The following is a 56,801-nucleotide window of genomic DNA, read 5'->3' on the forward strand; positions in this document are numbered from 1 at the left end:
GCCCACGATGCCGTGGAAATGCTGCCCATGATCGCGTGGAACGCGCGCCCATCATCCGGTGGAATCAGTGCCCACCATCCCGTGGAACACGCAGCTGACGGCCGTGCGCGAGTTTGGCGCCCGGCACGGCCTGACGCGTGAGGCCGCCATTATTGGCCCGACGGGCGAGGTGGAGGACAGCGCGCGGCGCGCCTGTATCCTCAACCTGCGCAAGAACCCCGATATCGCCGCCGCCATGGCCGCCGAGATGCTGCGGCGTGACGCCGGTTATCTGAAAGCCAACCTGGAGCGGAATGCGACCGACACCGATCTGTATGCGGCGCATTTCCTCGGTGCGCGGAAGGCGGCGAAGCTCGCCGCCCTGGCCCAGGCGAAACCCGGCGCGCCAGCGGCCCGGCTTTTCCCTCGCGCGGCGCGGGCCAACCGCTCGATTTTTTATCAGAAGAAGGGGCGGAAGCTGAAAAGCCGCACGGTCCAGGGCGTTTATAACCGGCTGGCGCTGCCCTACGCGCCGGAGGTCGATCAGGTCGCCCGCAAGGCGCGCGATATCTTCGGCGACCTGAAACCGGCCCCATCTTCAGGCTGAAAATCCGGCCCGGTGAGCGGACGCGGCTTGCCGGGCCACCCCCTGCCGCTCATTGATCCGCCCCTTGCCGGATTACTTCACAATGACAAGACGCCCTGCAAGCCGGAAGACCGTCGTTACCGCTTGCCGGTCCTGGCCAATCATCATCCGCCGCCGGGCGTCAGCCCTGCAGCCGCCGCCCGCTTTTCCCGCAGGCGGGAGCGCGGGGGACCGGCCCTGGCCGACAAGGCAGCAGGGGGGAACGGCGCTGAATGGGGTATATAAAAACAGAAGACGGCCGGCAGTCACGCGACAGCCGGAGGCAGCCATGCGATTTCCAGAACACACCTGAATAATCGGGAGGAGACTTGCAAAAAACCAGCGCGCGGCCACGATGGCCGTTCGGAAAACCAGCGCCATCTCGTGATATGCGGTAGCCGGTAAAGCCGCGATATCATGGCGTTGGTGGTGAGCGCGCAGGGATTCGAACCCTGGACCTACTGATTAAAAGTCAGTTGCTCTACCGGCTGAGCTACGCGCTCTCACGCTGGCCGTGATATGCGCAGACGGCGTTGCGGTCAACCGCCGTGCGCGACAGTCCCCAGGCAATGCGCGGTGACAGGACCTGGCGACGGCGCGAGGCAAGGCTCAGGGGCATCAGCCCTGACGCGGCGCCACGCCTGCGGCCAGCCCGTGCGCCCCGACCGCGGGATGGGGCATGGCGACGACGCGGCGAGGCGGCGTGGTCTGGCGCATGTCGCCAAACAGCGCGTCATCAAACGACTTCGACGGGGCGAAGTGCGGGTCGAACGCCTGAACGGCGGGGCGCCGTTCGGGGCGGGGGGAGGCGCGGAAATTGTTGTTCATGACTTCTGGTATCGCGACGCCCGCAAACGAAACATGAATGACCATGTCACCAGTGCGTGAGAATCCGGCGGATCCGGATCCGTGTCCATTCGTGGTTAGCAGGAGCTTTCGGCATGTCCAGGGCCCGCCCGGAAGCCCGTCATGGCGCGGGTCCGCCCGGCGGCAAATGAAAAGCCCCGCCTTGAAGGCGGGGCTGACCCGGGATCACCAGCGACGGTGGTGGCGGTGGTAATGCCGCGCGTGCGGCGGCCGGTGGTAGTGACGGTGGTGATAGCGCGGCGGCCGGTGGTAATGGCGGTAATGGGGCGGCGGCCGGTGATAGTGGCGGCGGTGATGGTGGTGGTGATACTGCGCCTGGGCGACCGGGAGGCCAACGCTTGACGCCGCAGCAGGACCAACCGGGACTGGCGCCGCCTGGGCAGCGCCGACGCCCAGGGCCAGCGCCGCTCCAAAGATTGCTCCGAATATCGCTTTCATATCTTGCTCCAGCTACAGCCCGACGCGATGGGACGCGTCAGCGCCCATGCGCCATCGGACCTATGAATCTGGTTGCATTCGACTCAAATGCAGTCGACACGTTGGCGAAAGGCGGCGCCCATTCCGTGGCGCCTTCCAAAATTGTGAAGACGGGGTGATCCCGCGCCCGTCAGGCGGCCGGCTTCAGCCTGTCCAGCTTCGCCAGCAGCAGCGGATCATTCAGCACCGCGATGCGCTCGCGCTGGGAAAGCCAGCTGCGGGCGTCAGCCACGGTTTCAGCATCCGCCAGCTTGGCTTCGGCCAACACGTGCTCGGGGTCGACCTGGCCGCGCTTGCGGGCCGGGCGGGGCGGCAGCATGGCGATATGAGCCTGGCGGATTTCGGGCGCCCGCCGCATGACGTCGAAGGCGTCGTCTTCATCGAAACCACGCGCCGCGAAGCTTTCCTGCAATGTGTTGGCGCGGGTCACCACGGGCGGCGGCGCCACTTCTTCTGGCGTCAGCAGCAGGCCGATCCGTTTCAGGAACAGGCCAATGGACTTCTTGCCGCTCATCCACGAGATCGGGATTGCCAGCAGCAGGCCAACAATGGTCGGCGACATCCACAGGGCCAGCGAGGTGGCGATGAGAAACGCGGTGAGGCCGGCCACCACGCCAAGCGCCATGTGCTGCCAGTGCCGCCGGACAATGTCCCGGAAGGCGATGGAGCCGTCATCGCGTCGTTGCGGGTTCCAGCCCGTGTCGCGGCCAAGCAGGATCTGCGCCACCGCGCCGGACTGGATCACCATCATGATGGGGGCGAGCAGGGCGGACATGATCGTCTCGAACACGGTCGAGATAATGACGCGGATGGCGCCGCCGCCATCGCGCCGGTCCTGACCGTTGGTCAGCGTCAGGATCAGGCCGAACAGCTTCGGCGCCAGCAGGATGGCCATGGTCAGCACGAACAGCGCCAGGGCTCGCTCCGGGTCGAACCGCGGCCAGGCGGGGAACAGCGAGAATTCCTGGCTGAAGTACTCGGGCCGCACATACCGGCTCTGCAGCACCAGGATGATGCCGATAACCAGCTGCATCAGCCACAATGGCGAGGCCAGATAGGAGAAGATGCCGGTGGCGAAGTGCTGCCGTGTCGCCCATTTCAGGCCGGCGGAGCCGATAACGCGCGCGTGCTGCAGATTGCCCTGGCACCAGCGGCGGTCGCGCGTCGCCAGGTCGATCAGCGACGGCGGGCTTTCCTCGTAGCTGCCGCCCAGGTGCGGCAGCATGTAAACCGTCCAGCCGGCGCGGCGGATCAGCGCCGCCTCGACGAAATCGTGGCTCAGGATATGGCCGCCGAAGGGCGGCTTGCCGGAGAGGTCGGGCATGCCGCAATGGGCGGCGAACGCCCGGGTGCGGATGATGGCGTTGTGGCCCCAGTAGTTGCCGTCCTTGCCCATCCAGACGGACAGGCCCGTGGCGATCACCGGGCCGTAGACCCGCGCGGCGAACTGCTGCAACCGGGCGAACAGCGTGTTGCGGTTGATGATCAGCGGCAACGTCTGGATAATGCCTGCGTCCGGGTCAGCCTCCATCGCGGCGGCGAGACGGACGATGCAGTCTCCGGTCATCAGGCTGTCGGCGTCCAGCACCAGCATGTGGTCGTAGGCGCCGCCCCAGCGGGTGACGAAATCGGCGATGTTGCCGGCCTTGCGGTGGGTATTTTTTTGCCGGCGCCGGTAATACAGGCGCGCGCCTGGCCCCATCTGCTCGCGCAGGGCGAGAAACGCCCGCTCCTCCGCCACCCAGACATCCGGGTTGGTCGTGTCCGACAGGATGAAATAATCAAAAGCCTCGCCGCAGCCGGTCGCCTCGATGCTTTCGCGCATCGCGAACAGGGCGGCGAAGGTGCGGGAGGTTTCCTCGTTGTAAACCGGCATCACCACCGCGGTGCGGGTGGTCAGGCCGCTCACCGCCGCGAGCGTCTTGCGCGACCGGAACAGCAGGGCGACAAAGCCGACGATGGCGCTGGTGAACGCGATGGCGATCCAGGAAAAATTGATGGTGAACAGCGCCAGCAGCGCCCACTGCAGCCAGGTGGTGCGGCTGACCGACACCACCTCATACATCTCGCGCGCGCCATAGAGCGTCAGGGCCAGCGCGCCGACGAACACCACGAAGCGGGCAACCCAGCCTCCGGCCCCGGGCCCTACCTTGCCAAGGGGGCGGCGGCCGTCGCGACGCCGCCAGCGACGCAGGGATTGCGTCGGCATCTCCAGCCTGTTTTCCGGCGGCAGCGCCCCGGGCGCGCCCTGATCCCGGACGTCCGCCGGCGCCAGCGATGCCGCGTTTTCCTCAACAATTGCTACGCGGTCCATCTGTACAGCCATGTCTCGCTCAGGGGCTTGCCAGCGGCCTCCAGCACGAGGCGCAGTTCGGTGAGCGGCTCGTCGCCCGGATCAAGCTCAAACGCCACCCGCATCACCTTGCGTTCGGGGTAGGGCCAGAGCTTCAGGTTGGTGATGGCGGCGCCCTTGCCGGCGCCAAGCGCCGGTTTCAGCTCCGCCAGCCGGCCGGGATCAGCCAGGGCGTCGCCGACAAATTCCACCAGGAACCTGCGCCGGCGGCCGCCCCGTCCCTTGCCGGTGCGCGTCAGGTTGACCCGCGCCAGTGGCGGCGGCTCGGGGATGCTCCAGCACCAGTATTGCCGGTAGGCATAAGTTGCCTCGGCCCCGGCGGCCAACGCCGCCTTCGGCCGCCAGTAGGCGATGATATTGTCGTTGACATCCGACTCGGTCGGAATCTCGATCAGTTGCACGGAGCCTTCGCCCCAGTCCGACAGGGGTTCGACCCAGACGCTGGGACGCCGGTCGAAACGCTGGCTGTCGTCCTGAAAAGCGGCGAAGCTGCGCTCGCGTTGCAGCAACCCAAACCCCTTCGGGCTGGAATCCACGAAAGCCGACAGCTGCAACTGTTGCGGATTGACGACCGGACGCCATAACCATTCGCCGCGCCCGTTGCTGATCTGCAGGCCATTGACCTCGAAAACGGCGGCGCGCACGTCGTCCACGTTGCGCTGGCTGGCCGGACCGAACAGGAACGTTCCGGCATGGCCGCCCCAGCCCACGTGATCAATGGCGACGCGGGTGAACATGGTGACCTCGACGTCGACAATGGTCATGTCGCCAGGGCGGACCGTGTATCTGACGGCGGCGGTCACGCTCTCGGACTCGATCAGCGCGTGTATCACCAGGGTCTCGGCGGCCAACGCCGGCTGCTCGATCCAGAAGGCGCGGAAAACCGGAATTTCCTCACCCTTGACCTCGCCTGGCCGCAGGGTCAGCGTGCGCGCCACCGTCCCGAGATTCTGCCCCCGGGCCATGGCGCGATAGAAGGTGGCTCCCTGGAAAATCGCCATCTGGACCGGGCGCTCGCCATTGCCGGCGAAAATCCGGAAGCCCGAAAAACCGATGTCCTTGCCTTCGGGCGGGGCGGGCAGCGCGCCGAAATCGTAATTCGCCGACTTGTAAGGCGCGCGTTGGACCTGGCCGTCAACGACCACGTAAAGCACCACATGGTCCTTGAACAGTGCGCCGCGCGGCAACGGCTCGACGACGAAACCACGTTGCTGGCCCGACCAGAGCAGGCCTTCGGGCCTGGCGCGGATGCCGACATACTGGTCGTAAGTCAGGTTGGCGAGCTGGTCGGGGAGATCAACCGGCGGGGCGGTGAACGGGCGCATGGCGAGTTGCCGGGCCAGGTCCACCACATGGCCAGGCTCGAAATTGCCGCCGTTTCCGGCCGCCGCCTGCGAGCCACTGGCGTCCGTCGTCTGCGCGTCGCCCCTTCCGGTCGACGCCGCGAGCGCGGCGACCGCGCCGGACCACATCAGCTGCCTGCGGTTGATCATGCTCATCTGAACCAGCGTTAAGGCGCCGCGCCATCCCGTTGAAGCGCGAACAATGAAAATTATGACTTATCGCCAGCTTCTTGCAATGGCTCCGGCCATCACGGGCGGAGCTGGCCGGCCCGGGCGGACCATGCGGTGAAAAGCGGCGGTTTCAAGACAGGAAACCAAATGGAATCCCCTGTCCCGTCCGGCGGCAGCTGTCTCACAGGCCCTTGCCGGTTTAAAGACCCCCTTGAAGTGATAGCAGGAGCGCGGGCCGTTTTGTCCCCACTCCCGATCGCCTCAGGGCCGCGTCATTTCTCATTCCTCGCGCGCGGCTTGCCGGCGCCAGAGGCTGGCCGGCGAGCCTGTGGCGCGGGGCAAGGAAGCCGGATGATTTGTGCGTGGGGAATCATGGTTTAATAGACAGGCGGCGTCAGACGCCCGGAAGACGATGGCCAGCCGGAAGCGGGCGCGCCCGTGTTTTTCCGTGATTGCCATAAATTCCGTCAGCCCCCGCGCTTTCCGGCGGACGGTTCCTTCGCCGCAACCCGCACCCAGGAGCATCGTCCGTTCATGACCGCGTCTCACGCCGTCGCCCCGTTCCGCGCCATCGTTCTCGCCGCCGGCGAGGGCACGCGCATGCAATCGGCCATGCCAAAGGTGCTGCATCGTATCGCCGGCCGCTCGATGGTCGCCCATGTGCTGCACGCCCTGGAGGCCGCCGGCGCCCGCGACGTGGTCGTGGTGGTCGGGCCGGGCCGGGCCGATGTGGCGGATGAGGCGCGCCGGGTCGCGCCTGGCGCCGTGTTGCGCGAACAGCGCGAGCGGCTCGGCACGGCGCACGCGGTGCTGGCGGCGCGCGACGACATCGCGGCGGACAACGTCGATATCGTTGTGGCGTTTGGCGACACGCCGCTGATCCAGCCGGAAACCCTGGCGCGCCTGCATGGCCTGCTTGGCGGCAATGTCGCCGTGGCGGTGCTGGGCTTCGAGGCCGCCAATCCCTTCGGTTATGGCCGTCTCGTCCGCCATGGCGAGGATCTGGCGGCGATCCGCGAGGAAAAGGACGCCGATGAGGCCGAACGCGCCATCACCCTGTGCAACGCCGGGCTGATGGCCCTGTCCGGGGCCCATGCCCTCAGCATTCTGGAGCGCATCGAGCCCAACAACGCCAAGGGTGAGTTCTATCTCACCGACGCCGTCGACATTGCCCGGGGGCTCGGCCTGCGCGCCGCGGTGACCGTCGCCCCGGAATCGGAGGTAATGGGCGTCAACGACCGCGCCCAGCTCGCCGTGGCGGAGGCGGAAATCCAGCGGCGGCTGCGCCGGGCGGCCATGCTCGGCGGCGCCACGTTGCAGGACCCCGACAGCGTCTATTTCAGCGCCGACACCCGGCTTGGCCGCGACGTCACCGTGGAGCCGCATGTGGTGTTCGGCCCCGGCGTCACCGTGGAGGCCGGCGCGACCATCCATGCTTTCTCGCACCTGGAAGGCGCCATTGTCCGCGAGGGGGCCGACATCGGCCCGTATGCCCGCCTGCGTCCCGGCGCCGATGTGGGCGCGAAAGCCCGCGTCGGCAATTTCGTCGAGCTCAAGAACACGGTGATGGGCGCCGGCGCCAAGGCCAACCATCTGGCTTATCTGGGCGACGGCGTGGTCGGCGAGGGCGCCAACATCGGCGCCGGCACGATCTTCTGCAACTATGACGGTTTCGGCAAAGCAAAAACCGTGGTCGGCAAGGGCGCTTTTGTTGGCTCGAACTCATCCCTGGTCGCCCCGGTGACCCTGGGAGACGGCGCCTATATCGGCACGGGCTCAGTCATCACCGCCGATGTGGCGCCGGACGCCCTCGCCCTGGCGCGGGGACGTCAGATGGAGAAACCCGGCTGGGCGGCGGAGTTCCGCGCCAGGAACGCCAGCCGCAAGAAGTGAGCCCGCCGCCGGCCGCCGGGAATCGGGGCCGGCGTCATAATCCGTCAGGTTTTTTGATTTGTCTGACGCCGCCATTTCCTTCAGGCATCGCAACTTCAGCGCGCGGCTCCGGCGTTTCTGACCGGAGCGAAGATCCCTGGCGCATCGCCATTCCAGCTTTCAGGTGAACAGAGACATGTGTGGCATCATCGGCATTCTCGGCAAGCATGACGTCGCCGCTGATCTGGTCGACTCGCTGAAGCGGCTCGAATATCGCGGCTATGATTCCGCCGGCATCGCCACGCTCGACAATGGCGTTCTGGAGCGGCGGCGCGCCGCCGGCAAGCTGCGCAACCTGGAAAATGTCCTGCGCGAACAGCCGCTGCCAGGCGCCAGCGGCATCGGCCACACCCGTTGGGCGACCCACGGCAAGCCGACGGAGGATAACGCCCATCCGCACGCCACCGATCGGGTGGCGCTGGTCCACAACGGCATTATCGAGAATTTTCGCGAGCTGCGGGCCGAACTGGCTGACGAGGGCGTGCGTTTCGAATCGGAAACCGACACCGAGGTGGTGGTCCGCCTGGTCAGCCGCGAGCTGGAGCGCGGCCATCCCCCGGTGCGCGCCGTGGCCAATGTGCTGCCGCGTCTGCGCGGCGCCTTCGCGCTGGGCTTCCTGTTCGCCGGCGAGGACGATCTGCTGATTGGCGCCCGCCATGGCGCGCCGCTGGCTCTCGGTTTTGGCGACGGCGAGATGTTCCTCGGCTCCGACGCCCTGGCGCTGGCGCCGTTTACCGATGACCTGCTTTACCTGGACGAGGGCGACTACGCTGTCATCACCCGCGCTGGCGCGGAGATTTACGACGCCGCCGGCTTCCAGGTCGCGCGCCAGCGCCAGCGGCTGGCGCCAGGCGCCTTCGTCGCCGACAAGGGCAATTATCGCCACTTCATGGTGAAGGAAATCTGGGAGCAACCCGAGGTGGTGGGCCGCACGGTCGCCCATTATCTCGACGCCTCGGCCAACCGCTTCCAGTTTCCCGAGCTTGGCGCCATAGACTTCGCCAACCTGCAGCGCCTGACCATCTGTGCCTGCGGCACCGCCTATCTCGCCGGCTATGTGGCCCGTTACTGGTTCGAGCGGCTGGCGCGGCTGCCGGTGGACATCGACGTCGCCTCGGAGTTCCGTTACCGCGAGGCCCCCATGACGCCAGGCGGCCTGGCGCTGTTCATCTCCCAGTCTGGTGAAACGGCCGATACGCTCGCCTCGCTGCGCTACGCCAGGTCCCAGGGCCAGAGCATCCTGTCGGTGGTCAACGTCACCACCTCGACCATCGCCCGGGAAAGCGACGCCGTGGCGCCCACCTTCGCGGGCCCGGAAATCGGCGTCGCCTCGACCAAGGCGTTCACCTGCCAGCTCAGCGTGCTGCTGTCGCTGGCCGTCTACGCCGGGCGCCAGCGCGGCGTGCTGTCGGAGGCGGAGGAGGCGCGCATCGCCGATCTGATGATGGGGCTGCCGGGCCAGTTCTCCGAAGCGCTGAAGCTGGAGCACGACATTGAGCAGATGTCGCGCGATCTCTCCCGCGCCCGCGACGTGCTTTATCTCGGCCGTGGACCGGCGTTTCCGCTGGCGCTGGAAGGCGCCCTCAAGCTCAAGGAAATCTCCTACATTCACGCCGAGGGCTACGCCGCTGGCGAGCTCAAGCACGGTCCCATCGCTTTGGTGGACGAGGACATGCCGGTCATCGTCATCGCGCCGCGCGATGAGCTGATGGACAAGACTGTCTCCAATATCCAGGAGGTCGCCGCCCGCGGCGGACGCATTATCCTGATCGGCGATGGCGACGCCGTGCGCCAGACCGGCCTCGACAATGTGGCGGCGTTGACCATGCCGGATATCGATCCGGTGGTGGCGCCAATTGTTTACGCGGCGCCGATCCAGTTGCTGGCCTATCACGTGGCGGTTTTCATGGGTAAAGATGTCGACCAGCCGCGGAACCTGGCCAAATCAGTCACGGTGGAGTGAAGGGTTGAAGCGGTTGTATTCCTGCCTGAACAGATCGCCATAACCAGATCATATAACAGGACAAATGCAGCATAGACCGCATGGATGCCCTGAATGACCGACGGCCAGCGCGAACCCGAATCGCCTGAGGATAATGCGGCGTCCCGGCAAGCCCCGCCCACGCCGCCGCCGGCCGTGGTCGCCGCCGCGGCCTCGCGTGGGCGGCTGTTTTCGGCCCGGGCGCGGCTGCGCAATTATTTCCTCACCGGCCTGATCGTCGCCGGCCCGCTGGCGCTGACGATTTACATCACCTGGTGGATCGTCGGGGCCATCGACGGCTGGGTGAAACCGTTCGTTCCCGACCGCTACTGGCCGGACGCCTACCTCAGCGTGTCGGTGCCTGGTTTCGGCCTGGCGGTGGCGCTGATCGCCCTGACGCTGCTCGGTTTTCTTACCGCGAACCTGGTGGGCCGCACGCTGGTCAGCTCCAGCGAAACCCTGCTGGAGCGCATGCCCGTGGTCAGCGGTCTGTATCGCGGCATCAAGCAGATTTTCGAAACGGCGTTTTCGCCAGGCGGCACATCGTTTCGCAAGGTGGCGCTGGTGCAGTTTCCGACCCCGGGAACCTGGTCAATCGTTTTTGTCTCGTCGCCGCCACCGCCCGACATGGCGCGACCGCTGCCCGGCGGCGCCGACGCTGGCTATGTGGGCGTGTTTCTGCCCTGTTCTCCCAACCCGACAACCGGTTTCTTTTTCTATTTGCCGCGCAAGGATATCGTCGAGGTTTCTATCTCGGTGGATGAGGCGGCCAAGCTGGTCATGTCCGCCGGCCTCATCCAGCCGGAGGAGCACCAGCGGCGCATGCAGGCGATGATGGACGATCCCGATACGCCGGCCGATGCGCCGCTGCCGGAAAAGCCGGCGTCCGGCTAGAACCGTTTTCGATCTGTCTGTATCGCATACGGCTCCAGCTTCCTTTGTTATGCGCGCATTCTGATCGACCAGCTGGTTCCGGCTGACCGCAAAGCGCTTTAGCCGGCGCGCAGCAGCCGGATCGCCTCGTCGCGACCGAAAAGGTAGAGCAGCATCCGGAGCGCCTGACCGCGCGGGCTGGTCAGGTCAGGATCACGGGCGAGGATCAGCTTCGCCTCATCCCGCGCCGAGGCGATCAGATCCACGTCGTGCTCGGGACGCAGGAAGCGGAAATCCGGCGCGCCGGACTGGCGGGTGCCCAGGATTTCGCCCTGGCCGCGCAGCCTCAGGTCTTCCTCGGCGATGCGGAAACCATCCTCGGTCTCGCGCATGATGCGCAGGCGCGCTTCCGCGACCTGGCCAAGCGGGCCGCGATACAGCAGCACACAGCTGGATGCTCCAGACCCACGCCCGACGCGACCGCGCAGCTGGTGCAGCTGGGCGAGGCCGAAGCGCTCGGCGTGCTCGATCACCATGATCGTCGCTTCCGGCACATCGACGCCCACCTCGACCACCGTCGTCGCCACCAGCACATTGTCGGCGCCGCTGGCGAAGCGCTGCATCGCCGCGTCCTTGTCGCGGGCGTTCATCCTGCCGTGCAGCATCCCCACTGTCGGCCCCAGCCGCTCGCGCAGGAAGGCGTGACGCTCCTCGGCGGCCGCCACGTCCAGCGCCTCCGATTCCTCCACCAGCGGGCAGATCCAGTAGACGCGGGCCCCGCTCTGGATGGCGCGGCCGACGGCGGCCGTCACCTCATCCAGCCGCTCCAGCGGCGCGGCGCGGGTGGTCACCGGCGTGCGCCCGGGCGGCTTCTCGTTCAGCAGCGACGCCTCCATGTCGCCGTAGAAAGTCAGCACCAGGGTGCGCGGAATCGGCGTCGCCGTCATCAGCAGCATGTCGGCGTCCGGGCTTTTCTCGCCCAGCGCCAGCCGCTGCTGCACGCCGAAACGGTGCTGCTCGTCCACCACCGCCAGTCCCAGATCGCGAAAGGCGATGGCTTCCTGGAACAGCGCGTGGGTGCCGACAACGATATCAATGTCACCCGCCGCCACCTGCTCCAGGATCTTGCGCCGCGCCGCCGCCTTGTCGCGTCCGGTGAACACGCCGGCGCGAATGCCAACGGCCTCCGCCAGAGGAGCGATGCGCTCGTAGTGCTGGCGGGCGAGAATTTCGGTCGGCGCCATCAGCGCCGCCTGGCGGCCGCTTTCCACCACCCGCGCCATGGCCAGCAAGGCGACAATGGTCTTGCCCGAGCCGACATCGCCCTGCAGCAGACGCAGCATCCGCTCCGGCGACGCCAGATCGCGCCAGATCTCGTCCAGGGCGGTCTTCTGCGCGCCGGTGAGATCGAAGGGAATTTGCGCCAGCAGCGCCCGCACCAGGCGGCCATCGCCCGCGTGGGCGCGACCGCGCGCCTTGCGCCGGTTCTGGCGCATCAGCCCAAGGGCCAGCTGGGTGGCCAGCACCTCATCGAGGCCGAGGCGACGGCGGGCCGGGTCGGGCTCCCCCGCGTCGCCGGCATCGGCGTGTTCAGCGAAAACCTCCTGCGGCTGGTGCACAAGCCGCAACGCCGTCGCGAAAGGCGGCAGCGCGCCGCGCAGGTCCTGGTCCTGCCATTCCGGCATGTCGGGCAGGCGATCGAGGGCGGCGGCGGCGGCCTTTTGCACCAGTCGCCCCCCCAGACCTTCCGTCAGCGGATACACGGGCTGGATAAGGCTGGCGCCTTCCAGTTCCTCCGGCCGCAGGATCAGGTCCGGGTGCGCCATCTGGCGACGGCCGTCCCAAAGCTCGATGCGGCCGGAAACGATGCGCCTTTCGCCAACCGGCAATTGCGCCTCCAGACGCTGCCGGGAACCGCCAAAAAACACCAGGGTTACGTCGCCGGTGTCATCCTCCACCACCACGCGTGCGGGCGCCCTGGAGCCACTGCGCGCCGGCGGCGCGGCATGGGAGACGACGCGCACGTCCAGCGTCACCACCGTTCCCACCGGCGCATCAATGATGCGCGGCCGGCTCCGCCGGTCGATGACGCCGCCGGGCGTGTGAAACAGCAGGTCGATGACGCGCGCCGGACGCCCGGGCGCTCCAAGCAACCGGTCGAACAGCGCGCCGACGCGCGGCCCAACGCCGGGAAGAGCGGTGATGGGAGCGAACAGGGGATCGAGCACGGAAGGGCGCATGAAATCCTTGTGCGGCCGGAGGTGAGGCGGGCGGGCGAAACATGCCCGTGGAACGGGCCTGGCGGGTTGTGGCTGACACGCCGCGCTGTCAGGACTATATAGCCCAGGCGTTGGCCCGGCGAGATGCAGGGCATCCTGTCAGGTAGCGCAGGCCTGGCCCGCCTGAATGGTCTGGCGGCAACTTTGGGAGACGGTCATGAGCGGAACCATGCGCAGCAGCGCCGGCCTGGATGAGCGCCGTCGCCGCATCCTCTACCGGTCATGGCATCGCGGCACCCGCGAGATGGACCTGCTGCTCGGCCAGTTCGCCGACGCGCGCATTGATGCGCTCGACGCCCGGGACCTCGACGATATCGAGGCGCTGCTGGAGGCGCAGGACCGCGACGTGTTCAGCTGGTTGACCGGCGAGCTTGCGTTGCCGGCGGAATTCGACACGCCAGTGTTCAGCCAGATTCGCGAATTCCATCGCCACACCGGCGCTGTGTTCATCTAGGCGCGTCCGGTGAGCTCCGGCCCGCCGCGGCGTCCGGTTTTTCCATAACTGGACGCGTTGGGGCGCATTGTTGGGGGGCTTTCACGAAAGCCCGGCCGCCTTTCCCGAAAGGCTTCCGGGTGCGTTGACCGGAGCAGCTCGCCTGGTTTGGGGCAGAGCCGCCCTGACGACCGCCAACCGGCCTTGAGCTTCTTCCAGTCCGCTGGCGTCCTGCCGGCTCCGTTGCGACCAGACGCGCTGGCGGCGCCCGCCGCCGGTTTCCTCCAGAACGATACGATGCAGAAGCGGCGCCCACTTTTGCCGAAAATGCGCCAGCCAGAAGTGTTCCGCTGATGAGTCCTGTTCCATGAGTCCTGTTCCGCTGAAAAACGCCGTCGCCCAGTTGCTGGAGGGGCGCAAGCCTGTCCTCGTCAATGCGCCGGACAGTTTCATCCCCCTGGTTCTGGCGGACCTGGCGCGGGCTGCGTCGCAGAAGACCGACGCCCCGGCGGCGCTGACCTTCATTGCCCGCGACGGCCAGCGGCTGGCGCTGATTGAAAATGGCCTGAACTTCGTCGCGCCGGATATCGAGGTGCTCAGTTTTCCCTCGTGGGACTGCCAGCCCTACGATCGCGTTTCGCCAACCAGCGCCATCACCGCGAAGCGCATGACCGTGCTGGCGCGTCTTGCCCGCACCCGCTCATCGCAGGAGCGGCCGCGCATCGTGCTGACGACGGTGAACGCCGCCGTGCAGCGTGTGCCGCCGCTGGCCCGCATCGCCGAAGAGACATTTTCGGCCGCGCCCGGCAATGCCATCGACCTGAATTTGCTGGTGAAATGGCTGGAGATCAACGGTTTCACCCGCACCGGCACGGTGCGTGACACCGGCGAATACGCCCAGCGCGGCGGCATTCTCGATCTCTACGCCCCGGGCATGGCTGCGCCGATCCGCCTCGATTTCTTCGGCGACACGCTGGAATCGATCCGGCCGTTCGACCCGGAGACCCAGCGCTCCACGGGCCAGTTGCGGGCGCTCGATCTGGTGCCGATGAGCGAGGTGCAGGTCACCACCGAGACCATGGCCCGCTTTCGCCAGGCCTATGTGGCCGCCTTTGGGGCCGCCACGCGCGACGACGTGCTGTATGAGGCGGTGAGCGAGGGCCGGCGGCACCCTGGCATGGAGCACTGGCTGCCGCTGTTCCACAAGAAGCTGGACACGCTGTTCGACTATCTGGCCGGATCGCCGTTCGTGCTCGACGCCCAGCTTGACGATGCGGCCGGCGAGCGGATCAGCCAGATCTCCGACTATTACGACGCCCGCGTCGCGGCGCTGAAGGCCGGCGGCGGCGCGCCCTACAAGCCTGTCCGTCCCGAGACGCTGTATCTCACCATGGACGAATGGAAGCAGCGGCTGGCCAGCCTGGATACGGCCGTTGTCTCCGCCTTTGCCCGTCCGGAAACCTCCGCCGGCCATATCATCGATCTTGGCGTGCGCCAGGCGCGCAGCTTCGCGCCGGAGCGGGCGGACGACAGCGCCAATGTGTTCGAGGCCGCCGCGACCCATATCCGCGATCTGGCGGCGGGCGGCCGCAAGGTGGTGCTGGCCGCCTGGTCCGAGGGCTCACGCGAGCGGCTCGCCCATGTGCTGGCCGACCACGAGGTGCGCGGCCTGACGCCGGTTCCCGATCTCGCCCGCGCCCTCGCGGCGCCCGCCGGCCAGATCTCCATGGCCGTCTGGGGGCTGGAGGCGGGGTTCGATGCGCCGCAACTCAGCGTGCTCGGCGAGCAGGACATTCTCGGCGACCGGCTGGTGCGCCAGGCGCGCAAGTCGAAGCGCGCCCAGGATTTCATCGCCGAGGTCGGCAGCCTGACGGCGGGCGACATCGTCGTTCACGTCGATCACGGCATCGGCCGTTTCGTTGGCCTGAAGACCATCGCCGTCGGCGGCGCGCCGCATGACTGCCTGGAGTTGCACTACGCTGGCGGCGACAAGCTGTTCCTGCCGGTGGAGAATATCGAGCTGCTATCGCGCTACGGCTCGGAGGACACCAGCGTCGCCCTCGACAAGCTGGGCGGCGGCGCCTGGCAGGCGCGCAAGGCCAAGCTGAAGCAGCGCATCCGCATGATGGCGGGCGAGCTCATCAAGGTCGCCGCCGCCCGCGCCCTCAAATCCGCCCCGGCCGTCACGCCGCCGCAGGGGCTGTATGACGAATTCGTCGCGCGGTTCCCCTATGAGGAGACAGAGGACCAGCTCAACGCCATCGACGCGGTGCTGACCGATCTGGCCTCGGGCCGGCCGATGGACCGGCTGGTGTGTGGCGACGTTGGCTTCGGCAAGACCGAGGTGGCGATGCGCGCCGCCTTCGCCGTGGCCATGAGCGGCCAGCAGGTGGCGGTGATCGCGCCGACGACGCTGCTCGCCCGCCAGCACTACCATGGCTTCATGGAGCGCTTCAAAGGCCTGCCGCTGAAGATCGCCCAGGCCTCGCGCTTCACCCCCGCCGCCGAGATGAAGCAGGTGAAGGCCGGCCTCGCCGACGGCACGGTGGATATCGTTGTCGGCACCCACGCCGTGCTGGGCAAGACCATCAGCTTCCGCGAGCTTGGTCTGGTGGTGGTGGACGAGGAGCAGCACTTCGGCGTCGCCCACAAGGAGCGCCTGAAGGCCCTGCGCGCCCAGTTGCACGTGCTGACCCTGTCGGCGACGCCGATCCCGCGCACCCTGCAACTGGCCCTGACCGGCGTGCGCGAACTGTCGATCATCGCCACGCCGCCGGTCGACCGCCTGGCGGTGCGCACCTTCGTCATGCCGTTCGACGAGCTGTCGATCCGCGAGGCGTTGCTGCGCGAGCGTTATCGCGGCGGCCAGTCGTTCTATGTGGTTCCACGCATTGATGACCTCGCCGAGATCAAGGCGTTCCTCGACCGCAGCGTGCCGGAAGTGAAGGTGGCCGTGGCCAACGGCCAGATGAGCGCCGGGCAGCTGGAGGACGTGATGACGGCGTTCTATGAGGGGCGCTATGACGTGCTGCTGTCGACGACGATCATCGAATCCGGTCTCGACATCCCCAGCGCCAACACGCTGATTGTCCACCGCGCCGACATGTTCGGTCTGGCCCAGCTCTACCAGCTGCGCGGCCGCGTCGGCCGCTCCAAGACCCGCGCCTGGGCGCTGTTCACCACCCCGGCCAACCGCACCCTGACAGCCACCGCCGAGCGCCGCCTGAAGGTGCTGCAAAGCCTCGACACCCTCGGCGCCGGCTTCCAGCTCGCCAGCCACGATCTGGACATTCGCGGCGCCGGCAATCTGCTCGGCGACGAGCAGTCCGGCCACATCCGCGAGGTCGGCTACGAGCTTTACCAGCAGATGCTGGAAGAGGCCGTGGCCCAGCTCAAGGCCGGCGTGGAGGATGACGACAGCGCGGATGAAGCCTGGTCACCGAACATCACCCTGGGCGCCGCCGTGATGATCCCCGAAAGCTATGTGGGCGATATCCAGCTGCGCCTCGGCCTCTACAAGCGCCTGTCGACGCTGGAAGACGACCAGCAGATCGACGCCTTCGGCGCCGAGATGATCGACCGTTTCGGCCCGTTGCCGGAGGAGGTGGAGCAACTGCTCAGGCTGATGGCGATCAAGGCCCTGTGCCTGCGCGCCAATGTGGCGAAGCTGGAGGCGGGCCCCAAGGGCCTCGTCGTGGCTTTCCGCGACGGCAGGTTCGCCAATCCGCATGGGCTGGTGGCCTGGCTGGGCGAGCAGGGCTCGATGGCCAAGGTGCGCCCGGACATGAGCATTTTCTTCTATGACGATCTGCCGACCCCGGCCAGCCGCCTGAAGAGCGCCCGCCGCCTGATGCGCGATCTGGTGAAGGTGGCGGAAAAGCAGGCGGCGTAAGGCCGCGCTTCAGAACAGGAATGGCCGCGACAGGCGCGGCCATTGGGGCGTTGGGGGGCCGTGGGCTGCGACCGGCGTGACCGGCTGCCCGCGCTCAAACCACCGTCAGCTTCACGTCGACGTTGCCGCGGGTGGCGTTGGAATAGGGGCAGATCTGGTGGGCCGTGTCGACCACCTTCTGGGCCTGGTCCCGGTCGAGGCCGGGCAGGCTGACGGCGAGGGCGGCGGTGATGCCGAAGCCGCCGGCCGAACGCGGCCCGATGCCGACCTTCGCCGTCACCGACGCATTGTCCGGCACCTTGATCTTCAGCTGCATGCCGGCGACCTTCATGGCGCCGATGAAGCAGGCCGAATAGCCAGCCGCGAACATCTGCTCCGGGTTGGTGCCGTCGCCGCCGGCGCCGCCAAGCTCCCTGGGCGAGGACAGCTTCACCTCAAGCCGGCCGTCGTCCGAGCGGGCCGTGCCGTCACGGCCGCCGGTAGCGGTGGCGGTCGCGGTGTATTTGACGTCGATGGACATGGCGTGGACCTTTCTGCGACAGGCGTTTCTGGACGGGTTGTCCCTGAACGGAGCGGCGATCGCTTCGCCCCGGGACCATGCGCAGAGCCGGACCACCCGGATCGCGCCGCGTCCGGCCGGGATCATGCCCGGCCTCATTCGTTATCGCGATAAGCAAACTGATCCGGTCATGCCGGCCCGTCAAGCGAAAATATATCGCGATACATGTTTGTGTGATATGCAAGTTCCATGAACATTCGCGCGTCCCTTTTGCCCGCCGGGGATACCCCCACGCCCATGCCGCTGGACGAGCAGCTGTGCTTCGGGCTGTACGCAGCCTCCATGGCGATCACCCGGCTCTACAAGCCAACGCTGGACCGGCTGGGCATTACCTATCCGCAGTTTCTGGTATTGCAGGCGTTGCACGAACAGGAGGGCCGCACCATCGGCCAGATCGCGGCGCGCCTCGGCCTCGAATCGAGCACCATCACGCCGCTGGTCAAACGCCTGGAGGCGGCGGGGCTGGCGGAGCGCGCCCGCAATCCGCAGGATGAACGCCAGGTCAGCGTGCGGCTGACGGAGCAGGGGCGGGAACGCTGGGCCCAGACGGGCTGCCTGGCGCCGCTGGTGATGGCGCGTTGCCATGTCGACCCGGCGGCGCTGGCGGCGCTCAACGCCGATATCCGCAAGCTGCTGGACGCGTTGAACGCCGGCGGGCGCCCCGAAGCTGAATGAAGCCTCAGCCGGCCGGGCCGGCGCTGGTGGCCTCTTCCAGCATCTTCCGGGCCAGCCGCTGCACGTAGCGGACGATCACGTCCGGGTCCTGGGCGCCGGGCAGGGCGAGGCGATCGGCCAGAATGAAGCAGGGCACGCCGGTGACGCCCATGTCGCGCGCAGCGGCCATCGACTGGCGCGCCATGTCCGCGTCGGCGTCCGTCGCCAGTTGCGCCGCGACCTGGCCGGGGTCCATGCCGCAGGCCCCGGCGATCTCCACCAGCACCGCCTGGTCGCCCACGTCGCGGCCTTCCATGAAGAAGGCGTGGAACAGCGCCTCGACCACCGCGTCCTGCACGCCAGCGGCGCCCGCCCAGCCGATCAGCCGGTGCGCGTCAAGCGTGTTGGGCGAACGTTTGATCAGGTCGAAACGGAAGGCGATCCCCTCCCTGGCGCCCTCAGCCGCGATGCGCTCGTGGATGCCGGCAATTTTCTCACGCGAACCGAATTTGCGCTCCATATATTCGCGCCGGTCAACGCCGCCGGCCGGAACGTTCGGATCGAGCTGGTAGGGATGCCAGCCGACGGTGATCCGCAGTTCCGGCAATTGGGCGATGGCCTTCTCAAGCCGTTTCTTGCCGATGAAACACCAGGGGCAGACCACATCCGACACCACATCGATGTGGAAAGACTGGCGCGGACCGGGCGCGACGCCACTGGTGGTGGATGTGGCCTGGGTCATGGCGTTGCTCCTCCTGGCGCACATCCTCTCCGGAACATGCGGCCGACGCTGGCCGGGGTCGCGCCATGGCAAAACATGGCGCAAAGCCCGGTCGGCCTGAATCGGTGTTGACGCATCCTAACCTATCCGCCCGCTGACAGGCAGCGCGGATTAGCGCTGGCGGCTGGCGGTCGCGGGGATATCGGCGCGCCACCAGGTTTCAGGCGCGGCGCCGAGCAGGGGCAACGGATCGGGACGCCCCACATGCTTCCAGCGCGCCAGCCAGATGTGCGGCGCGTAATAGAGCGGGATGACGTGGAAACCGGATAGCAGAACCCGGTCGAGCGCCCGCACGGCGCTGACATAGTCGTCCTCGGCGCCGGCCGACAGCATGGCGGCGATCATGGCGTCGATGGCCGGCGATCTTGCGCCGGCAAAATTGAACGACGCCTGCTGGCCGGCGGCGCGCGATCCCCAGCGGAAATACTGCTCGTTGCCCGGCGACGGCGATGTTTGCCAGGTAGCGATGATCATGTCGTAATCGAAGGTCTGGCGCCGGCGTTCATATTGCACGGAATCGACCACGCGGACGCGCACCCTGACGCCGATGCGCCGCAACGCCGACGACAGGGCCAGCGCCAGGCGCTCGTGCTCGCGCCCGGTCACCATCACCTCAAAGGCAAGGGGCGCGCCCTTGCGATCGCGCATCACGCCGCCCTCAAGCCGGTAGCCAGCCGTCGCCAGCAGGTCGATCGCCCGTTGCAGGTTGGCGCGATCGCGGCCGCTGCCGTTGCTGCGCGCTGGCGTCCATTTGCCTTCCATGATGTCGGCGCGCACCGCGCCCGGCCACGGCCGCAACAGCTGGCGCTCGCGCGCGCCGGCCGGCCGGCCGGCGGCGGAGAGGCGTGAATCAGCGAAATAGCTGTCCGAGCGCCGGTAAAGGCCGCTGTAAAGATTGCGGTTCACCCATTCGAAATCAAAGGCGAACGACAACGCCTCGCGCACCCGCACGTCGCCAAACAGCGGGCGACGCTCGTTGAACACAAAGCCGGACATGCCCTTCGGCGCGGCGAACGGCGCGTTCTCCTGGATAATCTGTCCCGATCGCACCGCCGGAATATTGTAGCCGTTGGCCCAGCGCCGTGGGTCAGTCTCGATGCGCACGTCGATCAGCCCGGCCTTGAACGCCTCGAACATCGCCGTGGCGTCGCGGAAATAGTCGTAACGGATTTCATCAAAATTGGCGGAGCCGCGTTCGCTGGCGAGCGCATCGCCCCACCAGGCGCGATTACGCACAAAGCTGATGCTCTCCCCAGGGCGCACCTCGCCAACCGTATAGGGCCCGGAGCCGACCAGCGGGGTGAACCCCGTCTGGCCAAACGTTTCCGGATCAATGGCGTGTTTGGGGAGCACCGGAACCATGGCCAGAATCAGCGGCAGTTCACGATCCTGGTTGCCGGCGAGCTCGAAGCGGATGACGTGGGGGCCGGCGATCTGGATCGCGGTCACCTTGCCCAGGGCGTTGCGATAATTGGGCCGCCCGTGGGCGCGCAGCAATGTGAAGGTGAACTGGACGTCCTCCGCCGTCAGCGGCCGACCATCGGAAAAGCGGGCGCGCGGGTCCAGATGGAAGGTGACGGCCGAATGGTCCGGCGCCACCTCAATCGAGCGGGCCACCAGCGGATAAAGCGTGAATGGCTCGTCCAGCGCCCGGCGCATCAACGGCTGCAAGGTAAGCGAGACAATGCCGGCCGGCGCCGTCATGCCCTTGATGGTCAACGGGTTGAGGCTGTCGAAGGCGCCCTGAACCCCGATCACCAGCCGGCCGCCCCGCGCCGGGGTCGGGGTGATCCGTGGCGGCAGGAACGCGCCGTCAGGGCCGCGCGGCCGGGCTGGCTCGCCATGCATCGCCAGGGCCTGCGGGCGCGGCGCGTCGTCTGGCCGGCCAGCATCGGCCATCACCATGGTCGCCGGGATGAGGGTCATAAACCCCGCTAAAGCCAGTCTCACAAACATGAACGACACCCAGGAGCATGACACGAATACGTGGATACCGGCTATTCGTAAAAATCGCGCGATATTAAAAACATGGAGCGTGATGCGTTCCTGTTTGAACGCATCACGCTATAGAACAGCTGGTTCAGGGTTTATGAACCGCGCGCGGCGGATTTGCGTCCGTGGCGACCGGTGCGGACGCCGCCGCTTGTGAGGATCACGGCCGAATTTTCCCGAAGGGTCGCCAGGGGGCTGGCATGGCGGCGAGGTTCGCGATAAGTGAACGGAATATGCTGATGGTCATGCATCCGCCTCATTCGCCGTGAAAGCACTGGTGACAGTCGACAGCACGGCGATGATGGTTGCCTGCTGTCGCAGACGATTCGTATTCGGGCATGATCCCGGACGCGCCAGGCCGCATCCGTCAGGTCGTGTCCGACCTGCGGGACGGGCTGACCTTTCCGGCTCGCGGGCGCCGAGTTTGAAGCAAGAGACAACATACTGTTGCGGGCCGCATTGGACGTTGGGGGCACGCATCGGTCCCGAGCTGTGATCGAAGGGAAAACTTCATGTCATTGAACAGCAGGTCTGCAAGCAGCAAAGCGACCCGTGGCGCAGCCGCCTTGCTCGCGCTCGGCGCGATGCTGGCGCCCGCCGCCGCTTTCGCCCAGGCCAAGCCGGCGGCGAAGCCGGCTCCGCAGCCGCAACAGCAGCAGGCGGCCCCGCAGCAGCCCGCCGGCCCGACCGTTGTCGCCGTCAAGCCCGAGCCGTCCCAGACGGACTGGACCAAGGTCTGCGGCAAGGATCCGAGCGGCGGCCGTGAAATCTGCTACACCACCCGCGATTTCGTTTCCGATCAGGGCCAGCCCGTCCTCGCCGTCGCCATTTACGACGTGAAGGGCGAGCCCCAGAAGATGATGCGCTTCCTGCTGCCGCTCGGCCTGCTGCTGCAGCCGGGCATTCGCACCACGGTTGATCAGGGCGCCGCCATCGAGGGCCGTTACGCGCTCTGCTTCCCGAATGGCTGCTTCGCCGAGGCGCAGATCAAGGACAGCGACGTCGCGTCGATGAAGAAGGGTCAGCACCTGAACATCAGCGTGCAGAACCAGGCCGCCAACGTCGTCACGTTCCAGGTGCCGCTGACCGGCTTCGCCAAGGGCTTCGACGGCCCGGGCATCGACCCGAAGGTGCTGGAAGAGCAGCAGCGCAAGTTGCAGGAAGCCATGCAGAAGAAGGCTCAGGAAGAGCAGCAGAAGCGCCAGCAACAGCAGGGCGGCTCCGCTCCGGCTCCGGCCCCCGCGCCGAAGCAGTAACCCCAAAACCCGCCATCAGAAAAAGGCCCGCCATCTGGCGGGCCTTTTTTGTTGCAGGCGCGGGGGCCGCTTATCCGGCGGTCAATCCCGCTACACCGTCTCCTGCAAAGTGGACGCGCCGGCGTTCGCGAGGCTGTGATTCAGACAGCGCCCCCCCAAGGCAAGGGCGCGCAGCCCGCCAGCGCCGCCTGCCGTTTCTTGGCCTTACGGGCGGCGGCTTGCCGGACAGGGCGTGAGGACGAATCCGCAACATGACTTCAGGCAAACGCCTGGAGACATGCCCTTCGGGTCCCGGACGTGACGTTGCGAAGCTTCACAGAGCCGGGCGAACGCCCTTGCCGGCAAGTTCGGCCATGCAGGCCTTGAGGCGCGTGTTCAGGGCCGTTGCGTTATCGCCAGCTGGATTGGCTGGCGCGGCGCAGGCCTGCAACTGTCTGACATAGTCCTGGTTGCATGTCGCCGGGCGCTCCGGGTCCGGTTCGGCCGGCGGCGGCGTCTCGCCCCGGCTGGCGCGCCAACGGGCTGTCGCCTCGTTCAGCGCATGGCGCTGGCACCAGGCGTCAGGCGCCTTCGGGGCGGTTTTCAGGATTGATTTCAGCAGGCTTTCCGCATCTTCGGCCGTCGCCGGGGCGACCATTGCCGAAAACGCCAGCGCCGCGGCGGCGCCCGCCAGCCATATGCGCTTCATGTCCCAACCCCGTTTTTCTGGGAATGCGACGTCCGCGCCGGCTGCTGGCGACAGGATTCGCCGATTGGCGCGAAGCGCGTCAATGGGTCTGGCTGGCGCGGACGCGATAGGCGCCGTCTTCACCGATGGTGAAGAACTCCGCCACGCGCGGATGCTTGACCGGCTCGCCAGAAGTGTCCGGCGTCAAATTCTGCTCGGATACGTAGGCGATGTACTGGGATTCTTCGTTCTCGGCCAGCAGATGGTAGAACGGCTGGTCGCGTGAGGGGCGCACGTCCTCGGGGATCGACTGCCACCATTCCTCAGTGTTGGCGAATTCGGGATCCACGTCAAAAATCACGCCGCGGAACGGGTAGATGCGATGCCGCACCACCTGTCCGATCGCAAATTTCGCCGATCCGCTCTTCATCCAGCTCTCTCCGCCAGCGTCGCCAGCGAAACAACCGTTTCCGCCGGATTCGCGCATACATCAATTTCTGACATTATCACGCCGCCGCGCCGCGTTTACAGGGCATTTTCCGCCCGGACCAGCCATGCGACGCGCCAGGAAAATACGTCCAGGCAATGGTGGAGCCCACCTGGCCGCGCCGGCCCCATCCCGGGCGCATGGGCGCGCCCGGGCAGGCAAACGGCGCCGCGCTCAGAGGCCGTAGAGGGCCGCGTAGTCGCTGTCCTTCGAAGCAACAATCTTCGCCAGATCAACGATCACCTTGGCCTGCTTCCAGGTGGCGTCGTCCTGCATCTTGCCATCGAGCAGCACGGCGCCAGTGCCGTCCGGCATCGCTTCAAGGATGCGTTTCGCGAAGGCGACCTCGTCCTTGTCGGGGCTGAACACGTTCTTGGCGATGGCGATCTGCGAGGGATGCAGCGACCAGGCGCCGGCGCAGCCGAGCAGGAAGGCGTTGCGGAACTGGGCCTCGCAGGCTTCCGCATCGGAGAAATCGCCGAACGGGCCATAAAACGCCTTGATGCCGTTGGCCTGGCAGGCGTCGACCATGCGGGCGATGGTGTAGTGCCAGGGATCCTGCTGGGCGATCTGGCGCGGCGCGCCGCCGGCGTCCGGATCGGACAGCACCTTGTAGTCCGGATGGCCGCCGCCGACGCGGGTGGTCTTCATGCCGCGCGAAGCGGCGAGGTCGGCCGGGCCGAGGCTCATGCCGTGCATGCGCGGCGAGGCGGAGGCAATGGCCTCCACATTGTTGACGCCCTCGGCGGTTTCGAGAATGGCGTGAATCAGGATCGGCTTTTTGACGTTATGGCGCGCCTCCAGCTGGGCCAGAAGCTGGTCGAGATAATGGATGTCCCACGGACCTTCCACCTTCGGCAGCATCATCACGTCAAGCTTGTCGCCCACGTTGGCGACGATCTCGGTGATGTCGTCCAGCACCCACGGGCTGTTCAGGCAGTTGACGCGGGTCCACAGGCCGGTGGAGCCGAACTCGTTCTCCTGCGCCATCTTGATGAAGCCAGCGCGCGCCGCTTCCTTGGCGTCCGCCGGAATGGCGTCCTCAAGGTTGCCCAGCACCACGTCCACCTGATTGATCAGATCCGGCACCTTGGAGCGCATCTTTTCGTTCTGTGGCGGCACGAAATGGATCATCCGCTCCAGCCGCACCGGCAGTTCCCGGTAAGGGGTCGGCGCGCCGATGGCGAGGGGACGGAAAAACTGGCGGGGCAATTTCATCGGAGCGCTCCATTCTCAGGCGTTTCCATCAGGCCGTTGGCCGTGGAAGCGACCTGTCCGTGTGATTGTCGTGCAATGCAACCGTTTTGCAGCGGAACATTCGCGCGTCGGGCTCTGCGATAGGTCAGACAGCGCTTCCAGTCCAGCCCCCGCGGCCATGGGGCCGGTCAGCCAGGCCGGGACGCGCCACGGTCAGCGGGGCCGGGACGCGCCATCGGCCTGCATCATCGCCGGCAGACCCAGCAACGGCGCCAGTCCCTCGCGCATCGCCAGTCGCCGCAGCGGCCGGATATGCCCCAGCGCCAGCATGCCGGCGCCGCGCAGGAAGTCGACGCCGGGCAGGCGCGTCAGCAGCGAGCGGTTCAGCGCATCAATGGCGCGGGTACGGGTGGTGACGTCCAGCCGGCGGCCGCGATCATAAGCGGCGAGGGCGTCGGCGTCGTCACACCGCGCGCCGCGATCACGCGCCGCGATCAGGGCGTCGCGCAGGGCGGCGACGTCGCGCAGCCCGAGGTTCAACCCCTGGGCGCCGATAGGCGGAAACATGTGCGCCGCCTCGCCGACCAGCGCCATGCCATGGCCGGCGAAGCGCTCCGCCGTGAGGCCGCGCATGGGAATGACGCCACACGGGCCGGTAACGCGCATGGCCCCGAGCATCGACCGCGCCTGCTGCTCCACTTCAAGCGCCAGCGCTTCCGGCGCCCGCCCCGCCAGCCGGCGGGCCTTGCCGGGCTCCGTCACCCAGACGAGGCTGGAGCGCTTGCCAGGCAGCGGCACCAGGGTGAACGGGCCGTGGCGGGTGTGAAATTCGGTCGACGTATTGCGATGCGGCTGGGTGTGGCTGAACACCCCGGTCAGCGCCGCCTGCGGATAATCCCAGGTCCTGACCCCGACGCCGGCGCGGGCGCGAACGAGCGAGCGGCCGCCATCGGCGCCGATCGCCAGGCGCGGCCGCAGGGCGCGGCCCGACGCCAGAACCAGTTGCGGCCCCGCCGGGCTGAACGACGCTTCGGCCACCGTCTCCGGCGCCAGTTCCAGGCCGGGGGTCTGGCGCGCCTGCGCGGCGAGAACGCCAACCAGATCGTCATTGGGAATGTTGCAGCCAAAGCTGTCCAGCCCCAGCTCGGCGCAGCGGAAGGTCAGCGGCGGCGGCGCAAACAGGCTGCCGGTGTCGTCGATGATCCGCATGGCGTCCATGGGCGCCGCCCGGGCGCTGACCGCCTCCCAGACGCCGAGCGCCTGCAGAAAGGCGACGGAGCCGCCGAACAGGGCCACGGTGCGCCCGGGCGCCGCGATGGCGGGGTCGCCAATCAGCAGCGTATGGAACCCTTCGCGGGCGAGGCAGAGGGCGGCGGCGAGACCGGCGGCGCCGGCGCCGATGACGGCGATATCCGGATCAGCATGCGACATGAGCGAGACCTATGCGCATTTGTGAAGAATTAAAAGCCGGGACGCCCCTTTCCCGAACGCGCATCGTCTCCCATGTCAGCCCCAAACTATATGGAGGTCCCTGTGTTTGACTGGTTGGCAAGTCCGGAGGGCTGGGCGGCCCTGCTGACGCTCAGCGCGATGGAAATCGTCCTTGGCATCGACAACGTTGTCTTCATATCGGTGCTGGTGGCGAAATTGCCAGCCGAACAGGCGGAGCGGGCGCGGCGGCTGGGGCTTGGCATGGCCCTGGTGTTCCGCGTCGGGCTGCTGTTCGCGCTCACCGCCATCATGAAGCTGACCTATCCGGTGCTGACCATTCTGGGCGAGGAGCTGTCATGGCGCGACATCATCCTGATCGTCGGCGGCCTGTTCCTGCTCTACAAGGCGGTGCACGAAATCCACGGCGAGGTCAGCGGCGACGCCCATGAGGACGCACGCGCCGCCGCGCCGCGCGCCTTTCTGGCGGCGGTGGCCCAGATCGCGGTGATCGACCTGGTGTTCTCCATCGACTCGATCGTCACCGCCATCGGCATGGCCGACGACCTGTCGATCATGATCATCGCGGTGATGATCGCCGTGGCGGTGATGTATCTGGCCTCGGGCGTGGTGGCCCGCTTCATTGCCGAAAACCCCACCACCAAGGTGCTGGCCCTGTCGTTTCTGATGCTGATCGGCGTGTCGCTGGTGGCGGAAGGCGGCGGCTTCCATCTGCCGCGCGGCTACATCTACTCGGCCATGGCTTTCGCCGCGGTTGTCGAGGCGATCAATGTCTGGTCGCGCCGCAATGGCAAAAAACGCGAGGCGACGCAGATGGATGAGAACGGATCCCAGTCAGGCCCGCCGGCCTGACCCGGGCAGCGGCCTGTGGGCGCCCCCGAAACAGCCGTGCGCCAGCGTTTTCCGGGGCGCGGCCGTTTCGCGCGCACGGCGCATCCATCCACACGGGTAACCGCGGGTAACCGCGCGCCCGGCCGCCGCTCGAAAGGGCTGGCGCAACGTCGCCGCGCCAGCCACATTGCGGAGCCGCACACCGTGTGGCGAAGCAGGGCAAGGGAGGACATGGCATGCCAAAGGCAATCGTGGTGCACCGGACCGGCGGGCCGGAAGTGCTGGAGCTGGAGGATTTTGATCCAGGCCTGCCAGGCCCGGGCGAGGTGCGCATCCGCCAGATGGCCATTGGCCTGAACTTCCTCGACACCTACTATCGCAGCGGGCTCTATCCGGCGAAGACGCCGCTGATCCCGGGCGGCGAGGGCGCCGGCGAGGTCGTCGCGACAGGCGAGGGCGTCGGTGATTTCGCGCCAGGCGACCGCGTCGCCTATGTCTTTCCCCTCGGCGCCTACGCGGAGGAGCGCAACGTTCCGGCCAGCCATGTGGTGAAACTGCCCGGCGCCATCGACTTCGAGACGGCGGCGGCGGCGATGCTGAAGGGGCTCACCGCCGAATTCCTGCTGCATCGCACCTTTCCGGTGCAGGCCGGCCAGACCATCCTGTTTCACGCCGCGGCGGGCGGCGTCGGCCTGATCGCCTGTCAGTGGGCCCGTCACCTCGGCGCCCGGGTCATCGGCACGGTCGGTTCCGACGACAAGGTTCCGCTGGCGCTGGCCCACGGCTGCGACGAGGTAATCCAGTACCGGCGCGAGGACTTCGTCGCGCGGGTGAAGGAGATCACCGGCGGCAAAAGGTGCGCCGTGGTTTACGATGGCGTCGGCAAGGCGACGTTTCCGGGATCGCTGGACTGCCTCCAGCCATTCGGCATGTATGTGAATTTCGGCAACGCCTCCGGCCCCGTGGAGAATGTCTCCATGGTCGACCTCGGCAATCGCGGCTCGCTCTACGCCACCCGGCCAACCCTGTTCAGCCACATCTCACGGCGGCCGGTGCTGGAGGCCATGGCGGAGAACCTGTTCAGCGCGTTGGAAAACGGCGTGATTCACGCGCCGGTCAGCGCCCGCTTCCCGCTATCGCGCGCCGCCGACGCCCACCGGGCGCTGGAAAGCCGCGCCACCACCGGCTCGGCCGTGCTGCTGCCGGACGGCTGACGCCACGCGAAACCCATGTCGTGTCAGGGGCGCGCCGCCCCTGACCCTGGCGGACTGCCGCTTCCTCCGCGCCGCCCGGATGGCCTGGTGGACAAAGGGACAGGGCTGGCGGGTTGGCGGGCTCTCGGGCGGGCTCTGACAGCCGCTTCATGGCCAGGAAAAGGCCCCGCCGCCGGAGGCCGCGCAAGCCTCTGTTTACCAATCCTGGCCCATGATGAGCCATGGTCATACGCCGCCGATTCCGCGCCATTCTGCTGCCGCTCGCCCTCTACGCCGTCTCCGGCGCGGTGGTGGGATACTTCTGGATGCACGCCCACAGCGGCCAGCGCGGTCTTGAGGCCAAGCGGGAGATCAAGGGGCAGATCCTGACCCTGACGGCCGAGCTCAACACGCTGAAGGCGGAGCGCACCCATCTGGAGGACCGGATTTCCCGCATGCGCGACGGCTCGGTCGATCGCGACCTGCTGGAGTATCTGGCCCGCAACCGCCTCGGCATGACCCACCCGGACGATCTGGTCATCATCACGGGCGGCAATACGGACAACTGAGACAGGGCAAACGCCTGTCGCCAGTCCTGATCCGGTATCTCGCGGGCTGCGCCGCCGCGATTCTCCAGAACCGGCCATGACAGACATCTCCGGTCCACGAACCCGCCTTCGCCTGACGTCGCCAGCCGGCCCAGCGGCGGCGGCTCGCCAATGGAAGCGGGCGAAACGCTGCGCCGGCTCCCACATGCTGGCGGCCTTGCGGACCACGAGCCTGAAGCAGTGGACCGGGCCAGAGGCGCCCAGGCCAACGCGCGTGCATCTGCGCATAACCGCAGCCAGAGAAGGCGTCGCGAAGTGACTTTCCGCGACAGCGCGGGCGCCAGCTTCACCCTTCGCTGTCTGCCGCCGCCGCCGGGGCAGGAATTCTCTGTCAAGCCGCCGGATTGACGTCCGGTACGGATCAGTTGAACCTGCTGGCCGTGTCGCGACGGCGAGTCAGCGATCCGCGCGCCCTTTTTCTGGTGGATCATCCCGCCCGCGCCCACAAATGAGGATTTGCGTCGGAGCCCGGCGCGATTTCCTTGGCTTGCGCTCGCATCATATTAAACTTTAGTATAATGCGAACACGACGCCCGAACCGGAAGCGCCCCATCGCATCCGGTTTTGGTGAAGCCCGAGTGGCGCTTGAGCTTTGCAGGTCGCGGATGCATCAGCATGTTCGCGATCTGGTATGAAGGTCCGGGATTTGGCTTCACAGAAGCCAGACGCCGCCCCGATCAATGCCTGGGCCCGGCGACGCAGACCCTGAAAAAAGGGACGCGCCGGAGCGGACAGGGGACGGCGGCCAGGCGTCGCCGGTTAACCAGAGGCCGTAATGACGAAGAAACCCGCTTCCGCCAGTTCTTCCGCAAACGCGACCGCCGCCCGGTCCACCGCCCGAACCAGAGGCGGACGACGGGCTCCCGCCGCCGCCCGCAAGACCGCCGATCCTGAGGCGGCGGAGATCAAGGCGGCGGCGCCTCCGGCTCTCAGCCGCGACGAGGAGCTGGACGCCTATCGCATCATGTTGCTGATCCGCCGTTTCGAGGAGAAGGCGGGCCAGATGTACGGCATGGGCCTCATCGGCGGCTTCTGCCATCTCTACATCGGCCAGGAGGCGGTCGTCGTCGGCATGCACATGGCGACAAAAGAGGGCGACCAGAATATCACCGGCTACCGCGACCACGGCCACATGCTGGTCATGGGCATGGACCCCAAGGGGGTGATGGCGGAGCTGACGGGGCGCAGGGGCGGCTATTCCAAAGGGAAAGGCGGCTCCATGCACATGTTCTCGACGGAGAAGAAATTTTACGGCGGTCACGGCATCGTCGGCGCCCAGGTGCCGATCGGCGCCGGCATCGCCTTCGCCAACCGTTACAAGAACAATGACGCCGTCTGCCTCGCCTATTTCGGCGACGGCGCCGCCAACCAGGGCCAGGTCTACGAGACCTTCAACATGGCGGAGCTCTGGAAGCTCCCGGTGGTGTTCATCATCGAAAACAACCGTTACGCCATGGGCACCTCCGTGAACCGCGCCTCGGCCCAGACTGATTTCTCGAAACGCGGCGCCTCGTTCAACATTCCCGGCGAGCAGGTTGACGGCATGGACATCCGCGCCGTGAAAGAGGCCGGCGAACGGGCGATCGCCTGGGCCCGCGACGGCAAGGGGCCGTATATCCTCGAAATGCAGACCTACCGCTATCGCGGCCACTCCATGTCCGATCCGGCCAAATACCGGACCCGCGACGAGGTCGAGAAGATGCGGACCGAGCATGACGCCATCGAGCAGACGCGCCAGCGGCTGCTGGGCGAGCACGGCGTCTCCGGGGACGACCTGAAGAAAATCGACGCTGACATCCGGCGCATCGTCAACGAGGCCGCCGATTTCGCCACCCACGATCCGGAGCCGGATCCGTCCGAACTGTGGACCGACGTGACCTTGCCTCACGACGGCCCGCGCGCCTGAGACGAGCAGCGGCCGCCTCCCGGTATGGCGGCTCCCGGCAGCCCATTTGATCGAGCCAGACACATGCCCACAGACGTATTGATGCCAGCGTTGTCCCCCACGATGGAAGAAGGCAAGCTGAGCCGTTGGCTGAAGAAGGAAGGCGACGCCGTCCGCTCGGGCGACGTCATCGCCGAGATTGAAACCGACAAGGCCACCATGGAAGTGGAGGCGGTCGATGAGGGCGTGCTGGCCAGGATCCTGGTGCCGGAAGGCGCCGAAGGCGTGAAGGTCAACACTCCCATCGCCGTCATCGCCGCCGAGGGGGAGGATGCGTCCGCCGCGGCGAAACAGGCGGCAACCGCGAAAGCGGAAGCGCCGGCCAACGCCGGGAGCGCGGAAGCCGCGAAGCCCGACGCCGCCGAAGCTGAAGCGCCCGGGAGCGATGTGGTGCCGCGCCGCCCGGCCGAGCCGGTTCAGGCGGAAACCGAACTGCCGGAGGGGGTGAAAACCGTCACCATCACGGTGCGCGAGGCCCTGCGCGACGCCATGGCCGAGGAAATGCGGCTGAACGAAAACGTCTTCGTCATGGGCGAAGAGGTGGCGGAATACCAGGGCGCCTACAAGGTGACCCAGGGCCTGTTGCAGGAATTCGGCGCGCGGCGCGTGGTCGACACGCCGATCACCGAGCACGGCTTCGCCGGCCTCGGCGTCGGCGCCGCCTTCGCCGGCCTGCGGCCCATCGTCGAGTTCATGACCTTCAACTTCGCCATGCAGGCGATTGACCACATCATCAATTCGGCGGCCAAGACCCTGTACATGTCAGGCGGCCAGATTTCCTGCCCGATCGTTTTCCGTGGCCCCAACGGCGCGGCGGCGCGCGTCGCCGCCCAGCACAGCCAGGACTACAGCTCCTGGTACAGCCACGTGCCTGGCCTGACGGTGATCGCCCCCTTCACGGCGGCCGACGCCAAGGGCCTGCTCAAGGCGGCGATCCGCAGCCCCAATCCGGTCGTGTTCCTTGAAAACGAGATTCTCTACGGCCAGTCGTTCCCGGTGCCGGACGTCGAGGACTGGATCGTGCCGATCGGCAAGGCGCGCATCGCCCGCCCGGGCGAACATGTCACCATCGTCGCCTGGTCACACGCCATGATTTACGCCCTGGAGGCCGCTGAAACCCTGGCCGGAGACGGCATTGAGGCGGAAGTCATCGACCTGCGCACCCTGCGCCCGCTCGACGCCGAAACCATCGTGACTTCGGTGCGCAAGACCGGCCGCTGCGTGGTGGTGGAGGAGGGCTGGCCCCAGGCCGGCATGGGGGCGGAAATCTCCGCCCGCATCATGGAAGAGGCGTTCGACTACCTTGACGCCCCGGTGGCGCGCGTTTCCGGCAAGGACGTGCCGATGCCCTACGCCGCCAACCTGGAAAAGCTCGCCCTGCCGTCCGCTGCGGAGGTCGTCGAAGCGGCCCGCGCTGTCTGCTATCGCTGAGGAGGCCTGCGCATGCCGACCAATGTCCTGATGCCCGCGCTCTCGCCGACGATGGAAAAAGGCAAGCTGAGCCGCTGGCTGAAGAAGGAAGGCGACGCCGTCCGTTCCGGCGACGTCATCGCCGAGATCGAGACCGACAAGGCCACCATGGAGGTGGAGGCGGTCGATGAGGGCGTGCTGGCGAAAATTCTCGTCGCCGAAGGCACGGAAGACGTGCCGGTGAACGATGTCATCGCCATTATCGCGGAAGAGGGTGAGGACGTGGCCGCCGCGCCAAAGGCGCCGGAGCAGAAGGCGAAAGCGCCGGAGAGCGCGAAGGCCGGAGAGCAGGGCAAGGCTGAGAAGCAGGCCGATCAACCCGCCGCCGCGAAGCAGTCAGCGGCTGCGCCCACCAGGACGGCGCCTGCCGGCGCGGACCAACCAGCTCCAGGCCACGACGGCAAGCGCGTTTTCGCCTCGCCGCTGGCCCGCCGCCTCGCGAAGGAGGCGGGCCTCGATCTCGCTGGCCTGACGGGGTCCGGTCCGCGTGGCCGCATCGTCGAACGTGACGTGCTGGAGGCGAAGCAGGCAGGCGGCGCGCGACCTGCGGCGTCCACAACCGCCGCGGCGCCGGCCTTGGCGGGCGGGCCCGATGGAGCGGCGGTGCGCGCCATGTTCGCGCCGGACAGCTTCGAGGAAATCCCCCTCGACGGCATGCGCAAGACCATTGCGCGCCGGCTGGTCGAATCCAAACAGAGCGTGCCGCATTTCTATCTGACGGTGGATTGCGAGATCGACGCGCTGCTGGCCCTGCGCGCCGACATCAATGGCGCGGCTCCGAAGGGAGAGGATGGCAAGCCGGCCTGGAAGGTCTCGGTCAACGACCTGGTGGTGAAGGCCTTCGCCGCCGCCCTGCGCCGCACGCCGGACGCCAACGTCTCCTTCGCGGGCGACGCCATCCTGCGCCACAAAACGGTGGACGTGGGCGTGGCGGTGTCGATCCCGGGCGGCCTGCTGACGCCGGTGATCCGCAACGCCGACGCCAAGAGCATTTCCGTGATTTCGCAGGAGGTGCGCGATCTGGCGGCGCGGGCGCAGAACCGTCGCCTGAAGCCGGAGGAATACACCGGCGGCGCGGCGGCGGTGTCGAACCTCGGCATGTACGGCGTGCGCGAGTTCGCCGCTGTCATCAATCCGCCGCACGCCACCATCCTGGCGGTGGGCGAGGGCCAGCAGCGCGTCATTGTCCGCGACGGCCAGCCGGCGGTGGCGACGATGATGACGGTGACCCTGTCGGTGGATCACCGCGCCGTTGACGGCGTGCTGGGCGCGCAACTGTTGCAGGCGTTCCGGGCGCTGGTCGAGAAACCGGCGGCCATTCTGGCGTGAGATTGCGGCCGGATCCCTGATCCGGCCTTTCCGCCTGCGGGCGCGAGCATCCGGCGTGAAAGCGAAACCATGGCAGAAACTTACGACATCATCGTCATTGGCTCCGGCCCGGGCGGCTACGTCACGGCGATCCGGGCGGCGCAGCTGGGCTTCCGCACCGCCATTGTCGAGCGCGAGCATCTGGGCGGCATCTGCCTGAACTGGGGCTGCATCCCCACCAAGGCATTGCTGCGCTCGGCCGAAATCCATCACTACATGGAGCGGGCGGAGGATTATGGCCTGAGCGCCGGCAAGCCCGGTTTCGACATCGGCAAGATCGTCGCCCGTTCGCGCGGCGTCTCGCGCCAGCTCAACACGGGCGTGGGCTTCCTGCTGAAAAAGAACAAGGTCGATGTCATCTGGGGCGAGGCGACGCTCACCCGCGCCGCCGCCAGCGGCAAGCCGGCGGCCATCACCGTCAAACCCACGCAGAAGAAGGCCATGCAGCCGCAGCCGCCGGAGCCGAAAGGCGTGTCCGGCCCGGGTGAATACGAAGCGAAGCACGTCATCCTCGCCACCGGCGCGCGCCCACGGGTGCTGCCGGGCCAGGAGCCGGACGGCAAGCTGGTCTGGACCTATTTCGAGGCCATGGTGCCGCCCGTGCTGCCGAAATCGCTGCTGGTCATCGGCTCCGGCGCCATAGGCATCGAATTCGCCTCGTTCTACCGCGCCTTCGGAACCGAGGTGACCGTCGTCGAAGTGCTGCCGCAGATCCTGCCGGTGGAGGATGCCGAGATTGCCGCGCTGGCGCGCAAGCGGCTGGAAAAGCGCGGGATAAAATTCCTGACGGGAGCGAAAGTCACCGGCCTCGACCGCAGGAAGGACAGCGTCATCGCCACCATCGACGATGGCAGGACGCAGCAGAAAATCGAGGTCTCCCGTGTGCTCGCCGCGGTTGGCGTCGTCGGCAATATCGAGAATTTGGGCCTGGAGAAGCTGGGCGTGAAGACCGAGCGGGGCTGCGTCGTCACCGACGGTCTCGGTCGCACCAATGTGCCCGGCGTTTACGCCATCGGCGACGTCGCCGGCCCGCCGATGCTGGCGCACAAGGCCGAGCATGAGGGCGTGCTGTGCGTGGAAGCCATCAAGGGCCTGCCGGCTCACGCCATGGAGAAAACCCGGATTCCAGGCTGCACCTATTGCGATCCGCAGGTGGCCTCCGTCGGCCTCACCGAGGCGAAGGCAAAGGAAGCCGGCCATGACATCCGCGTTGGCCGCTTCCCGTTCATCGGCAATGGCAAGGCCATCGCGCTGGGCGAGCCGGAGGGGCTGGTCAAAACCATTTTCGAGAAATCCACCGGCAAGCTGCTGGGCGCGCATATGGTTGGCGCCGAGGTGACGGAACTGATTCACAGTTTCGTCGTCGCCATGAATCTGGAGACGACGGAGGAGGACCTGATCGCCTCGGTGTTCCCGCATCCGACCCTGTCCGAAACCATCCACGAAAGCGTGCTCGACGCCTGGGGGCGGGCGATCCACATCTGACGGGGCGATCCGGGGGCCTGCGGCGGCTCCGTGCTGTGGCCTGGCGGGCGCGTCCCGTTCAAATCTCGCGCAAGACCCGGCTTGCGACTTGAACGCCGGGCCCGCCGGGGTTCTGCTCGGGATTGTCGGCCGTTCAGGCGATTCCGCCCGGTACGGAAGCCGGGCCACGTCGGGGAACGAAAGCGTTCCGAACAGGAGAGCAGCATGGAAACACAGGTCTATGGCGCCCTCGGGCAACCTGGCGTGGGCTTCATCATGGCGATTATCGTCGGCGCGCTCGCGGGCTGGATCGCCGAGAAGGTCACCAACGCCAACATGGGGTTCTTCTCGAACATCCTGATGGGCATTATCGGCGGCGTGGTTGGCAATTTCCTTGCGCGCCAGCTCGGCATGATGGTCTACGGCTTCTGGGCCAATCTGGTATCGGCCATCGTCGGCGCGGTGATCATTATCTGGGCCTACCGCGCCATTCGCGGGCAGTCATAACCGCCCCACAAGCCCGGCGGCGGTTGAAACGCCCCGCCGCCAGGGCCAGATGAGAGCATCGACGCCATAAAAACGTCGATGCCTGCCGGAAATGCGCCGCCGCCCGGCGGCGCCTGCCACGGCGGAGGAAACGTCCGTAATCTTTGGCGATTTTCGCGCCGGGTGCTAAACCGGCGAAAGCGCCAGCCAGATCCGTCGTCCCCCCGCGCGGGGGCGTGTATCGGTATGAAGTCGCCCCTCATGCAGGGGCGCGGAGCCCGTTTATGGCCGTTGTACTCGATCTTCTGAACAGGGACCCCCGCCCGAAGACGGACGGCGATGCGCCGGCGGCGCCGCGCCACCCGGAAAAGGCACACCGCCCGGACCAGCCGGTGCAGCAGCGCAAGCCGGAATGGTTGCGCGTCAAGGCGCCCGGCTCGGCCGCCTGGGCGGCGACCAATCGCATTGTCCGCGACAGGGGTCTGGTCACCGTCTGCGAGGAGGCGGGCTGCCCGAACATCGGCGAGTGCTGGGAGAAGAAGCACGCCACCTTCATGATCATGGGCGACACCTGCACCCGCGCGTGCGCCTTCTGCAACGTCAAGACCGGCATGCCGCAGCCGCTGGACCTGGATGAGCCGGCCCGCGTTGCCGACGCCGTCGCCAGCCTCGGCCTGTCGCACGTGGTCATCACCTCGGTGGACCGCGACGACCTGAAGGACGGCGGCGCCCTGCATTTCGCCAACGTCATCCACGCCATCCGCGCCGCCGCGCCGGCGACAACCATTGAGATCCTCACCCCCGACTTCCTGCGCAAGCCAGGCGCGCTGGAAGTGGTGGTGGCGGCGAAGCCGGACGTGTTCAACCACAACCTGGAAACCGTGCCGTCGAAATATCTGAAGGTGCGGCCCGGCGCGCGCTACTTCCATTCCCTGCGACTGTTGCAGCAGGTGAAGGAGCTTGACCCCGCGATTTTCACCAAATCCGGCATCATGGTCGGCCTTGGCGAGGAACGGAACGAGGTGCTGCAACTCATGGACGACCTGCGCAGCGCCGAGGTCGATTTCATTACCATCGGCCAGTATCTGCAGCCGACGCGCAAGCATCACCCGGTGATCCGCTTCGTCACGCCGGACGAATTCCGCGCCTATGAAACCACCGCCTGGGCCAAGGGCTTCCTGATGGTGTCAGCAACGCCGCTGACCCGCTCGTCGCACCACGCCGGCGAGGATTTCGAGCGCCTGAAGGCCGCCAGGGCCGGGCAGGCGCCGCGCTAGGGCGACCTCTCCAGCAGGAGGGCGCTGTTTGCGTTGCGAAGCGCCGGCAGCGTCGATGCGGCAAATGACAGCAATAGAGCGAATCCCGGTTCAGCATGATTTTGCCCGGGGCCCGTACGGGGATTTGCAGTCCTCTGCCGCCTTGCTTCGGAAATGCGCCGGAAGCGCGGGCCATGCGCCAGACGAAGCGGCGAACTTCGCGCGCCGCGCCAGATCGCGGGCCGGGTTTTCAGCGGGCCGGGTTTTCACTTGCCGGGTTCTCACTTGCCGGGTTTTCACTTGCCGTTCCCATGGCGTATGTCTGCGCCACGTCAACCAACACGATCCTGGACCCCCGCCGGATGCCATCCTTCACCACCACGCGCACCGTAGGCTATACGCCGGAGCAGATGTTCGCCCTTGTCGCCGACGTGGAGCGCTACCCCGAGTTCCTGCCCCTGTGCACCGGTCTGCGGGTGTTGCGGCGGGAAACCGACGACGAAGGGCGCGAGGTGCTCGTCGCCCGCATGAGCGTTGGTTACAAGAATATCACCGAGGATTTCGCCACCCGCGTCGCCCTCGATCCGGCGCGCAACCGCATCGTGGTTGAATATGTCGACGGCCCCTTCAGCCACCTGACCAACCGCTGGACGTTTGCGCCGGCTGGTTCGGGCTGCGAAGTGCAGTTCTTCATCACCTACGAGTTCCGCAGCCGCCTGCTGGCCGGCCTGATGGGCAAGATGTTCGAGCGGGCGTTCCAGAAATTTGCCGAAGCCTTCGAGGAACGCGCCCGGACCATTTACGGCCCGCAACCCGCCGTCCAGCCCTGAGCCGGGAGCGGGCAGGCCGCGCGCGCCTGTTGTCGAGGCCGATTGAGGCCATGCTGACTGCGCCTGAAAAGGAGAGGTCGGGACGGTTGGCCCGGCTCCCGCGCGCCCGCCGGCCGCCAGACCGGCGGTGGGCCGCAGGGTCCTGATATCGTCGCGGCGCCGTTTTCGGACAACCGGGCGCAGCGGCGTATCCCCTGGCTTCCACACGTCCCCTTCCACGCGTCCCCTTCCACGCATCCCCTGGCGGGACCGCGAACGGGGGGGTGTGGGACATGCAACAGATATCCGTCATTACCCTCGGCATCGCCGATGCCGCGCGGGCGCTGCGCTTCTATGCCGATGGCTTCGGCTGGACGCCGGTTTTCCGGAATCACGAGATCATCTTTTTCCAGATGAATGGCCTGGTGTTGGGCCTGTTCCAGCGGGAAGCGCTCGCGGCGGACATGGGCCGCGCCAGCGAGGGCGGCGCGGCAGCCATGGCGCTGGCCCACAATGTTCCGACCCGGGAAGAGGTGGCGCCGCTGATGCAACGCCTCATCGCCGCCGGCGGCGTCATGGCGCGGGCGCCAGACGCGCCGCCGCACGGCGGCTATCGCGGCTATCTGGCCGATCCGGACGGTAATGCCTGGGAAATCGCCTGGAACCCGGCGTGGCCAATCGACGCCGAAGGCCACGTCCGCTTCGGACTGTAGCCGCGCCGGGGCAAGGAACGAGGAACAGGGGACAAGGACCAGGGGGCAAGAAGCGGGAACAGGCGCAGGGGAAGCGGCTTCCCCGGCAATGGTTGCCGCGCCGTGAGGTTTTCCCCGCCTCTCCGGTCCTGTCGCCGCGGCGCCGGAATGTTGGCCGCCAGCGCGCCGTAACCATCTCGCCTGTCGCGCCCGTTTTCCTCGTTCCGGTCAACGAAAATCACGCATGTTTACCATCCCTGTTCACTATCAGGGAACGAGAACAAAACAAAAACACGAAATGCCCTTGTCGCCAGAACAAACATGGAACATCCTCTGTTTATGCACAGAAGGAGGTTCACATGTTCACACTCATTCTTCGCAGCGCCGCCGAGCTTGTCGCCCTTTGCGTGTTCGTCAGCATGATTGGCATCTGGGCTGGCATTGCCGCTGGCGTCTGAACCGCTGCCCCGGCTCCGCGCTTGTCCACCAGCCGTCATGACCGGGCGGGCGAGCCGCGACGAGGGGATGCGCGGTCATCATGCGGAAACGACAGCGTTTCCGCCACGCGGCGGCGGCAAATCCCCGCTGGCCACGCCGCCATCCGGCTCCTCAATTGGTTCTGGCGCGCCTTCGGGGCGCGAACAGCCTCTGCCTTTCCGGCCGCCGGGCCGGTTCCGGGCTTGGCCGGAAGCGCACGGACGGTTATTCCTTGCTGGCGGCCGCGCGGGGCCCTGATCGCCCGGAGCCATTGCCAGCAGGAGACAGGACCATGTCATCGATCCTTCGCGAGGTTGGATTCGTGCACCTGCACGTGCATTCGTCCTACTCCTTGCTGGAAGGGGCGATGCGCGTTCCCACGCTGGAGAAGCTGGCGAAGGAAGATCGCCAGCCCGCCATGGCGCTGACCGACACCAACAATCTGTTTGGCGCCCTGGAGTTCTCCGAAAAATTTTCCGGCTCCGGCATCCAGCCCATCGCCGGCCTGCAGCTCACCGTGGCGCTGGAGGAAGACGACCCAAACGCGCGACCGGCGCTGGACCGGCGCCTGCCGTCGATCGTCCTGCTGGCGGCGACGGAGGCGGGCTATCGCAACCTGTTGCAACTCACCAGCCGCGCCTGGCTGGACGCCCAGCCAGGGGAGCCCGTCCACGTCAGGCTGCCGTTCCTCGCCGACCACGCCGCCGGGCTGATCGCGCTCACCGGCGGACCGAATGGCCCTGTCGACATGGCGCTGGCCAGCGGCCAGGCCGACGTCGCCGCCCGCCGGCTCGGGCAACTCGCCAGTATCTTCGACCGCCGGCTTTATCTGGAATTGCAGCGCCACGGCGTCGACAGCGAGCGAACCGTGGAGCGGGAGCTGATCCGGCTCGCCTATGATCGCGGGCTGCCGCTGGCCGCCGCCAACGAGCCGTATTTTTCTTCCGGCGGCGATTACGAGGCCCACGACGCCCTGCTGGCCATCGCCGAGGGCCGGCTGGTGTCTGACGACCGCCGGCGGCGCCTGACCCAGCGTCACCATTTCGCCACCCGAGCCGAGATGCAGGCGCTGTTCGCCGACATCCCCGAAGCCCTGACCTCGACGGTTGAGATCGCCATGCGCTGCTCGGTGCGGGCCCGCACCGCCAAACCGATGCTGCCGCGGTTCAGCATGGAAATGGACGAGGCCGAGGACCTGCGCCAGCGCGCCGTCAATGGCCTGAAGGCCCGCCTTGACGCCCATGGTCCGGCCGAGGGCCTGACGCTCGCCGATTATGACCGGCGGCTGGAATACGAGCTCTCGATCATCGAGCGCATGAAGTTCCCTGGTTACTTCCTCATCGTGTCGGACTTCATCCAGTGGGCCAAGGCGCAGGATATTCCGGTGGGGCCGGGGCGTGGCTCGGGCGCCGGCTCGCTGGTCGCCTGGGCGCTGACCATCACCGATCTCGATCCGCTGCGCTTCCAGCTGCTGTTTGAACGCTTCCTCAACCCGGAACGCGTCTCGATGCCGGACTTCGACATCGACTTCTGCCAGGACCGGCGCGACGAGGTGATTTCCTACGTGCAGCGCCGCTATGGTGAGGAGCGGGTCGCCCAGATCATCACTTTTGGCACCCTGCAGGCGCGCGGCGTCATGCGCGACGTTGGCCGCGTTTTCGAGATGCCTTACGGCCAGGTCGATCGCCTGACCAAACTGGTGCCGCAGAACCCGGCCAACCCGGTGACGCTGGCCCAGGCCATCGCCGACGAGCCGCGTCTGTCCGAAGCCGCCCAGGAAGATCCGGTGGTCGGCCAGATGCTGACCGTGGCGCAGAAGCTGGAGGGCCTGCATCGCCACGCCTCAACCCACGCCGCCGGCATCGTCATTGGCGACCGGCCGCTGGAGCAGCTGGTTCCGCTCTACAAGGACCCGAAATCCGGCATGCGGGTCACCCAGTTCAACATGAAATGGGTGGAGCAGGCCGGCCTGGTGAAGTTCGACTTCCTTGGCCTCAAGACGCTCACGGTGCTGCGCACCGCCGTCAATCTGCTGGCGCAACGCGGCGTTCAGGTCGACCTGTCGGCGATCCCGCTCGATGACCGCAAGACCTACGAGCTTCTGGGGCGCGGCGAAACGGTCGGCGTGTTCCAGGTGGAATCGGTCGGCATGCGCAAGGCGCTGGTGGACATGCGCGCCGACCGGCTTGAGGACCTGATCGCCCTCGTCGCCCTGTATCGCCCGGGCCCAATGGCTAACATCCCGGTGTATTGCGAGCGCAAGCACGGCAAGGGCGAGCCGGAGGAGCAGTGGTATCTGCATCCAAAGCTGGCGCCGATCCTGCGTGAAACCTTCGGCATCATCGTCTACCAGGAGCAGGTGATGCAGGTGGCGCAGGAGCTGTCCGGCTATTCGCTGGGCGAAGCCGACCTGCTGCGCCGCGCCATGGGCAAGAAAATCAAGGCGGAGATGGACGCCCAGCGCGTCCGCTTCGTTGACGGCGCTGAAGAAGCGGACATTCCCAAGGCCCTGGCCGACGAGATCTTCGATCTTCTGGCCCGCTTCGCCGATTACGGCTTCAACAAGAGCCACGCGGCGGCCTACGCGCTGGTCGCCTACCAGACCGCCTATCTCAAGGCCAATTATCCGGTGGAGTTCCTGGCGGCGCTGATGGCGCTGGACATGGACAACACCGACAAGCTGTCGGAATTCCGCCGCGACGCAGAGCGGCTGGGCGCCAGGGTGGAGCCGCCGTCCATCAACCGCTCGGGCGTCACCTTCGAGGTCGAGCACCGCGCCGACGTCAGCATCATCCGTTACGCCCTGGCAGCGGTGAAAGGCGTCGGCGTCCAGGCCGTCGAGGCCATTGTCGCCGCCCGCGGCGACCGGCCGTTCCGCGACCTGGCCGACTTCGCCTCCCGGTTGCAACCGCGCCTCGTCAACAAGCGCACCATCGAGGCGCTGATCGCGGCGGGCGCCTTCGACGAACTGGAGAAGGACCGGGCCCGGGCCACGGCGGCCATTGAGGCGATGATCGCCATGGCCAACCGCACCCAGGAGGCGGCGGCGATCGGCCAGAACGATTTTTTCGGCGGCGCCGGATCGGCCCCGGAGCCGCTACGCATCCCGGACTACGACCCCTGGCTTCCGGCTTTCCGGCTGCAAAAAGAATATGACGCCATAGGCTTCTTTCTGACAGGTCATCCTCTGGATGAATATGGCGCCTTGCTGGAAAAGCTGCGCGTGCAGCGCTGGACCCAGTTCGTGCGCTCGGTGAAAGCTGGCAGCGGCGTCGGCCGCGTCGCCGCCACGGTGCTCGACCGGCAGGAGCGCCGCACCAAGAGCGGCTCGAAAATGGGCATCATCAATTTCTCCGACCAGTCCGGACAGTTCGAAGCCATCATCTTCAGCGAAGGCCTGAGCCACTACCGGGAGTTGCTGGAGCCAGGCCGGCCGCTGGTGCTGATTCTGCAGGCGTCCCTGGAAGGCGAAGAGGTGCGCGCCCGCATCCAGAGCGTTGAGCCGCTCGACGCCGCCGTCGCCAGGCACCAGAAGGGCCTGCGCATTTTCCTGCGCGACGAGCGCCCGGTGGCCAGCATCGCCCAGCGCCTGCGCGAACGCGGCGAAAGCGAGGTGTCGCTGATCCTGATGCTTGAGGAATCAGGTCGCGAGGTCGAGGTGAAGCTGAAAGGCCGCTATCTGGCCTCGCCGCAGGTCGCCAGCGCCCTGCGCGCCATCTCCGGCGTTGTCGACGTGCAGATGATGAGCTGAGCTGGCGCGCCTGGTCTGAATTTCATGGCAACCTGTTGATTTTACTTTACTTGCTGTGAAAGCCGCCTTCGCCAGCGGGTCATGGACGGCCACACGCGCTATCATGACGTTGGCGGGGACCAGGCCCGGCGCCCGCCCGCAATGCAATGCAGCGCCAGAGCAGCCATGTGCGGGGGGCGCCTGCTGCGCCCTGGCGAAGGGACCGCGATGCTTTCGCCAGCTCCGGCCATATCGTGCTTTCGCATGTTTTTCCGCTGTCAGCATGGCGGCAATTCGGTCGACCTGCTGGTCCATGGCCTTTTGCGGTTCGTTATGGCTTTTTATCAGAAACAAGACGCAACCAAATGATAAATAACAAATTTTAATGACCGGTATTCTGCCATCAGGGCAGGGGATTTCAAATCAATCCCCGTCAGGGCCGCCCGCACGCTTGCCTTGCGGCGCATGGCGTAGAAGATGGGCGCCACATTCCATCCTCCGCCTCATCTGGCGTCCCAGGCTCCAGCGTCGGTTCGACGCCTCCAGCAACGGTGAAGCATGACCCGCACAGCGCTTTACACCGGATCGTTCGATCCGGTCACCAACGGCCACATTGACGTTATTCGCGCTGCCTGCGCCATGGTCGACCGGCTGGTCGTCGCCATTGGCGTCCACCCGGGCAAGGCGCCGCTGTTCACCGTGGAAGAGCGCGAGCAAATGCTGCGGGAGGAATGCGGCGCCATCGCCGCCGGGTTCAACACCCGTCTCGATGTGGTGACTTTCGGTGGCCTCGCCGTGGACACCGCCCGGGAGGTGAAGGCCAACATCATCATTCGCGGCCTGCGTGACGGCTCCGATCTGGACTACGAGATGCAGATGGCCGGCATGAACGGCGCCATGGCCCCTGAGGTGCAGACCGTGTTCCTGCCCGCGTCGCCAGCCGTGCGCCCGATTACCGCCACGCTGGTTCGCCAGATTGCGGCGATGGGCGGCAATGTGAGCCTGTTCGTTCCGCAGGGCGTCGCCAGGCGTCTTGCGGAAAAACGGGCTGCCCGCGGCTGAACCCCAACCAGTTTCTGGCGCTGGCAGGCCCGGCGCCCATGAGGAGCAAAGCGTGAAGCACACAATCGCACTGGCGCTCGCCGCCTCCCTTTCGCTCGGCCTGTTCGCGGCTCCCGCTTTTGCCCAGGCTGGCAAAGATGCCGGCAAGGACGCTGGCAAGGATGCGGCGAAGGGCGCCCCGACCGTGCTGCTCGACACCAAAGACGGCCGCGTCACCATCAGGCTGCGACCTGATCTCGCGCCAAAGCATGTGGCGCAGATCGAGGCGCTGACCAGGCGCGGCTTCTATAACGGCATCGTTTTTCACCGGGTGATCGACGGTTTCATGGCCCAGACCGGCGATCCCACCGGCACCGGCGCTGGCGGCTCCGACCTGCCGAACCTGCCGGCGGAATTTACTGACAAGGCGCATTTCGTCCGTGGAACCGTCGGCATGGCCCGCGCGTCCTCGCCGGATTCCGCCAATTCCCAGTTCTTCATCATGTTCGACAAGGCGCCGTCGCTGGACGGCAAATACACCATCGTCGGCGAGGTCACCTCGGGCATGGACGTGGTCGACAAGATCAAGAAGGGCAATACGGCCCGTAACGGCCTGGTCGAGAACCCGGACAAGATCGTCAAGATGCAGATGGCGCCGGCGGCCAAATAGGCCGGCGCAGACGGAAGCCCGAGGGAACACGGAACCCCCGGGGAACGACATCGCTGCGGCGCGGTTTCCCTCACGCGGCGAAATGCGGGCACTCGACATCAGCCGGGCGCGCCGTTAACAGGCGCAGCAGGCCAACAAGGCGGCCCAGGACCAGCAGCGGCCAGGGCCAAGCCTCACGAGGAACAAAACCATGAGCGACGCCGACAATACCCTGATCCTCGAAACGACCAAGGGCCGCGTGGTGATCGCCCTGCGTCCGGATCTGGCTCCGCAACACGTGGAGCGCATCAAGACGCTGGCCGGCCAGGGATTTTATGACAATGTCGCGTTCCACCGCGTCATCGACGGCTTCATGGCGCAGACCGGCTGCCCGCACGGCGCCGGCACCGGCGGCTCCAGCCTGCCGGACCTGAAGGCCGAATTCAGCAATGAGAAGCACGTGCGCGGCACCTGCTCGATGGCCCGCACCGCCAACCCGAATTCGGCCAATTCTCAGTTCTTCATCTGCTTCACCGACGCCCCGTGGCTCGATCGCCAGTACTCCGTCTGGGGTCAGGTGACCGAAGGCATGGACGTCGTCGACCAGATCAAGCGCGGCGAACCTGTCGCCAACCCGGACCGCATCGTCAGCGCCCGCGTCGGCGCCTGATCCGGCGCCATCGCGCCTGCGATTGCCTGTCGGGATGGACGCGGAGACGCGCCCGTCCCGTTGTGTTTTGTATTTGAAAACCAGCACTTCCGAAAGCCGCTTCGCGTGAAAGTTGACCTGTTCGATTTCGAGCTTCCCGAAAGCGCCATCGCCGTGCGGCCGGCCGAACCGCGCGATGCGGCCCGGCTGCTGCGGGTGGTTCCATCGCAGGATGGGGCGAGCCCGGAACTGACTGACTGGCAGGTGCACGATCTGCCAGGCCTGCTGCGGCCTGGCGATCTGCTGGTGCTGAATGACACCCGGGTCATTCCGGCGCGGCTCAGCGGTCTGCGCCTGCGCGGCGACAACGCCTCGCGCATCGAGGCGACCCTGCACATGCGCGAGGCGCCAGACGCCTGGCGCGCCTTCGCCCGGCCGGCCAAACGGCTGGCGGTGGGCGACCTGATCCGCTTTGGCGCCCAGGGCGCTTCTGCCGACGACCACGGCGCCGCCTGCGCCCTCGGCCAGCTGGAGGCGCGGGTGGAGGAAAAGGGCGAGAGCGGCGAGGTGCTGCTGCGGTTTTCGCTCTCCGGCGCCTACCTCGATGAGGCTCTGGAGCTGGTCGGCGTCATGCCGCTGCCGCCCTATATCGCCAGCAAGCGCCCCGAAGACGCCCGCGACCGCCTGGATTATCAGACCGTCTATGCCCGCGAAGACGGGGCGGTGGCCGCGCCGACCGCCGGCCTGCACATGACGCCGCGCCTGTTCGACGACCTGAAGGCGGCCGGCGTCGACCATGCCTTCGTCACCCTGCATGTGGGCGCTGGCACGTTCCTGCCAGTGAAGGCCGACGACACCGACGATCACCGCATGCACGCCGAGCGCGGCGTCATCAGCGCGGAAACAGCGGCGCGCATCGCCGCGACCCGCGCCGCCGGCGGCCGCATCGTCGCCGTTGGCACCACATCGCTGCGTCTGCTGGAAAGCGCTGCGGCGGCGGACCCGCAGGGGGCGGTGCGGGCGTGGAGCGGCGCCACCGACATCTTCATCACCCCGGGCTTCCAGTTTCGGGCTGTCGATGTGCTGATGACCAATTTCCATCTGCCGCGCTCGACCCTGTTCATGCTGGTCAGCGCCTTCAGTGGCCTGCCAGCCATGCGCGCAGCCTATGCCCACGCCATCGCCGCCGGTTACCGGTTCTACTCCTATGGCGACGCCAGCCTGCTGTTCCGCGCGGATGCCGGCGCGACCGCCCCATCAATCTGATTTGACACAGGTTTCCGGCGGAGCCTCGTCATGGTCTCGCTGGAAAATTCAGGAAGAGGTCGTCTTGACCAGCCAGCCCAATCTGACCAGCGCCGGGAACGGGGTTGCGCAGCCCGCCTTCGCGTTCGCCACATCCGCCATTGACGGGCGGGCGCGCACCGGCCTCATCACCACCGCCCACGGCCAGATCCGCACGCCGGCCTTCATGCCGGTGGGGACGGCGGCGACGGTGAAGGCCATGTATCCGGCGCAGGTGAAGCAGCTTGGCGCCGACGTGGTGCTGGGCAACACCTATCATCTGATGCTGCGCCCGGGGGCCGAGCGGGTGGCGCGCCTTGGCGGCCTGCACCAGTTCATGAACTGGCCGCACCCGATCCTGACCGATTCCGGCGGCTTCCAGCTGATGTCGCTGTCGAAGCTGCGCAAGATCACCGAGAAGGGCGTTACCTTCCAGTCGCACATCGACGGCGCCAGATACGAACTGACGCCGGAGCGCTCCATTGAAATTCAGGGTTTGCTCGGCGCCGATATCCAGATGCAACTGGACGAATGCGTGCGCATGCCGTGCGCGCGCGAGGAGGCCGATCGCGCCATGCAGCTGAGCCTGCGCTGGGCCGAACGCTCGAAAGCGGCGTTCGGCGCGCTGCCCGGCCAGGGGCTGTTCGGCATCGTCCAGGGCGCCGATGTGCCGGAATTGCGGGTTGAGAGCGCCCGCAAGCTCATCGACATCGGCTTTCACGGCTACGCCGTCGGCGGCCTGGCGGTGGGCGAGCCGCAGGACGTGATGCTGGCCATGCTGGACGTGGTGACGCCAATCCTGCCCGCTGACCGTCCGCGTTATCTGATGGGCGTCGGCACGCCGGACGACCTGGTGGAATCAGTGCGACGCGGCGTCGACATGTTCGACTGCGTGATGCCGACCCGCGCCGGCCGTCATGGCCTGGCCTATACCCGCCACGGCAAGGTCAATCTGAAGAACGCCCGCCATGCAGAAGACACGCGGCCGCTGGACGAAGCCTCGCCCTGCGAGGCCTCAAGCGCCTGGAGCCGAGCCTACCTGCATCACCTCGTCAAGTCCGGCGAGATCCTCGGGATGATGCTGCTGACCTGGAACAACCTGGCCTATTACCAGGAACTGATGGCCGGGATGCGCGCCGCCATCGCTGCTGGCCGCCTCGACGATTTTATCGCCGAAACGAAGGATGGCTGGGCGCGAGGCGAGGCGGCGGCATAGCCGTCGCCGCCGGCAGGGCGCGGCGGCTCAGCTTTTGCCCGGCGCCAGCACGCGCTCGAAATCCGGATCACGCGCCGGCGCGCGGCGCAGGCCGGCGATAATGGCGTCGGTCAGCCTGGCGGCGATGGGCAGCCGGTAGTGCAGATTGTCCCAGTAATTGTCGTCGCGCGCGGTGACGGCGTTGGGAAAGCGAAAATCCAGCACCGTTGCGCCGTAACGGGCGCCCAATTGCGCGAAAGTTTTCTTGCATGCGGCCTGCCGCGCCGCTTCCTCGCTGCCAGGGCGAGGCTGCGAAGCGATATGGGTCGGCGGGAACACCAGCGCCACGCGGGTCCTTTCCGGCGCCGCGCGCAACAGCGTTTCCAGCCAGTGGGCGGCGGGAAAACGCCAGCTCGCCGTCACGCTGGCCGGCGGCTGGACTGGCGGCTCAACCGGCCTCACATCCGGCTTTCCAGCCCAGATATGGGTGCGCGCCCGCTCCAGGTCGTAGAGATTCTCCGGCGGAGTGAAAACCTCGTAGCCATCTGAACGGATACGGTCCTTCGCCAGGCCAAGCCGGTTGGCGGCGACCCGGGTCGCGATCTCCAGGCTCTGGAAATCGAACATGCGCAGGAAATCAAACGTCCTGTCGTCGTCGTACAGCCATGGCGGGAAGCTGCGAAACGTCAGGCGCTTGCTGTCGCTGTCCGCGTCGGCGTCGCACCAGTTGGCGTCGAGGCCGAAAACCAGGGTGCGGGCTTTTGGCGTCTGGCGCAGGAACAGGGCGGCGAGCTGCGTCTGCTCCCACGGCGTGGCGGCGTTCATGGCCAGATTGGCGAACTTGCCGCCGAGGCCGGCGTCAAGCCGGGTCGGGTCCAGCAGCCGCACCGTCGACGTCCCGAACACGGCCGAATCGAACTGGCCGCTGCGCGTCATCTGCGGATACATGTAGCGCTGGTTGACGTCCATGATCGGCGCCGGCGCGCGCGACGGCGAGGCAAAGACGCCGTAAGGGTCCATGGCGACGGTGAAGCCGAGCAGAGCCGTCGCCGTCGCCACCGCCGAACCAGCGAACCACAGGGAGAATGTCCGCCACGGCGTCTTCGCAGGCGTGGGGCCCGCTGTGACTTTTCCCGGGATATCAGAATGTTCCGGCTGAATGCTGTTGCTCATCTGTCCGCATGGCCCGCCTGGAGCATGATCCCATCCCACTGACGGCCCCACCGCTCACGGCGGGAGCATCGCCGGAGCGATCCATCAGCGAACCAACCCATGAGTGAACCCGGCCGGAGGCGCGGCCGCCACATGCGGCGGGAGGATCGCGGGATAGCTGGCTGCCTGCTGTCCCGCGCCCCATCAATCCTTGACGATCTTGCGGGAATAATGGCGGTGCGAACCGGGCGGCTTGCTGCAATCATAGGCATAGCCGGTGGTGACCGACCAATCATGCCGGTCGCGGCGCAGGTAAAGGTCCGTGCCGCCCACCGCGCGCACGCCCGCCGCCATGCCTTGCACCGCCGGGCCGAAGCCGCCGGCCGTGCTGGTGGGAGGGCTGACTTCCGCCACCTTGCGGCAATGGCGGACATCAAGCGGATGGTCCCAGACCTGGATGCCAGGGCCGGGATGTGAACAGGCCGACAGCGCGACGGCGGCGCCGGCGGCCGCCACAAACTTCATCATAACCCCAGCCATGTACGCGCTCCAGATATGCCGCCGGAATGACCTTGCCTGCGTTGCTGGCCACGCCGCCAGGGCGTCGCAACGTCAGCGGGCGACGCCATCGAACGGGACCTTACCAATATGGGCTGTCCAAAGAACTCAGGGCGAAGCTGTTCACGATTCCCGGACGTTTCGCAACAGTGCCTGCGCCGGGCCGCGGGCGCAACCGGCGCAGGCCGGGCGCAGCTTCACTTCCCCGCCGCCAGCTCCCGCAGGCGCGGCGGCTGCGGCAATACGGTAAAGGCGACAACACCCGTAACGCACAGGGCCGCGAGAAACAGATAAGCGGCCGTGAGCGAATCCAGCCCGGCAAGGGCAGCCCAGCCGGCGACAATTGACGAGAGCCACTGCACCACAGCCACGCCGAGGAACATGGCCATGGTCAGGGCGGAGAGGGCGCGGCCCTGCTCCTCCGGCGGATAGGAATCCCGGCAGTCGGAATATTGCAGCACGCCGAAACCGCCTTCCAGCGCCAGCAGCAGGCACAGGGCCATGGCCAGCATCGGCGCGCTGGCCGGCGTCAATCCCAAAGCGGCGATCAGGGCCGCGAGCAGCAGGCCCAGCGCGCGGATCATCAGCCGGCGACGGCGCGGTCCCGGGTCAAGACGGCCAAAGATCGCCGGGCCGAAGATCATGGCGACGGACATCATCAGCACCACATTGCCAGCGGCGACAAGACTGTAACCGAAACGCTCCATGAACAGCGGCGCCAGCCACAGGGCGCGCACCGACATCTGCACGGCGTAAATGACGCCCGCCAGCAGCAGAATCGCCGCCGCCTGCTTCTGGAACACCACCGCCGCCAGGTTCCTGAACGAGCCGATGATGCTTTCGCCGCGCGCCGCCGGATTGTCCGGATCCTTTTCCACCAGCAGCAGGCAACTGGCCACCGAGAGCGCCGAAAGCATCCCGAGGCTGACGAACCCGGCGCGCCAGGAATAATGCTCCACCAGCCAGGCCAGCGGCGTGGCCGTCATCAGCGTGCCAATGCTGCCGATCGACATGATGAGCCCGGACATGGCCGAGAGCTTTTCCGGCGGCAGATGGCGGCCGATGAACACCAGCGAGGCCAGCAGGCCGGGGGCGCAACCAAAGCCGATCAGCGCCTGGCCTGCCATCAACATGGTGAAGGAGGTGGCCGAGGCCGCCACCAGGGCGCCGACGATGGTGAGGGAGAAGAAGCAGGTGAGGGTGCGGCGCGAACCATAACGGTCCAGCGATACGCCCACCGCCACCTGCATCAGGGCGAAGGCCAGATGGAACAGCGCGGCGAACTCGCCGACCTGTTTCTGGCTCAGGTTGAACTCGGCGGCGATCTGCCCGGCCGTCACGCCGGGAAAGGTGCGATAGGCCTGGCTCAGCAGGAAGGCCGAGGCCATGGCGGAGAGCATCAGATTGAAAGAGCGCCCCCCGGATGCGCGAACGCTCATGACGCAGCCCTGTCGCCAGCATGGACCATGGTGTCGTCCCCTCCCGGATCATTGATTGGCGGCTCATGTTTGGCGGGCCGCCAGGGCGCGGACAAGCCGGACAAACGTCGCCCGGCCATGCCGCCAGCGCGGGGCCATCGCCTGCCGCGCCCCTTTGGCCTGAACCGGCGACCGGGGCAATGTCAGCGCGGCTCGATCACCAGGCTCTGGATCGAACGGCCGAAGTAGCCGTGACGGTCGGCGAGGCGACCGATGGAGAGGCCGGCGCCTCCCGGCCCGAACACCGAATGCCCGTCCACCAGCACCCAGTCGCCAACTGGCGGCCGGGAGAAATTCAGCGTCAGGTCGCTGTTGATGAAGGTCCATTTGCTGAAATCGAGCGATGAGGCAACGCCGTTGCAGAAGTCGCCGCCGATGGCGGCCAGCATCTCCGGCGTGGTCGCATGGCCTTCGATCATCGGCCTGTCGGCGCGAAACCACACGGCCGCCGGCCCCAGCTCCTCGAAGCCGCCGCCGCGCGCCAGCTTCAGGGTCATGCACTGCACAAACGGATTGTTGTCGCCAAAGCCGTCCCGGGGATCGCGGCAGGTCTCCGGCATGGGCGCGTCCAGCGCCAGCGAGCTGTTGTCGACATAATCGGGCAAGGTGATCGCGGCTGCGCGGATTTTCAGCACGCTGGCCCGGGCCACCTCATGACCGCCGGCGCGCAGCGACACGCCCACGAGCTGGATCTTGCGGCCTGAACGCAGAATGGAGGTTTCGTATTCCAGCTCGCCCAGCGGCACCGGCCGCATCAGATCCATGGTGACGCGCGCCACATGCATTGGCGCCGGCGTCTCCACCTGGTTCGCCGCCCAGACAGCGAAGGTGGTCGGCGCGCTGCCGTGCTGCATGGTGTTGTCCCACGGGCCCGCCGCATACGGCCGCGCCAGCACCCGGTTGCCCTCAACCCTGAAAACCGCTTCCATCCCGACCCCGTCATTTTTGATCATGCAGGCCGCCTCCCGGGCAGGGAGACCGCCGTATACGCGGGTTGTTTTCGGCCATTCTGACGCGCCCCGCAACCAGCAGGCGGGACGGCTCACATCCAGAAGCCCATGACAAAACGGCCCGCAGGCGCAAAACGCCGCGAGCGAACATTGCATTGAGCACATTTGTGGGGAAATGTAAGGCCGATGGCGCGCCCAAGGGGAGTCGAACCCCTCTCTCCAGCGTGAAAGGCTGGCGTCCTAACCGATAGACGATGGGCGCGTTCCGTCGGTGAACGGACCTATAGAGAGCATTGCCGGCGTTCGCAAGTGCGCATTGCGCATGTCGTTTTTGTTGCTGTGGACGACTTCGCTGCATTTTGGCCATCGCTGGCGCATAGAACCTGTGAGACAGGGGCTGTCGTCACGATTCTTGCCGCCGCCGCCGCGGCGCGGGTTGGGAAATTCAGCATGGATCACCATGAGTTAACCCAGGACGCCCTGGATGACGTGGCGGAAATGCGCGACATGTTGCGCAACGCCCGACGGATTGTGGGATTCACCGGCGCCGGCATATCCACCGAATGCGGCGTGCCCGATTTTCGCTCGCCCGGCAGCCCGTGGCTGAAGTTTCCGCCGATCGAATTCGGGGAGTTCGTCTCCAGCCCGGCGGCGCGCCAGGAGGCCTGGCGGCGCAAGTTCGCCATGGACGACATCTACGGTCACGCAAAACCCGGGCGCGGCCATCGCGCCCTGGCGCATCTGGTGAGCGTCGGGCGGATGAGCGCCATCATCACCCAGAATATCGACAACCTGCATCAGGCTTCCGGCGTCGCGCCCTCGCGCATCATCGAACTGCATGGCAATGGCGCCTACGCACGCTGTCTGGATTGCGGCCTGCGCCATGAACTGGCCGATATCCGCGCCCGCTTCGAAGCGACCGGCGAACCGCCTGTGTGCGCCAGTTGCGGCGGCATCGTCAAAACCGCGACCATCTCTTTCGGGCAGGCGATGCCGGAACGGGAGATGCTGCGCGCCCAGGCCGTCGCTATGGATTGCGACGTGTTTCTGGTGGTCGGTTCATCGCTGGTGGTGCATCCCGCCGCGACGCTGCCGCTGATCGCCCGGCAAAGCGGCGCGCGCCTGGTCATCCTCAACCGCGATCCGACGCCGCTGGACGAGGCGGCGAGCCTGGTGGTCAACGCCGACATCGGCGATGCGCTGGAGCCGCTGGCGCAGCTGAACTGACGCCATTTAACTGAACATGGGGCGCTTTCCTCCGGCGCGTCAGCGGTTTAACCTTGAACGACGTCCGTAATCCGTTGCGATGGGCAAAGGCATGACAGACAGCTCCGGCCCGAAAAAACCCGGCGGAGACCTTCCCCCGGCCGGCGCGCCGCGCCAGCCAGGGCTGGTGGAGGCCGTCCACGCCGATCCGGCGGGAGCGCCCCTGGAGGAGGTGGCGGGCCGCGTCAAATGGTTCGACATGGCCCGCGGCTTCGGCTTCATTGCCCGCGCTGACGGACCGGACGTAATGCTGCACGCCGCCACCCTGCGGCGCGAGGGCCGCAGCGCCATTCGGGAAGGGGCCATGGTGACATGCATCGCCGCCACGGGGCCGCGCGGCCTGCACGTGGTGCGTCTTGTCGCCATTGACGAAAGCACGGCGCCCAATCCCGCTGAAACCGCGCCCAGGACCCATGTGAGCATCACGCCGGAAAGTGGCCTGAAGGCCGCGACGGTGAAATGGTTCAATCGCCTGCGCGGCTTCGGCTTCGTTTCCTGCGGCGAGGGCGAGCCGGATATTTTCGTGCACATGGAGGTGGCGCGCCGCTGCGGCATGCTCGGCCTGCGCCCTGGCCAGGCGGTCGCCGTCCGTTTCGGCGAGGGACCGCGCGGCCTGATGGCGACGGAAGTGTATCCGCTGGAGGAAGCCGCCTCCGGCGCCGCCCTGCGGCATTGACGAACCCGGTGCTGGTCGCTCCCGCCGTTTGCCCCGTCAGCTGCGCGGACAGCATGCGCCGCCGGGGACGCCAATCCGGCCTTGCCCCAGGTTATCCGCCGCCCAGGTTTTGCGGCTTCCTCGTTTTGACGCAATTACGCAGGCAACATCGATCAAGCGGCCGGCCGATTCCCGCCGTTTTCCTTCGGAAAGCCAGCATTCCCGCCATGTCCCTGTCATTCTCTCCGCGCCCAGCGCCGCGCATCGCCGCCGCCATCGCCATTGTCCTGTCCGCGCTGTCCGCCGGCCCGGCGCTGGCCGCTGGCCCCGCCCAGGCGCCAGCCGCCGCCCTGGTCACGCCGTCCGACGCCACGCCGCTGAAAATCGTCACGGCCGTCACCACCCATGCCTTCCAGGTTGAGGTGCGCGATACGCCGAAAGGCCGGGAGGTCGGATTGATGCATCGCCGCAGCATGCCGGAGGATCACGGCATGCTGTTCGATTTTGAGGAGGAGGCGCCCGTCGCCATGTGGATGAAAAACACCCTGATCCCCTTGGACATGGTGTTCATCCGCGCTGACGGAACCATCGCCCGGGTGGCGCGCCAGACCGAGCCCATGTCCACCCGCATTATCGCCTCCGGCGAACCGGTGCGCTACGTGCTGGAGCTGAATGGCGGCGTTACCGACAAACTGGGAATTCAGCCGGGCGACCGGGTGAAGCATCCGTCGATAGCCGGCAAATAATTACCTTCCCCAAGGACGTTTGACCCCAGGAACGCCTGGCGGCGCGGACGCGCCGAAGGGCTTCTCAGCCGCCCGCGGAATGATTGCGGCGGTGGCTGCGGATAATCTCCACCACCTCGCGACCGCTTGTCCGGACCGGCAGCGCCCGCCAGTCGCCCCGCACCGGCAGCGCCTCGCGCAGACGGCGGCGATATTCGGCGCGCGGGATTTCAATCGCGCCCAGGCTGGCCAGATGGCCGGTGATGAACTGGGTGTCGAGCAGGGTGAAGCCGCCGGCGATCAGCCGCGCCCACAGATGCGCCAGCGCCACCTTGGAGGCGTCGGTCACGGTGTGGAACATGCTTTCGCCAAAGAAGGCGCCGCCGATGCGCACGCCATACAGGCCGCCCACCATCACGCCGTCGCGCCAGCACTCCACGGTATGGCAGGCGCCCATGGCGAACAGCTCGCCATACAGGCGGCGGATTTCACCATTGATCCAGGTGGCGTCGCGGTCAGGCCGGGACGCGGCGCAATTGTCGATGACGCCGGAGAAATCGCTGTCGACGCGCACCTCGAAAGGGTCGGCGGCGATGGTGCGGGCGAGGCGGCGCGGCAATTGCAGGGCGTCGAGCGGGAAAATCCCGCGTTCGTCGGGTTCGACCCAATAGATGTCGGCGGCGTCCGCGCCGTCCGACATGGGAAAAATGCCGGCCGCATAGGCGGCCAGCAACAGGTCAGGGGTCAGGACAGAGGCGACCGTTTCCCCGCTCATGGCCGGTCAGAACTGCGCGTCGTCCATGCCGCCGTCGAGGAGGAAATGCTCCAGCCAGTGGATGTCATAGGCGCCGGCCTGGATGTCGTGGTTGCGCACCAGGGTGCGGAACAGCGGCAGGGTGGTGTCGACGCCGCCGACCACGATTTCGTCGAGGGCGCGACGCAGGCGCATCAGGCATTCATCGCGGGTGCGGCCGTGAACAATCAGCTTGCCGAGCAGCGAATCGTAGTTCGGCGGAATGCGGTAGCCCTGGTAGATGGCGGAATCCACGCGCACGCCGAGGCCGCCCGGCGGATGATAGTACGAAATCACCCCCGGCGAGGGGCGGAACGTCACCGGATGCTCGGCGTTGATGCGGCATTCGATGGCGTGACCGCGCAGGCGCACGTCGGACTGGCTGAACGACAGCTCCTCGCCAGCGGCGACGCGGATCTGCTCGTTCACCAGGTCGATGCCGGTGATCATCTCCGTCACCGGATGCTCCACCTGGATGCGGGTGTTCATCTCGATGAAATAGAACTCGCCGTTCTCCCAGAGGAACTCTACGGTGCCGGCGCCGAGATACTTCAGCTCCGCCATGGCGTTGGCGACGATGGAGCCGATCTTCTCGCGATCGGCCTGGCCGAGGGCCGGCGAGGGGCCTTCCTCCCACACCTTCTGGTGCCGGCGTTGCAGCGAGCAATCGCGTTCGCCAAGGTGCACGGCCTTGCCGCGCCCGTCGCCCATCACCTGCACCTCGATGTGGCGCGGCTTCTCCAGATATTTTTCCAGATAGACGGCGTCATCGCCAAAGGCGGCCTTGGCTTCCTGGCGGGCCACGGCAAGCGCGTCGGCCAGATCCTCACGCGTCCGCGCCACCTTCATGCCGCGGCCGCCGCCGCCTGAAGCCGCCTTGACCAGCACCGGATAGCCGATTTCGTCGCCAACCCGCAGCGCTTCGGCCTCGTCGGTAATGCCGCCTTCCGAGCCGGGCACGCACGGGATGCCGAGACGCCGCGCGGTGCGCTTGGCCTCGATCTTGTCGCCCATGATGCGGATGTGCTCGGCCTTGGGACCGATGAACGCGATATTGTGGTCGGCCAGCACCTCGGCAAAGCCGGCGTTTTCCGACAGGAAGCCGTAGCCTGGATGCACGGCGTCGGCGCCGGTGATCTCGCAGGCGGCGACCAGGGCGGGAATATTCAGGTAGCTGTCGCGCGCGGCTGGCGGACCAATGCAGACGCTTTCATCGGCGAGGCGCACATGCATGGCGTCGGCGTCCGCCGTCGAATGCACGGCGACGGTCGCGATGCCAAGCTCCTTGGCGGCGCGGAGAATACGAAGAGCGATCTCACCACGGTTGGCGATCAGGATTTTCTCGAACATGGCTCTCCAATCGGCGCTGGAGCGGAATAACCTGGGGACAGCGGCGGAACCGGGCAGCCGCTGTCCGGGATGAAGCGTCCGGAACGTCGCGGAGCGCCCGTTACTCGATGATCAGCAGCGGCTCGCCATATTCCACCGGCTGGCCATCGTCGAACATGATGGCGGTGACCGTGCCGGCGCGGGGTGCGACGATGTCGTTGAAGGTCTTCATCGCCTCGACCAGCAGCAGCTTGTCGCCAGCGCTGACCTTCGAGCCCACCTCGACGAACGGCTTCGCTTCCGGGGAGGGGCGGCGGTAGGCGGTGCCAACCATCGGCGACGTCACCGCGCCCGGATGATCGCCGCGCGGCGCGGCCGGGGCCGGGGCGGCGGCAGGGGCGGCCGCGGGCGCGGCGGCTGCCGGCGCCGGAACCGGAACCGTGGCCTGCACATAGGTGGGGGCGGGCGCGGCCGGCGGCGCCTGACGGGCGACGCGGATGC

48 protein-coding genes and 2 tRNA genes (1 of these 50 running past the window's edge) are annotated in these 56,801 nt (G+C 67.0%); 28 read left to right on the forward strand and 22 right to left on the reverse strand.

Going from position 1 to position 56,801, the window contains the following annotated elements; genetic code table 11:
* Positions 1-67: 67 nt before the first annotated feature.
* Positions 68-586 (forward strand): hypothetical protein, encoded by a 519-nt coding sequence (locus EV666_RS14370; RefSeq protein ID WP_132009481.1) that lies wholly within the window; start codon positions 68-70, stop codon positions 584-586.
* Between the two features lie 445 nt (positions 587-1,031).
* Here the strand turns inward: EV666_RS14370 and EV666_RS14375 are convergent.
* The 5 genes from EV666_RS14375 to EV666_RS14395 all read right to left on the reverse strand — a co-directional run bounded on the left by EV666_RS14375 (position 1,032) and on the right by EV666_RS14395 (position 5,794).
* Positions 1,032-1,107, reverse strand: a tRNA-Lys gene (locus EV666_RS14375).
* Positions 1,108-1,222: 115 nt separating this feature from the next.
* Positions 1,223-1,432: a hypothetical protein gene (locus tag EV666_RS14380; RefSeq protein ID WP_132009484.1), complete on the reverse strand. Its 210-nt coding sequence runs from the start codon at positions 1,430-1,432 to the stop codon at positions 1,223-1,225.
* 204 nt (positions 1,433-1,636) lie between these two features.
* Complete coding sequence (locus EV666_RS14385) at positions 1,637-1,909, reverse strand: hypothetical protein (protein WP_132009487.1); 273 nt, start codon at positions 1,907-1,909, stop codon at positions 1,637-1,639.
* A gap of 169 nt (positions 1,910-2,078) precedes the next feature.
* The gene (gene mdoH / locus EV666_RS14390; RefSeq protein WP_280990846.1) at positions 2,079-4,274 is read right to left on the reverse strand and encodes a glucans biosynthesis glucosyltransferase MdoH; all 2,196 of its coding nucleotides are present in this window, start codon (positions 4,272-4,274) and stop codon (positions 2,079-2,081) included.
* Complete coding sequence (locus EV666_RS14395; RefSeq protein ID WP_132009491.1) at positions 4,250-5,794, reverse strand: OpgD/OpgG family glucan biosynthesis protein; 1,545 nt, start codon at positions 5,792-5,794, stop codon at positions 4,250-4,252. Before EV666_RS14395 ends, mdoH begins: the two co-directional genes overlap by 25 nt.
* 555 nt (positions 5,795-6,349) lie before the next feature.
* Between EV666_RS14395 and glmU the strand changes: the two genes are divergently transcribed.
* From glmU to EV666_RS14410, 3 genes are all read left to right on the forward strand, one after another.
* A complete protein-coding gene (gene glmU, locus EV666_RS14400; protein WP_132009494.1) occupies positions 6,350-7,708 on the forward strand; it encodes a bifunctional UDP-N-acetylglucosamine diphosphorylase/glucosamine-1-phosphate N-acetyltransferase GlmU in 1,359 nt (452 codons plus the stop codon).
* Between the two features lie 175 nt (positions 7,709-7,883).
* Positions 7,884-9,710 carry a glutamine--fructose-6-phosphate transaminase (isomerizing) gene (glmS, locus tag EV666_RS14405; RefSeq protein WP_132009497.1) on the forward strand — a complete coding sequence of 609 codons (1,827 nt, stop codon included), beginning with the start codon at positions 7,884-7,886 and terminating at the stop codon, positions 9,708-9,710.
* Positions 9,711-9,803: 93 nt separating this feature from the next.
* Positions 9,804-10,622 carry a DUF502 domain-containing protein gene (locus EV666_RS14410; RefSeq protein WP_132009500.1) on the forward strand — a complete coding sequence of 273 codons (819 nt, stop codon included), beginning with the start codon at positions 9,804-9,806 and terminating at the stop codon, positions 10,620-10,622.
* Positions 10,623-10,720: 98 nt separating this feature from the next.
* Here the strand turns inward: EV666_RS14410 and recG are convergent, their stop codons facing one another.
* The gene (gene recG, locus EV666_RS14415) at positions 10,721-12,841 is read right to left on the reverse strand and encodes an ATP-dependent DNA helicase RecG (protein ID WP_132009503.1); all 2,121 of its coding nucleotides are present in this window, start codon (positions 12,839-12,841) and stop codon (positions 10,721-10,723) included.
* 196 nt (positions 12,842-13,037) lie between these two features.
* Here recG and EV666_RS14420 point away from each other — a divergent pair, with 196 nt between their 5' ends.
* Entirely contained in the window at positions 13,038-13,334 is a 297-nt protein-coding gene (locus tag EV666_RS14420) for an FAD assembly factor SdhE (protein WP_132009506.1), read from the forward strand.
* A 346-nt stretch (positions 13,335-13,680) separates the two neighbouring features.
* A complete protein-coding gene (gene mfd, locus EV666_RS14430; RefSeq protein ID WP_132009512.1) occupies positions 13,681-17,205 on the forward strand; it encodes a transcription-repair coupling factor in 3,525 nt (1,174 codons plus the stop codon).
* Positions 17,206-17,299: 94 nt separating this feature from the next.
* Here the strand turns inward: mfd and EV666_RS14435 are convergent, their stop codons facing one another.
* Complete coding sequence (locus EV666_RS14435; protein ID WP_132009515.1) at positions 17,300-17,725, reverse strand: organic hydroperoxide resistance protein; 426 nt, start codon at positions 17,723-17,725, stop codon at positions 17,300-17,302.
* A 228-nt stretch (positions 17,726-17,953) separates the two neighbouring features.
* Between EV666_RS14435 and EV666_RS14440 the strand changes: the two genes are divergently transcribed.
* Positions 17,954-18,439 (forward strand): MarR family winged helix-turn-helix transcriptional regulator, encoded by a 486-nt coding sequence (locus EV666_RS14440; RefSeq protein WP_132009518.1) that lies wholly within the window; start codon positions 17,954-17,956, stop codon positions 18,437-18,439.
* Positions 18,440-18,443: 4 nt separating this feature from the next.
* Here the strand turns inward: EV666_RS14440 and EV666_RS14445 are convergent, their stop codons facing one another.
* The gene (locus EV666_RS14445) at positions 18,444-19,160 is read right to left on the reverse strand and encodes a DsbA family oxidoreductase (RefSeq protein ID WP_132009521.1); all 717 of its coding nucleotides are present in this window, start codon (positions 19,158-19,160) and stop codon (positions 18,444-18,446) included.
* Positions 19,161-19,310: 150 nt separating this feature from the next.
* Positions 19,311-21,125, reverse strand: a complete 1,815-nt coding sequence (locus EV666_RS14450; protein WP_165910031.1) for an extracellular solute-binding protein — start codon at positions 21,123-21,125, stop codon at positions 19,311-19,313.
* 578 nt (positions 21,126-21,703) lie between these two features.
* Here EV666_RS14450 and EV666_RS14455 point away from each other — a divergent pair.
* Positions 21,704-22,447: an invasion associated locus B family protein gene (locus tag EV666_RS14455; RefSeq protein WP_132009527.1), complete on the forward strand. Its 744-nt coding sequence runs from the start codon at positions 21,704-21,706 to the stop codon at positions 22,445-22,447.
* A 313-nt stretch (positions 22,448-22,760) separates the two neighbouring features.
* Here the strand turns inward: EV666_RS14455 and EV666_RS14460 are convergent, their stop codons facing one another.
* The 4 genes from EV666_RS14460 to EV666_RS14475 all read right to left on the reverse strand — a co-directional run bounded on the left by EV666_RS14460 (position 22,761) and on the right by EV666_RS14475 (position 26,229).
* The gene (locus tag EV666_RS14460) at positions 22,761-23,135 is read right to left on the reverse strand and encodes a hypothetical protein (RefSeq protein WP_132009530.1); all 375 of its coding nucleotides are present in this window, start codon (positions 23,133-23,135) and stop codon (positions 22,761-22,763) included.
* A 79-nt stretch (positions 23,136-23,214) separates the two neighbouring features.
* On the reverse strand, positions 23,215-23,544 hold the full coding sequence (hspQ, locus tag EV666_RS14465; RefSeq protein WP_132009533.1) for a heat shock protein HspQ: 330 nt from the start codon (positions 23,542-23,544) through the stop codon (positions 23,215-23,217).
* Between the two features lie 231 nt (positions 23,545-23,775).
* Positions 23,776-24,819 carry an HpcH/HpaI aldolase/citrate lyase family protein gene (locus tag EV666_RS14470; protein ID WP_132009536.1) on the reverse strand — a complete coding sequence of 348 codons (1,044 nt, stop codon included), beginning with the start codon at positions 24,817-24,819 and terminating at the stop codon, positions 23,776-23,778.
* Between the two features lie 192 nt (positions 24,820-25,011).
* On the reverse strand, positions 25,012-26,229 hold the full coding sequence (locus tag EV666_RS14475; protein ID WP_132009539.1) for an FAD-dependent monooxygenase: 1,218 nt from the start codon (positions 26,227-26,229) through the stop codon (positions 25,012-25,014).
* A gap of 102 nt (positions 26,230-26,331) precedes the next feature.
* On the opposite strand from EV666_RS14475, the gene EV666_RS14480 reads away from it, so the two are divergent.
* The 12 genes from EV666_RS14480 to dnaE all read left to right on the forward strand — a co-directional run bounded on the left by EV666_RS14480 (position 26,332) and on the right by dnaE (position 42,597).
* Entirely contained in the window at positions 26,332-27,099 is a 768-nt protein-coding gene (locus tag EV666_RS14480; RefSeq protein WP_132009542.1) for a TerC family protein, read from the forward strand.
* A 215-nt stretch (positions 27,100-27,314) separates the two neighbouring features.
* Positions 27,315-28,292: a quinone oxidoreductase family protein gene (locus EV666_RS14485; RefSeq protein WP_132009545.1), complete on the forward strand. Its 978-nt coding sequence runs from the start codon at positions 27,315-27,317 to the stop codon at positions 28,290-28,292.
* Positions 28,293-28,513: 221 nt separating this feature from the next.
* Positions 28,514-28,840 (forward strand): FtsB family cell division protein, encoded by a 327-nt coding sequence (locus tag EV666_RS14490; protein ID WP_132009548.1) that lies wholly within the window; start codon positions 28,514-28,516, stop codon positions 28,838-28,840.
* Between the two features lie 814 nt (positions 28,841-29,654).
* A complete protein-coding gene (gene pdhA, locus EV666_RS14495; RefSeq protein WP_132009551.1) occupies positions 29,655-30,785 on the forward strand; it encodes a pyruvate dehydrogenase (acetyl-transferring) E1 component subunit alpha in 1,131 nt (376 codons plus the stop codon).
* Between the two features lie 63 nt (positions 30,786-30,848).
* Positions 30,849-32,255: a pyruvate dehydrogenase complex E1 component subunit beta gene (locus EV666_RS14500; protein WP_132009554.1), complete on the forward strand. Its 1,407-nt coding sequence runs from the start codon at positions 30,849-30,851 to the stop codon at positions 32,253-32,255.
* A gap of 12 nt (positions 32,256-32,267) precedes the next feature.
* Positions 32,268-33,623 carry a pyruvate dehydrogenase complex dihydrolipoamide acetyltransferase gene (locus tag EV666_RS14505; RefSeq protein WP_132009557.1) on the forward strand — a complete coding sequence of 452 codons (1,356 nt, stop codon included), beginning with the start codon at positions 32,268-32,270 and terminating at the stop codon, positions 33,621-33,623.
* Between the two features lie 69 nt (positions 33,624-33,692).
* On the forward strand, positions 33,693-35,147 hold the full coding sequence (gene lpdA / locus EV666_RS14510; RefSeq protein ID WP_132009560.1) for a dihydrolipoyl dehydrogenase: 1,455 nt from the start codon (positions 33,693-33,695) through the stop codon (positions 35,145-35,147).
* A 204-nt stretch (positions 35,148-35,351) separates the two neighbouring features.
* Entirely contained in the window at positions 35,352-35,633 is a 282-nt protein-coding gene (locus EV666_RS14515) for a GlsB/YeaQ/YmgE family stress response membrane protein (protein WP_132009563.1), read from the forward strand.
* A 263-nt stretch (positions 35,634-35,896) separates the two neighbouring features.
* Positions 35,897-36,889 carry a lipoyl synthase gene (gene lipA / locus EV666_RS14520; RefSeq protein ID WP_132009566.1) on the forward strand — a complete coding sequence of 331 codons (993 nt, stop codon included), beginning with the start codon at positions 35,897-35,899 and terminating at the stop codon, positions 36,887-36,889.
* 341 nt (positions 36,890-37,230) lie between these two features.
* On the forward strand, positions 37,231-37,698 hold the full coding sequence (locus EV666_RS14525) for a type II toxin-antitoxin system RatA family toxin (RefSeq protein ID WP_132009569.1): 468 nt from the start codon (positions 37,231-37,233) through the stop codon (positions 37,696-37,698).
* A 272-nt stretch (positions 37,699-37,970) separates the two neighbouring features.
* Positions 37,971-38,390, forward strand: a complete 420-nt coding sequence (locus EV666_RS14530) for a VOC family protein (RefSeq protein ID WP_132009572.1) — start codon at positions 37,971-37,973, stop codon at positions 38,388-38,390.
* 748 nt (positions 38,391-39,138) lie between these two features.
* Entirely contained in the window at positions 39,139-42,597 is a 3,459-nt protein-coding gene (gene dnaE, locus EV666_RS14535; protein WP_132009575.1) for a DNA polymerase III subunit alpha, read from the forward strand.
* Positions 42,598-42,920: 323 nt separating this feature from the next.
* Here the strand turns inward: dnaE and EV666_RS18290 are convergent, their stop codons facing one another.
* A complete protein-coding gene (locus tag EV666_RS18290) occupies positions 42,921-43,064 on the reverse strand; it encodes a hypothetical protein (protein WP_165910032.1) in 144 nt (47 codons plus the stop codon).
* 70 nt (positions 43,065-43,134) lie between these two features.
* Between EV666_RS18290 and coaD the strand changes: the two genes are divergently transcribed.
* The 5 genes from coaD (at position 43,135) to tgt (ending at position 47,415) form a co-directional block, all read left to right on the forward strand.
* The gene (gene coaD, locus EV666_RS14540) at positions 43,135-43,638 is read left to right on the forward strand and encodes a pantetheine-phosphate adenylyltransferase (protein WP_132009578.1); all 504 of its coding nucleotides are present in this window, start codon (positions 43,135-43,137) and stop codon (positions 43,636-43,638) included.
* Between the two features lie 52 nt (positions 43,639-43,690).
* Positions 43,691-44,287, forward strand: coding sequence for a peptidylprolyl isomerase (locus EV666_RS14545; RefSeq protein ID WP_245514446.1), 597 nt, complete (start codon positions 43,691-43,693; stop codon positions 44,285-44,287).
* A gap of 190 nt (positions 44,288-44,477) precedes the next feature.
* Positions 44,478-44,936: a peptidylprolyl isomerase gene (locus EV666_RS14550; protein ID WP_132009581.1), complete on the forward strand. Its 459-nt coding sequence runs from the start codon at positions 44,478-44,480 to the stop codon at positions 44,934-44,936.
* Positions 44,937-45,041: 105 nt separating this feature from the next.
* Positions 45,042-46,181, forward strand: a complete 1,140-nt coding sequence (queA, locus tag EV666_RS14555) for a tRNA preQ1(34) S-adenosylmethionine ribosyltransferase-isomerase QueA (RefSeq protein WP_132009584.1) — start codon at positions 45,042-45,044, stop codon at positions 46,179-46,181.
* Between the two features lie 82 nt (positions 46,182-46,263).
* Positions 46,264-47,415, forward strand: coding sequence for a tRNA guanosine(34) transglycosylase Tgt (gene tgt, locus EV666_RS14560; RefSeq protein WP_245514452.1), 1,152 nt, complete (start codon positions 46,264-46,266; stop codon positions 47,413-47,415).
* Positions 47,416-47,442: 27 nt separating this feature from the next.
* Here the strand turns inward: tgt and EV666_RS14565 are convergent, their stop codons facing one another.
* From EV666_RS14565 to EV666_RS14585, 5 genes are all read right to left on the reverse strand, one after another.
* Positions 47,443-48,567: a hypothetical protein gene (locus EV666_RS14565; protein ID WP_132009590.1), complete on the reverse strand. Its 1,125-nt coding sequence runs from the start codon at positions 48,565-48,567 to the stop codon at positions 47,443-47,445.
* Between the two features lie 183 nt (positions 48,568-48,750).
* Entirely contained in the window at positions 48,751-49,086 is a 336-nt protein-coding gene (locus EV666_RS14570) for a hypothetical protein (protein WP_132009593.1), read from the reverse strand.
* A 215-nt stretch (positions 49,087-49,301) separates the two neighbouring features.
* Positions 49,302-50,543, reverse strand: a complete 1,242-nt coding sequence (locus EV666_RS14575) for an MFS transporter (RefSeq protein ID WP_132009596.1) — start codon at positions 50,541-50,543, stop codon at positions 49,302-49,304.
* A gap of 182 nt (positions 50,544-50,725) precedes the next feature.
* Entirely contained in the window at positions 50,726-51,535 is an 810-nt protein-coding gene (locus EV666_RS14580; protein ID WP_245514447.1) for a thioesterase family protein, read from the reverse strand.
* A 184-nt stretch (positions 51,536-51,719) separates the two neighbouring features.
* Positions 51,720-51,794 (reverse strand) — tRNA-Glu (locus tag EV666_RS14585).
* 188 nt (positions 51,795-51,982) lie between these two features.
* On the opposite strand from EV666_RS14585, the gene EV666_RS14590 reads away from it, so the two are divergent.
* The 3 genes from EV666_RS14590 (at position 51,983) to EV666_RS14600 (ending at position 54,199) form a co-directional block, all read left to right on the forward strand.
* Positions 51,983-52,759, forward strand: a complete 777-nt coding sequence (locus EV666_RS14590) for an SIR2 family NAD-dependent protein deacylase (protein WP_245514448.1) — start codon at positions 51,983-51,985, stop codon at positions 52,757-52,759.
* A 91-nt stretch (positions 52,760-52,850) separates the two neighbouring features.
* The gene (locus EV666_RS14595) at positions 52,851-53,474 is read left to right on the forward strand and encodes a cold-shock protein (protein WP_132009599.1); all 624 of its coding nucleotides are present in this window, start codon (positions 52,851-52,853) and stop codon (positions 53,472-53,474) included.
* A 206-nt stretch (positions 53,475-53,680) separates the two neighbouring features.
* Positions 53,681-54,199 (forward strand): DUF192 domain-containing protein, encoded by a 519-nt coding sequence (locus EV666_RS14600; RefSeq protein ID WP_132009602.1) that lies wholly within the window; start codon positions 53,681-53,683, stop codon positions 54,197-54,199.
* Positions 54,200-54,263: 64 nt separating this feature from the next.
* Here the strand turns inward: EV666_RS14600 and aat are convergent, their stop codons facing one another.
* The 3 genes from aat to accB form a co-directional block, all read right to left on the reverse strand.
* Positions 54,264-54,953 carry a leucyl/phenylalanyl-tRNA--protein transferase gene (gene aat / locus EV666_RS14605; protein ID WP_132009604.1) on the reverse strand — a complete coding sequence of 230 codons (690 nt, stop codon included), beginning with the start codon at positions 54,951-54,953 and terminating at the stop codon, positions 54,264-54,266.
* A 6-nt stretch (positions 54,954-54,959) separates the two neighbouring features.
* Positions 54,960-56,321 (reverse strand): acetyl-CoA carboxylase biotin carboxylase subunit, encoded by a 1,362-nt coding sequence (gene accC / locus EV666_RS14610; RefSeq protein ID WP_132009607.1) that lies wholly within the window; start codon positions 56,319-56,321, stop codon positions 54,960-54,962.
* Positions 56,322-56,421: 100 nt separating this feature from the next.
* Positions 56,422-56,801, reverse strand: the 3' portion of a protein-coding gene (gene accB / locus EV666_RS14615) for an acetyl-CoA carboxylase biotin carboxyl carrier protein (protein ID WP_132009610.1). The gene runs 112 nt beyond the window's last position; the window shows 380 of its 492 coding nt (coding positions 113-492); its start codon lies off the right edge, out of view; the stop codon is at positions 56,422-56,424.

The sequence above is a fragment of the Camelimonas lactis genome (assembly GCF_004342915.1).
Lineage (GTDB): Bacteria > Pseudomonadota > Alphaproteobacteria > Rhizobiales > Beijerinckiaceae > Camelimonas > Camelimonas lactis.

What these genes read in the sequence shown, in the direction of transcription:
- EV666_RS14380 (WP_132009484.1), bottom strand. Translation starts at nt 1,432, where the DNA reads ATGAACAACAATTTCCGCGCCTCCCCCCGCCCCGAACGGCGCCCCGCC.
- EV666_RS14385 (WP_132009487.1), bottom strand. Translation starts at nt 1,909, where the DNA reads ATGAAAGCGATATTCGGAGCAATCTTTGGAGCGGCGCTGGCCCTGGGC.
- mdoH (WP_280990846.1), bottom strand. Translation starts at nt 4,274, where the DNA reads ATGGCTGTACAGATGGACCGCGTAGCAATTGTTGAGGAAAACGCGGCA.
- EV666_RS14395 (WP_132009491.1), bottom strand. Translation starts at nt 5,794, where the DNA reads ATGATCAACCGCAGGCAGCTGATGTGGTCCGGCGCGGTCGCCGCGCTC.
- glmU (WP_132009494.1), top strand. Translation starts at nt 6,350, where the DNA reads ATGACCGCGTCTCACGCCGTCGCCCCGTTCCGCGCCATCGTTCTCGCC.
- glmS (WP_132009497.1), top strand. Translation starts at nt 7,884, where the DNA reads ATGTGTGGCATCATCGGCATTCTCGGCAAGCATGACGTCGCCGCTGAT.
- EV666_RS14410 (WP_132009500.1), top strand. Translation starts at nt 9,804, where the DNA reads ATGACCGACGGCCAGCGCGAACCCGAATCGCCTGAGGATAATGCGGCG.
- recG (WP_132009503.1), bottom strand. Translation starts at nt 12,841, where the DNA reads ATGCGCCCTTCCGTGCTCGATCCCCTGTTCGCTCCCATCACCGCTCTT.
- EV666_RS14420 (WP_132009506.1), top strand. Translation starts at nt 13,038, where the DNA reads ATGAGCGGAACCATGCGCAGCAGCGCCGGCCTGGATGAGCGCCGTCGC.
- mfd (WP_132009512.1), top strand. Translation starts at nt 13,681, where the DNA reads ATGAGTCCTGTTCCGCTGAAAAACGCCGTCGCCCAGTTGCTGGAGGGG.
- EV666_RS14435 (WP_132009515.1), bottom strand. Translation starts at nt 17,725, where the DNA reads ATGTCCATCGACGTCAAATACACCGCGACCGCCACCGCTACCGGCGGC.
- EV666_RS14440 (WP_132009518.1), top strand. Translation starts at nt 17,954, where the DNA reads ATGAACATTCGCGCGTCCCTTTTGCCCGCCGGGGATACCCCCACGCCC.
- EV666_RS14445 (WP_132009521.1), bottom strand. Translation starts at nt 19,160, where the DNA reads ATGACCCAGGCCACATCCACCACCAGTGGCGTCGCGCCCGGTCCGCGC.
- EV666_RS14450 (WP_165910031.1), bottom strand. Translation starts at nt 21,125, where the DNA reads ATGACCCTCATCCCGGCGACCATGGTGATGGCCGATGCTGGCCGGCCA.
- EV666_RS14455 (WP_132009527.1), top strand. Translation starts at nt 21,704, where the DNA reads ATGTCATTGAACAGCAGGTCTGCAAGCAGCAAAGCGACCCGTGGCGCA.
- EV666_RS14460 (WP_132009530.1), bottom strand. Translation starts at nt 23,135, where the DNA reads ATGAAGCGCATATGGCTGGCGGGCGCCGCCGCGGCGCTGGCGTTTTCG.
- hspQ (WP_132009533.1), bottom strand. Translation starts at nt 23,544, where the DNA reads ATGAAGAGCGGATCGGCGAAATTTGCGATCGGACAGGTGGTGCGGCAT.
- EV666_RS14470 (WP_132009536.1), bottom strand. Translation starts at nt 24,819, where the DNA reads ATGAAATTGCCCCGCCAGTTTTTCCGTCCCCTCGCCATCGGCGCGCCG.
- EV666_RS14475 (WP_132009539.1), bottom strand. Translation starts at nt 26,229, where the DNA reads ATGTCGCATGCTGATCCGGATATCGCCGTCATCGGCGCCGGCGCCGCC.
- EV666_RS14485 (WP_132009545.1), top strand. Translation starts at nt 27,315, where the DNA reads ATGCCAAAGGCAATCGTGGTGCACCGGACCGGCGGGCCGGAAGTGCTG.
- EV666_RS14490 (WP_132009548.1), top strand. Translation starts at nt 28,514, where the DNA reads ATGGTCATACGCCGCCGATTCCGCGCCATTCTGCTGCCGCTCGCCCTC.
- pdhA (WP_132009551.1), top strand. Translation starts at nt 29,655, where the DNA reads ATGACGAAGAAACCCGCTTCCGCCAGTTCTTCCGCAAACGCGACCGCC.
- EV666_RS14500 (WP_132009554.1), top strand. Translation starts at nt 30,849, where the DNA reads ATGCCCACAGACGTATTGATGCCAGCGTTGTCCCCCACGATGGAAGAA.
- EV666_RS14505 (WP_132009557.1), top strand. Translation starts at nt 32,268, where the DNA reads ATGCCGACCAATGTCCTGATGCCCGCGCTCTCGCCGACGATGGAAAAA.
- lpdA (WP_132009560.1), top strand. Translation starts at nt 33,693, where the DNA reads ATGGCAGAAACTTACGACATCATCGTCATTGGCTCCGGCCCGGGCGGC.
- EV666_RS14515 (WP_132009563.1), top strand. Translation starts at nt 35,352, where the DNA reads ATGGAAACACAGGTCTATGGCGCCCTCGGGCAACCTGGCGTGGGCTTC.
- lipA (WP_132009566.1), top strand. Translation starts at nt 35,897, where the DNA reads ATGGCCGTTGTACTCGATCTTCTGAACAGGGACCCCCGCCCGAAGACG.
- EV666_RS14525 (WP_132009569.1), top strand. Translation starts at nt 37,231, where the DNA reads ATGCCATCCTTCACCACCACGCGCACCGTAGGCTATACGCCGGAGCAG.
- EV666_RS14530 (WP_132009572.1), top strand. Translation starts at nt 37,971, where the DNA reads ATGCAACAGATATCCGTCATTACCCTCGGCATCGCCGATGCCGCGCGG.
- dnaE (WP_132009575.1), top strand. Translation starts at nt 39,139, where the DNA reads ATGTCATCGATCCTTCGCGAGGTTGGATTCGTGCACCTGCACGTGCAT.
- coaD (WP_132009578.1), top strand. Translation starts at nt 43,135, where the DNA reads ATGACCCGCACAGCGCTTTACACCGGATCGTTCGATCCGGTCACCAAC.
- EV666_RS14550 (WP_132009581.1), top strand. Translation starts at nt 44,478, where the DNA reads ATGAGCGACGCCGACAATACCCTGATCCTCGAAACGACCAAGGGCCGC.
- EV666_RS14565 (WP_132009590.1), bottom strand. Translation starts at nt 48,567, where the DNA reads ATGAGCAACAGCATTCAGCCGGAACATTCTGATATCCCGGGAAAAGTC.
- EV666_RS14570 (WP_132009593.1), bottom strand. Translation starts at nt 49,086, where the DNA reads ATGGCTGGGGTTATGATGAAGTTTGTGGCGGCCGCCGGCGCCGCCGTC.
- EV666_RS14575 (WP_132009596.1), bottom strand. Translation starts at nt 50,543, where the DNA reads ATGAGCGTTCGCGCATCCGGGGGGCGCTCTTTCAATCTGATGCTCTCC.
- EV666_RS14580 (WP_245514447.1), bottom strand. Translation starts at nt 51,535, where the DNA reads ATGATCAAAAATGACGGGGTCGGGATGGAAGCGGTTTTCAGGGTTGAG.
- EV666_RS14590 (WP_245514448.1), top strand. Translation starts at nt 51,983, where the DNA reads ATGGATCACCATGAGTTAACCCAGGACGCCCTGGATGACGTGGCGGAA.
- EV666_RS14595 (WP_132009599.1), top strand. Translation starts at nt 52,851, where the DNA reads ATGACAGACAGCTCCGGCCCGAAAAAACCCGGCGGAGACCTTCCCCCG.
- EV666_RS14600 (WP_132009602.1), top strand. Translation starts at nt 53,681, where the DNA reads ATGTCCCTGTCATTCTCTCCGCGCCCAGCGCCGCGCATCGCCGCCGCC.
- aat (WP_132009604.1), bottom strand. Translation starts at nt 54,953, where the DNA reads ATGAGCGGGGAAACGGTCGCCTCTGTCCTGACCCCTGACCTGTTGCTG.
- accC (WP_132009607.1), bottom strand. Translation starts at nt 56,321, where the DNA reads ATGTTCGAGAAAATCCTGATCGCCAACCGTGGTGAGATCGCTCTTCGT.